57 protein-coding genes (2 of these 57 cut by a window edge) are annotated in these 54,187 nt (G+C 69.3%); 32 read left to right on the top strand and 25 right to left on the bottom strand.

The features are described from left to right. On the bottom strand, positions 1 to 20 hold the 5' end (the start) of the coding sequence (locus tag MFF40_RS08155; protein ID WP_147853762.1) for a BolA family protein. 277 nt of this gene lie to the left of the window's left edge; the window shows 20 of its 297 coding nt (coding positions 1-20); the start codon lies at positions 18 to 20; the stop codon falls past the left edge of the window. Positions 21 to 128: 108 nt separating this feature from the next. On the opposite strand from MFF40_RS08155, the gene MFF40_RS08150 reads away from it, so the two are divergent. The 4 genes from MFF40_RS08150 to cobT all read left to right on the top strand — a co-directional run bounded on the left by MFF40_RS08150 (position 129) and on the right by cobT (position 4,415). Beyond that, the gene (locus tag MFF40_RS08150; RefSeq protein ID WP_147853763.1) at positions 129 to 755 is read left to right on the top strand and encodes a J domain-containing protein; all 627 of its coding nucleotides are present in this window, start codon (positions 129 to 131) and stop codon (positions 753 to 755) included. Between the two features lie 247 nt (positions 756 to 1,002). Continuing rightward, entirely contained in the window at positions 1,003 to 1,986 is a 984-nt protein-coding gene (gene cobS, locus MFF40_RS08145; protein WP_147853764.1) for a cobaltochelatase subunit CobS, read from the top strand. Between the two features lie 17 nt (positions 1,987 to 2,003). Continuing rightward, complete coding sequence (locus MFF40_RS08140) at positions 2,004 to 2,501, top strand: DUF29 domain-containing protein (RefSeq protein ID WP_147853765.1); 498 nt, start codon at positions 2,004 to 2,006, stop codon at positions 2,499 to 2,501. A gap of 6 nt (positions 2,502 to 2,507) precedes the next feature. Continuing rightward, a complete protein-coding gene (gene cobT / locus MFF40_RS08135; protein ID WP_147853766.1) occupies positions 2,508 to 4,415 on the top strand; it encodes a cobaltochelatase subunit CobT in 1,908 nt (635 codons plus the stop codon). 27 nt (positions 4,416 to 4,442) lie between these two features. Here cobT and MFF40_RS08130 read toward each other — a convergent pair whose 3' ends face one another. Then, positions 4,443 to 4,916: a carboxymuconolactone decarboxylase family protein gene (locus MFF40_RS08130; RefSeq protein ID WP_147898017.1), complete on the bottom strand. Its 474-nt coding sequence runs from the start codon at positions 4,914 to 4,916 to the stop codon at positions 4,443 to 4,445. Between the two features lie 81 nt (positions 4,917 to 4,997). On the opposite strand from MFF40_RS08130, the gene MFF40_RS08125 reads away from it, so the two are divergent. Next, a complete protein-coding gene (locus tag MFF40_RS08125) occupies positions 4,998 to 5,450 on the top strand; it encodes a MarR family winged helix-turn-helix transcriptional regulator (RefSeq protein WP_147853768.1) in 453 nt (150 codons plus the stop codon). A 99-nt stretch (positions 5,451 to 5,549) separates the two neighbouring features. Here the strand turns inward: MFF40_RS08125 and rpmB are convergent, their stop codons facing one another. After that, positions 5,550 to 5,852, bottom strand: coding sequence for a 50S ribosomal protein L28 (gene rpmB, locus MFF40_RS08120; protein ID WP_147853769.1), 303 nt, complete (start codon positions 5,850 to 5,852; stop codon positions 5,550 to 5,552). 383 nt (positions 5,853 to 6,235) lie between these two features. On the opposite strand from rpmB, the gene MFF40_RS08115 reads away from it, so the two are divergent. Together MFF40_RS08115 and MFF40_RS08110 are read left to right on the top strand one after the other, a co-directional pair. Then, entirely contained in the window at positions 6,236 to 7,099 is an 864-nt protein-coding gene (locus tag MFF40_RS08115; protein ID WP_147853776.1) for a DUF3108 domain-containing protein, read from the top strand. 81 nt (positions 7,100 to 7,180) lie between these two features. Continuing rightward, on the top strand, positions 7,181 to 7,471 hold the full coding sequence (locus MFF40_RS08110) for a DUF1330 domain-containing protein (protein ID WP_147853770.1): 291 nt from the start codon (positions 7,181 to 7,183) through the stop codon (positions 7,469 to 7,471). 10 nt (positions 7,472 to 7,481) lie between these two features. On the opposite strand, the gene MFF40_RS08105 is transcribed toward MFF40_RS08110, so the two are convergent. Beyond that, positions 7,482 to 7,838, bottom strand: a complete 357-nt coding sequence (locus MFF40_RS08105) for a darcynin family protein (protein ID WP_147853771.1) — start codon at positions 7,836 to 7,838, stop codon at positions 7,482 to 7,484. A 156-nt stretch (positions 7,839 to 7,994) separates the two neighbouring features. Here MFF40_RS08105 and MFF40_RS08100 point away from each other — a divergent pair, with 156 nt between their 5' ends. Continuing rightward, positions 7,995 to 8,540, top strand: a complete 546-nt coding sequence (locus MFF40_RS08100) for a TetR/AcrR family transcriptional regulator (RefSeq protein ID WP_238260135.1) — start codon at positions 7,995 to 7,997, stop codon at positions 8,538 to 8,540. Positions 8,541 to 8,562: 22 nt separating this feature from the next. Here the strand turns inward: MFF40_RS08100 and MFF40_RS08095 are convergent, their stop codons facing one another. Beyond that, complete coding sequence (locus MFF40_RS08095) at positions 8,563 to 9,576, bottom strand: glycosyltransferase (RefSeq protein ID WP_238260166.1); 1,014 nt, start codon at positions 9,574 to 9,576, stop codon at positions 8,563 to 8,565. Between the two features lie 120 nt (positions 9,577 to 9,696). Here MFF40_RS08095 and MFF40_RS08090 point away from each other — a divergent pair, with 120 nt between their 5' ends. The 7 genes from MFF40_RS08090 to MFF40_RS08060 all read left to right on the top strand — a co-directional run bounded on the left by MFF40_RS08090 (position 9,697) and on the right by MFF40_RS08060 (position 17,948). Continuing rightward, the gene (locus tag MFF40_RS08090) at positions 9,697 to 10,788 is read left to right on the top strand and encodes an acyltransferase family protein (protein ID WP_238260133.1); all 1,092 of its coding nucleotides are present in this window, start codon (positions 9,697 to 9,699) and stop codon (positions 10,786 to 10,788) included. Between the two features lie 159 nt (positions 10,789 to 10,947). Further along, positions 10,948 to 11,271, top strand: coding sequence for a hypothetical protein (locus MFF40_RS08085; protein WP_147853775.1), 324 nt, complete (start codon positions 10,948 to 10,950; stop codon positions 11,269 to 11,271). A gap of 34 nt (positions 11,272 to 11,305) precedes the next feature. Continuing rightward, entirely contained in the window at positions 11,306 to 14,755 is a 3,450-nt protein-coding gene (locus tag MFF40_RS08080) for a helicase-related protein (RefSeq protein ID WP_378996428.1), read from the top strand. 9 nt (positions 14,756 to 14,764) lie between these two features. Then, entirely contained in the window at positions 14,765 to 15,058 is a 294-nt protein-coding gene (locus MFF40_RS08075; RefSeq protein WP_238260130.1) for an RNA-binding S4 domain-containing protein, read from the top strand. Positions 15,059 to 15,274: 216 nt separating this feature from the next. Continuing rightward, positions 15,275 to 15,613, top strand: a complete 339-nt coding sequence (fdxA, locus tag MFF40_RS08070; protein WP_147855791.1) for a ferredoxin FdxA — start codon at positions 15,275 to 15,277, stop codon at positions 15,611 to 15,613. A 537-nt stretch (positions 15,614 to 16,150) separates the two neighbouring features. After that, positions 16,151 to 16,750 carry a CarD family transcriptional regulator gene (locus MFF40_RS08065; protein ID WP_147855790.1) on the top strand — a complete coding sequence of 200 codons (600 nt, stop codon included), beginning with the start codon at positions 16,151 to 16,153 and terminating at the stop codon, positions 16,748 to 16,750. Between the two features lie 322 nt (positions 16,751 to 17,072). Then, a complete protein-coding gene (locus tag MFF40_RS08060; RefSeq protein WP_007559662.1) occupies positions 17,073 to 17,948 on the top strand; it encodes an RNA polymerase factor sigma-32 in 876 nt (291 codons plus the stop codon). Between the two features lie 105 nt (positions 17,949 to 18,053). On the opposite strand, the gene MFF40_RS08055 is transcribed toward MFF40_RS08060, so the two are convergent. From MFF40_RS08055 to MFF40_RS08045, 3 genes are all read right to left on the bottom strand, one after another. After that, positions 18,054 to 19,286, bottom strand: a complete 1,233-nt coding sequence (locus tag MFF40_RS08055) for an MFS transporter (protein WP_147898020.1) — start codon at positions 19,284 to 19,286, stop codon at positions 18,054 to 18,056. 87 nt (positions 19,287 to 19,373) lie between these two features. Then, positions 19,374 to 19,766: a tautomerase family protein gene (locus MFF40_RS08050; RefSeq protein ID WP_147898021.1), complete on the bottom strand. Its 393-nt coding sequence runs from the start codon at positions 19,764 to 19,766 to the stop codon at positions 19,374 to 19,376. A gap of 22 nt (positions 19,767 to 19,788) precedes the next feature. Beyond that, positions 19,789 to 20,391, bottom strand: coding sequence for a DUF4865 family protein (locus tag MFF40_RS08045; RefSeq protein WP_238260128.1), 603 nt, complete (start codon positions 20,389 to 20,391; stop codon positions 19,789 to 19,791). A gap of 49 nt (positions 20,392 to 20,440) precedes the next feature. On the opposite strand from MFF40_RS08045, the gene MFF40_RS08040 reads away from it, so the two are divergent. After that, entirely contained in the window at positions 20,441 to 21,316 is an 876-nt protein-coding gene (locus MFF40_RS08040; protein ID WP_147898022.1) for a LysR family transcriptional regulator, read from the top strand. A 21-nt stretch (positions 21,317 to 21,337) separates the two neighbouring features. On the opposite strand, the gene secB is transcribed toward MFF40_RS08040, so the two are convergent. Continuing rightward, entirely contained in the window at positions 21,338 to 21,838 is a 501-nt protein-coding gene (gene secB, locus MFF40_RS08035; RefSeq protein ID WP_147857047.1) for a protein-export chaperone SecB, read from the bottom strand. A gap of 339 nt (positions 21,839 to 22,177) precedes the next feature. On the opposite strand from secB, the gene MFF40_RS08030 reads away from it, so the two are divergent. The 9 genes from MFF40_RS08030 to gmk all read left to right on the top strand — a co-directional run bounded on the left by MFF40_RS08030 (position 22,178) and on the right by gmk (position 30,886). Beyond that, positions 22,178 to 22,894: a Tim44/TimA family putative adaptor protein gene (locus MFF40_RS08030; protein ID WP_147857048.1), complete on the top strand. Its 717-nt coding sequence runs from the start codon at positions 22,178 to 22,180 to the stop codon at positions 22,892 to 22,894. An 18-nt stretch (positions 22,895 to 22,912) separates the two neighbouring features. Then, positions 22,913 to 24,106: a murein transglycosylase A gene (gene mltA / locus MFF40_RS08025; RefSeq protein ID WP_238260126.1), complete on the top strand. Its 1,194-nt coding sequence runs from the start codon at positions 22,913 to 22,915 to the stop codon at positions 24,104 to 24,106. Next, positions 24,103 to 24,750 (top strand): Smr/MutS family protein, encoded by a 648-nt coding sequence (locus tag MFF40_RS08020; RefSeq protein ID WP_147898024.1) that lies wholly within the window; start codon positions 24,103 to 24,105, stop codon positions 24,748 to 24,750. Before mltA ends, MFF40_RS08020 begins: the two co-directional genes overlap by 4 nt. A 120-nt stretch (positions 24,751 to 24,870) precedes the next feature. After that, complete coding sequence (gene mutM, locus MFF40_RS08015; protein ID WP_147857506.1) at positions 24,871 to 25,761, top strand: bifunctional DNA-formamidopyrimidine glycosylase/DNA-(apurinic or apyrimidinic site) lyase; 891 nt, start codon at positions 24,871 to 24,873, stop codon at positions 25,759 to 25,761. Positions 25,762 to 26,006: 245 nt separating this feature from the next. Then, on the top strand, positions 26,007 to 27,407 hold the full coding sequence (mltG, locus tag MFF40_RS08010) for an endolytic transglycosylase MltG (protein WP_238260124.1): 1,401 nt from the start codon (positions 26,007 to 26,009) through the stop codon (positions 27,405 to 27,407). Between the two features lie 921 nt (positions 27,408 to 28,328). Further along, positions 28,329 to 28,772, top strand: coding sequence for a hypothetical protein (locus MFF40_RS08005; protein WP_238260122.1), 444 nt, complete (start codon positions 28,329 to 28,331; stop codon positions 28,770 to 28,772). Between the two features lie 22 nt (positions 28,773 to 28,794). Further along, positions 28,795 to 29,049: a hypothetical protein gene (locus MFF40_RS08000; protein ID WP_238260120.1), complete on the top strand. Its 255-nt coding sequence runs from the start codon at positions 28,795 to 28,797 to the stop codon at positions 29,047 to 29,049. Between the two features lie 239 nt (positions 29,050 to 29,288). Continuing rightward, positions 29,289 to 30,170 carry a YicC/YloC family endoribonuclease gene (locus tag MFF40_RS07995; RefSeq protein WP_238260118.1) on the top strand — a complete coding sequence of 294 codons (882 nt, stop codon included), beginning with the start codon at positions 29,289 to 29,291 and terminating at the stop codon, positions 30,168 to 30,170. 50 nt (positions 30,171 to 30,220) lie between these two features. Next, a complete protein-coding gene (gene gmk / locus MFF40_RS07990) occupies positions 30,221 to 30,886 on the top strand; it encodes a guanylate kinase (RefSeq protein ID WP_147857433.1) in 666 nt (221 codons plus the stop codon). Between the two features lie 28 nt (positions 30,887 to 30,914). On the opposite strand, the gene MFF40_RS07985 is transcribed toward gmk, so the two are convergent. From MFF40_RS07985 to MFF40_RS07935, 11 genes are all read right to left on the bottom strand, one after another. Continuing rightward, complete coding sequence (locus tag MFF40_RS07985) at positions 30,915 to 33,530, bottom strand: histidine kinase dimerization/phosphoacceptor domain -containing protein (RefSeq protein WP_238260117.1); 2,616 nt, start codon at positions 33,528 to 33,530, stop codon at positions 30,915 to 30,917. 109 nt (positions 33,531 to 33,639) lie between these two features. Then, the gene (locus tag MFF40_RS07980) at positions 33,640 to 35,034 is read right to left on the bottom strand and encodes a dihydrolipoyl dehydrogenase (protein WP_238260116.1); all 1,395 of its coding nucleotides are present in this window, start codon (positions 35,032 to 35,034) and stop codon (positions 33,640 to 33,642) included. A gap of 483 nt (positions 35,035 to 35,517) precedes the next feature. Next, the gene (gene truB / locus MFF40_RS07975; RefSeq protein WP_238260115.1) at positions 35,518 to 36,546 is read right to left on the bottom strand and encodes a tRNA pseudouridine(55) synthase TruB; all 1,029 of its coding nucleotides are present in this window, start codon (positions 36,544 to 36,546) and stop codon (positions 35,518 to 35,520) included. A 54-nt stretch (positions 36,547 to 36,600) separates the two neighbouring features. Further along, positions 36,601 to 37,044: a 30S ribosome-binding factor RbfA gene (gene rbfA / locus MFF40_RS07970; protein ID WP_147856170.1), complete on the bottom strand. Its 444-nt coding sequence runs from the start codon at positions 37,042 to 37,044 to the stop codon at positions 36,601 to 36,603. Between the two features lie 136 nt (positions 37,045 to 37,180). Beyond that, entirely contained in the window at positions 37,181 to 40,135 is a 2,955-nt protein-coding gene (gene infB / locus MFF40_RS07965) for a translation initiation factor IF-2 (protein WP_238260114.1), read from the bottom strand. Between the two features lie 79 nt (positions 40,136 to 40,214). Further along, positions 40,215 to 40,955 carry an RNA-binding protein gene (locus MFF40_RS07960; protein ID WP_378996410.1) on the bottom strand — a complete coding sequence of 247 codons (741 nt, stop codon included), beginning with the start codon at positions 40,953 to 40,955 and terminating at the stop codon, positions 40,215 to 40,217. A 24-nt stretch (positions 40,956 to 40,979) separates the two neighbouring features. Further along, positions 40,980 to 42,602 (bottom strand): transcription termination factor NusA, encoded by a 1,623-nt coding sequence (gene nusA, locus MFF40_RS07955; RefSeq protein ID WP_147899518.1) that lies wholly within the window; start codon positions 42,600 to 42,602, stop codon positions 40,980 to 40,982. Positions 42,603 to 42,677: 75 nt separating this feature from the next. Then, positions 42,678 to 43,490 (bottom strand): ribosome maturation factor RimP, encoded by an 813-nt coding sequence (gene rimP, locus MFF40_RS07950; protein WP_147899517.1) that lies wholly within the window; start codon positions 43,488 to 43,490, stop codon positions 42,678 to 42,680. Between the two features lie 417 nt (positions 43,491 to 43,907). After that, entirely contained in the window at positions 43,908 to 44,390 is a 483-nt protein-coding gene (locus MFF40_RS07945; RefSeq protein WP_238260113.1) for a hypothetical protein, read from the bottom strand. 150 nt (positions 44,391 to 44,540) lie between these two features. Then, the gene (locus MFF40_RS07940; protein ID WP_147856848.1) at positions 44,541 to 44,834 is read right to left on the bottom strand and encodes a type II toxin-antitoxin system RelB/DinJ family antitoxin; all 294 of its coding nucleotides are present in this window, start codon (positions 44,832 to 44,834) and stop codon (positions 44,541 to 44,543) included. 82 nt (positions 44,835 to 44,916) lie between these two features. Continuing rightward, complete coding sequence (locus MFF40_RS07935) at positions 44,917 to 45,927, bottom strand: aldo/keto reductase (RefSeq protein WP_147899543.1); 1,011 nt, start codon at positions 45,925 to 45,927, stop codon at positions 44,917 to 44,919. A gap of 197 nt (positions 45,928 to 46,124) precedes the next feature. Between MFF40_RS07935 and msrQ the strand changes: the two genes are divergently transcribed. The 3 genes from msrQ (at position 46,125) to MFF40_RS07920 (ending at position 48,009) form a co-directional block, all read left to right on the top strand. Then, positions 46,125 to 47,072, top strand: a complete 948-nt coding sequence (gene msrQ, locus MFF40_RS07930; RefSeq protein WP_147899544.1) for a protein-methionine-sulfoxide reductase heme-binding subunit MsrQ — start codon at positions 46,125 to 46,127, stop codon at positions 47,070 to 47,072. Between the two features lie 52 nt (positions 47,073 to 47,124). Continuing rightward, the gene (locus MFF40_RS07925; RefSeq protein WP_187278261.1) at positions 47,125 to 47,517 is read left to right on the top strand and encodes a hypothetical protein; all 393 of its coding nucleotides are present in this window, start codon (positions 47,125 to 47,127) and stop codon (positions 47,515 to 47,517) included. 129 nt (positions 47,518 to 47,646) lie between these two features. Then, entirely contained in the window at positions 47,647 to 48,009 is a 363-nt protein-coding gene (locus MFF40_RS07920; RefSeq protein ID WP_238260112.1) for a hypothetical protein, read from the top strand. Between the two features lie 11 nt (positions 48,010 to 48,020). On the opposite strand, the gene MFF40_RS07915 is transcribed toward MFF40_RS07920, so the two are convergent. Next, positions 48,021 to 48,197: a hypothetical protein gene (locus tag MFF40_RS07915; RefSeq protein WP_007569379.1), complete on the bottom strand. Its 177-nt coding sequence runs from the start codon at positions 48,195 to 48,197 to the stop codon at positions 48,021 to 48,023. Positions 48,198 to 48,346: 149 nt separating this feature from the next. Beyond that, the gene (locus MFF40_RS07910) at positions 48,347 to 48,742 is read right to left on the bottom strand and encodes a DUF4174 domain-containing protein (RefSeq protein ID WP_238260111.1); all 396 of its coding nucleotides are present in this window, start codon (positions 48,740 to 48,742) and stop codon (positions 48,347 to 48,349) included. Positions 48,743 to 48,850: 108 nt separating this feature from the next. Between MFF40_RS07910 and curA the strand changes: the two genes are divergently transcribed. Then, positions 48,851 to 49,867, top strand: coding sequence for an NADPH-dependent curcumin/dihydrocurcumin reductase (gene curA, locus MFF40_RS07905; RefSeq protein ID WP_238260109.1), 1,017 nt, complete (start codon positions 48,851 to 48,853; stop codon positions 49,865 to 49,867). A 168-nt stretch (positions 49,868 to 50,035) separates the two neighbouring features. Then, on the top strand, positions 50,036 to 50,608 hold the full coding sequence (gene ssb, locus MFF40_RS07900) for a single-stranded DNA-binding protein (protein WP_238260107.1): 573 nt from the start codon (positions 50,036 to 50,038) through the stop codon (positions 50,606 to 50,608). 427 nt (positions 50,609 to 51,035) lie between these two features. Here ssb and MFF40_RS07895 read toward each other — a convergent pair whose 3' ends face one another. Continuing rightward, positions 51,036 to 51,200 carry a hypothetical protein gene (locus MFF40_RS07895; RefSeq protein WP_238260105.1) on the bottom strand — a complete coding sequence of 55 codons (165 nt, stop codon included), beginning with the start codon at positions 51,198 to 51,200 and terminating at the stop codon, positions 51,036 to 51,038. 264 nt (positions 51,201 to 51,464) lie between these two features. Between MFF40_RS07895 and MFF40_RS07890 the strand changes: the two genes are divergently transcribed. Together MFF40_RS07890 and MFF40_RS07885 are read left to right on the top strand one after the other, a co-directional pair. Further along, positions 51,465 to 51,767, top strand: a complete 303-nt coding sequence (locus tag MFF40_RS07890) for a hypothetical protein (protein ID WP_147899340.1) — start codon at positions 51,465 to 51,467, stop codon at positions 51,765 to 51,767. Between the two features lie 72 nt (positions 51,768 to 51,839). After that, positions 51,840 to 52,331 (top strand): cache domain-containing protein, encoded by a 492-nt coding sequence (locus MFF40_RS07885; RefSeq protein WP_238260104.1) that lies wholly within the window; start codon positions 51,840 to 51,842, stop codon positions 52,329 to 52,331. A 10-nt stretch (positions 52,332 to 52,341) separates the two neighbouring features. Here the strand turns inward: MFF40_RS07885 and MFF40_RS07880 are convergent, their stop codons facing one another. After that, positions 52,342 to 53,220 carry an SDR family oxidoreductase gene (locus MFF40_RS07880; RefSeq protein ID WP_238260103.1) on the bottom strand — a complete coding sequence of 293 codons (879 nt, stop codon included), beginning with the start codon at positions 53,218 to 53,220 and terminating at the stop codon, positions 52,342 to 52,344. Positions 53,221 to 53,567: 347 nt separating this feature from the next. Continuing rightward, positions 53,568 to 54,187 carry the 3' portion of an exodeoxyribonuclease III gene (gene xth / locus MFF40_RS07875; RefSeq protein WP_147899343.1) on the bottom strand. The gene runs 190 nt beyond the window's last position, so 620 of the gene's 810 nt are visible here — the last part of the coding sequence; the start codon falls outside the window, past its right edge — the gene reads right to left on this strand; it ends in the stop codon at positions 53,568 to 53,570.

Here is a 54,187-nt window from a genome sequence, read left to right as displayed (position 1 = left end):
TCACCAGTCCCGTCCGTCATCCTGCCCTCACCTCACGTCGCCGGCATCCGTCAAGCCCGATCCCGCGCATGCGTCATCAGGCCCGGTGCTCTTGTGTCTCCGGTTTGCCCCCTCATAATCGGCCCGTCATGGATCTCAACTCGCGCCTGTTCGACAGCATCCGGATCAGGAAACCGTCCTGCGACGAGCCGAAGCCCGCGGCCGAGGCCCTGTGCGAGAGCCCGGGCTGCACCCGGCCGGGCCCGCACCGCGCTCCGAAGGGCCGGAAGGCGGAAGGCCAGTACTGGCGGTTCTGCATCGACCACGTCCGCGCCTACAACGCGAGCTATAACTACTTCGACGGCATGAACGATGCCGCCGTCCAGGCCTATCAGAAGGACGCGATCATCGGGCACCGCCCGACCTGGGCCATGGGCGTGAACCCCGCCGGCCAGGGCAAGCCGGCCGAGGAGCCGACCCGGGACTGGGCCTACGTCGATCCGCTCGGCATCCTGCGCGGCGCGGGCGTCGGCGACGGACGTCGGCGCAACAAACAGCCGGAGCCGGAGAAGCCCCGCCGCACCGCCACGGTGCGCCGCGCCCTCGACGTCATGGGTCTCGAGGAGGGGGCGGACGGGCCGGCCATCAAGGCGCAGTACAAGGCGCTGGTGAAGCGCTTCCACCCCGACGCCAACGGCGGCGACCGCTCGTTCGAGGAGCGTCTGCGCGACATCATCCGCGCCCACGACGTCTTGCGTGCCGCCGGCCTCTGCTGACGGCGGCACGAACGATGCACTCCGGAGCGCCGTGAGGCCGCACCGGAATCCCCTTCGACGGTGATCGCTCTAGGATAAGGCAAATGGCCGGGCGGACCCTATATGGGGCTCATGCCGGTCGGTGGCGCCGCAGCGCGCCGCCGTTTAAGGATTGAGTCCGCCCCGCGGCGGATGCCCGGCTCGACGTTCTTCCGCGCGGATGCTCCCTTCCTTCGGGCCGGAGCCGCCGCGCCTCACGAGGTTCCGAATGCTCTCTGACGACACGCCCGCCGCGCTGCCCGACCGCACCGTCTCCGTCCGCGAGGTCTTCGGCATCGACCTCGACCTCAAGGTCCCGGCCTATGCCGAACCCGAGGAGCACGTCCCCGATCTCGATCCGGATTACATCTTCGACCGGGAGACGACGCTGGCCATCTTGGCCGGCTTCGCGCGCAACCGCCGCGTGATGGTCACGGGCTATCACGGCACCGGCAAGTCGACCCATATCGAGCAGGTCGCGGCCCGGCTGAACTGGCCCTGCATCCGGATCAACCTCGACAGCCACGTCTCGCGCATCGACCTCGTCGGCAAGGACGCGATCGTCCTCAAGGACGGCAAGCAGGTCACCGCCTTCCAGGACGGCATCCTGCCCTGGGCGCTGCAGAACAACGTCGCCCTGGTGTTCGACGAGTACGATGCCGGCCGCCCGGACGTGATGTTCGTGATCCAGCGCGTGCTGGAGTTGTCGGGCCGGCTGACGCTGCTCGACCAGAAGCGCGTGATCCGCCCGCACCCGGCCTTCCGGCTGTTCGCCACCGCCAACACAGTCGGCCTCGGGGACACGTCGGGCCTCTATCACGGTACCCAGCAGATCAATCAGGGCCAGATGGACCGCTGGTCGATCGTGACCACCCTGAACTACCTGCCGCATGACCGCGAGGTCGACATCGTGCTCTCGAAGGCGCTGCACTACCGCAGCGACCAGGGCCGGGACATCGTCAACCGGATGGTGCGCGTGGCGGACCTGACCCGCAACGCGTTCATGAACGGCGACCTCTCCACCGTCATGAGCCCGCGCACGGTGATCACCTGGGCTGAGAACGCCGACATCTTCAAGGATGTCGGCTTCGCGTTCCGGGTGACCTTCCTGAACAAGTGCGACGAACTCGAGCGAACCCTGGTGGCCGAGTTCTACCAGCGCGCCTTCGGCAAGGAACTGCCCGAAAGCGCACTGAACGTCGCCTTAAGCTGAACCGCATGGAGGACGCCATGGCGCATCCGGCCTCGACACGCGAGGACGCTCCTGCGGCTCCGCATGCCGACGGGCGGACGCGCTATGCGGACGACCTCTACACTTGGGTCGAGGAGCAGGTGGCGCTGCTCCGCGCCGGCCGGGTGGACGCGCTCGACCTCGACAACATCGCCGAGGAGCTGAGCGACGTGGGGAGCGCGCAATACAGTCAGATGGAAAGCGCTCTGCGCGTTCTCATCATGCACATGCTCAAATGGGATCAGCAGCCGGAGAAACGCACGCCGAGCTGGATCTACGCGATCCGCGAGCAGCGGCTCCGGTACGCGAAAATTCTGCGGAAGAACCCGGGTCTGAAGCCGCATCTCAACACGATGTGGGACGAGATCTATACAATCTCACGCAACTGGGCGGCGGATGAGTGCCACCTCCCTCCGGGCGAGTTCCCTCCAGAATGTCCCTTCACCTGGGATGATCTGCTTGAGCGCCCCTTCGACCTCGATTCGATGAAGACGTAGCCCCGCATGTCCATCTCCAACCGCAAGCCCGGCGAGCGCCGCGAATCCGTGGCCGAGCCCCTGAAGCGCTCGGTGGCCGGGTGCCTGCGCGCCATCGCCCGCCGGTCGGAGGTCGAGGTCACCTACGCCACCGACCGGCCGGCGCTCACCGGTGACAAGGCTCGCCTGCCAGAGCCCCCGCGCAAGCTCTCGGCGCAGGACGTGGCAGTGCTGCGCGGCAATGCCGACGCCATGGCGTTGCGGCTCGGCTGCCACGACATCGCCGTGCACCGGCGGCTCGCCCCCGAGAACGCCGCCGCCCGCGCGGTCTACGACGCGGTCGAGCAGGCCCGCGTCGAGGCGATCGGCTCGCGGCGGATGACCGGCGTCGCCAGCAACCTCACGGCGATGCTGGAGGACCGGTACCATCGCGGCGGCAAGTACGAGACCATCACCGACAAGGCCGACGCACCCATGGAGGACGCCGTCGCCCTGATGGTGCGCGAGCGCCTGACCGGGCAGCAGCCCCCCGAGGCGGCCGCCAAGATCGTGGAGCTGTGGCGTGCGCATATCGAGGCCAAGGCCGGCCCGAACCTCGACGGGCTGATCGGGTCGATCGAGGACCAGCGTAAGTTCGCCCGCTCGGTGCGCGACCTGCTGACCTCCCTCGACATGTCGGACGAGACCCCGTTCGACGCCGAGGATGACGAGAACGACGACGAGAACGACGCCCAGGACGACGAGCAGAACCCGAGCGAGGGCGATTCCGAGGAGAAGAGCCAGGGCGAGCGCGCCGAGATCGAGACCTCGGAGGAGGCCTCCGACGAGATCGAGGAGGGCGCGCAGGAAGCGGCCGACGCGCCGTCCGGGGAATTGCCCGACGAGTCCGAGGATGGGGAAGCCGAGGAAGCCTCCGAAGCGTCGAAGCCGCCCCAGCGCCAGGGCAACGAGGCGCGCGGCCCCGAATACCGGGTGTTCAACCCCCGGTTCGACGAGATCATTCACGCCGAGGAGCTGTGCGACGCCGACGAGTTGGCGCGCCTGCGCAGCTACCTCGACAAGCAGCTCTCCCACCTGCAGGGCGTCGTCGGCCGCCTCGCCAACCGGCTGCAGCGCCGGCTCCTGGCGCAGCAGAACCGCGCCTGGGATTTCGACCTCGAGGAGGGTCAGCTCGATCCGGCGCGCCTCGTGCGCGTGGTCATCGACCCCTATCAGCCCCTCTCCTTCAAGCAGGAGAAGGACACCAATTTCCGCGACACCGTGGTCACGCTGCTCCTCGACAACTCCGGTTCGATGCGTGGCCGGCCGATCACCGTGGCGGCGACCTGCGCCGACATCCTGGCGCGGACGCTGGAGCGCTGCGGCGTCAAGGTCGAAATCCTGGGCTTCACGACCCGGGCCTGGAAGGGCGGCCAGAGCCGCGAGGCGTGGCTCGCCGCCGGCAAGCCGACGAATCCCGGCCGCCTGAACGACCTGCGCCACATCGTCTACAAGTCGGCGGACGCGCCGTGGCGCCGGGCCAGGAAGAATCTCGGGCTGATGATGCGCGAGGGTCTTCTCAAGGAGAACATCGATGGCGAGGCCCTCGACTGGGCGCACAAGCGCCTGCTCGGGCGGCCCGAGCAGCGCAAGATCCTGATGGTGATCTCGGACGGCGCACCAGTCGACGATTCGACCCTGTCGGTCAATGCCGGCAACTACCTGGAGCGGCACCTGCGCTGGATGATCGAGGAGATCGAGACCCGCTCGCCGGTGGAACTCCTGGCCATCGGGATCGGTCACGACGTGACCCGCTACTATCGCAGGGCGGTGACGATCATCGACGCCGAGGAGCTGGGCGGCGCCATGACCGAGAAGCTCGCCGAACTGTTCGAGGAGAACAGCTCCTCCGCACCTGCGGGCCGGTCCCTGCGTGCGGCCGGCGGACGGCGCTGACGAATTGCCGGGAGCCCGGCGCCGCCTTCAGGCCGCCCGCCGGGCGAGAGGCGGGAAATGCAGGCCGCCCGCGATGCGATTCCAGGCGTTGATGGTGGCGATCGCCACGGTCAGGCTCAGCGTCTCGTCCCGGCTGAACAGCGGAGACGGTTCGGCGATGGGCGCCGCCCCATCGGCCATGCGCGTGAGATGTTCGGCCCAGGCCAGGGCCGCGCGTTCGCGGGGCGAAAAGACCGGGCTGTCGCGCCAGACGGCGATCGAGTCGATGATGTGATCGGCAAGGCCGAGGCGGCGGGCTGTGTCGAGGTGGAAGCCGACGCAGAACGCGCAGCCGTTGATCTGCGAGACGCGGATCTTCACGACCTCGCTCAAGCGCTTGTCCAGGCCCGCCTCATCGACGGCCCGGCCGAGGGCGAGAAGCGCGGCGTGAGCGTTCGGCAACGTGGTCCTGAACAGGTCGTATGAAAAGCCCGCATCGTCATACGATGCCACATCGGACATGCTACGCACTCCCGCCATCCGCGATAGAATCAGAGCACGAACAACATATCAGCACTCTGATAACAGGCAAGGGATGATGCCATGGATGAGCTGCCGCGGGCGGGCGAAGGCAAGCGCGGCATCGACGGACATCTCGGTTATCTGTTGCGGCAGGCGGCTCACGCGCACAGGCAGCGCGTCGAGCAGCGGTTAAGCGGCGCCTGCCTGACGCTGCCGCAATTTTCCGTCCTGACGATCCTAGCCGCCTATCCCGGCCACAGCAGCGCGGATCTCGCGCGCCTGGCGCTCGTGACGCCGCAGACCATGAGCGTCATCGTCGCGAATCTGCTGAAGGCCGGCCTCGTGGTGCGGGAACGGCACCGGATTCATGGTCGCATCCAGACCATAAGGCTGACTGCCGCCGGTGAGGCGATGCTCGAAGCCGCCAAGCGGCACGTCTATGCGCTGGAAGCCGAGATGCTGAACGACCTCACGCCCTCGCAGCAGACGGAGATCCGGCAATGGCTGACGCGAATCGCTCAGGCGCCCGGATAGGCGATGCCGGTCCCGAGCAGGCAAGCGTAAACCGCCGCGGCATGGCCTGCCGCGGCGGTTTATGTCGTCCGATCGGTGAAACGCGTAGAGCGCCCGAGATCAGGCCGCGACGGCCGTGGTCTCGGCGAGCTTCTTGTGGATCTCGCGCTTCAGCAGGCGGGCGGTCTGCGACAGGTCGCCCTCGCCGGCCTTGACCAGGAATGCGTCGAGGCCGCCGCGGTGCTCCACCGAGCGCAGGGCATGCGCGGTGATGCGCAGGCGCACCCGCTTGCCCAGCGCGTCCGACTGAAGCGTGACATTGCACAGGTTCGGCAGGAACCGGCACTTGGTCTTGTGGTTCGAGTGGCTCACGAGGTGGCCGACCTGAACGGCCTTGCCGGTGAGTTCGCAGCGGCGCGCCATGATGACTAAAATTCCCGTCTCGTTCCGCCTGAAAAGACCCGACCGCAAGCGGCGCGATCATCGTCGCAGCGGGCGGTGCCCGATACGTATTCCAGGTCCAGCGGAGTCCTGTTGAAGGCGCGAGCCTATAGGCGACCTGGACCCGTTGCGTCAAGCTCCGCACCGCCTCGACATGTCCCGGGCGGTCGCCCAACGGTCTGTTAACCACGATGCCGGGATATAACCGGCATCTGCTCGAAGAAGGCCAGCGCCTCGCCTGCACCGAGCGTCGAGAGCCTGTCGTACGGGATCGTCCCGCGCGGCACCCTTGGCCCAAGTTCCCCTGGGATGCGATCCGGATCATGAGCGCCACGCCTGTCCGTCGGACGATCAAGCCGCTGACGATGCGCCTTCTCGGCACCGTGCTCGCCGTCGCGACGCTCGGTGCCCCGGCCGAAGCCGCTCGGCGCGCGAAGCGGAGCGCCGCAGCCGCCCCCGCCACGGTGACGGTCGATTACAGCATCAACCTCGCGGGTCTGCCGATCGGCACCGCCCGGCTCGCCGGCAGCTTCGAGCGCGACCATTACCTGATGGACGTCTCCGCGACGCTGACCGGGCTGGTCGGGGCGATCACCGGCGGCAGGGGCTCGGCCCGGGCGTCAGGTACCTTCTCGGCCGCGCCGCAGCCCGGCGCGTTCTCGATCGCCACGCACACGGCGAGTTCCGGGATCGCGGTGCGCATGGCGCTGGCGCACGGCAACGTCGTGCAGGCCGAGATCACGCCCCCCCTCGTCGACATGCAGGACCGGGTGCCGGTCACGGCCGACCACAAGCGCGGCATCATGGATCCGGTGAGCGCCCTGCTGATGCCAGCCCAGGGCCGGGGCGAATTGCTCGATCCGGCCAATTGCAACCGCACCCTGCCGGTGTTCGACGGCGCGACCCGCTTCAACGTGGTGCTGAGCTACGCCGAGACCCGCGCGGTGCAGAAACCCGGTTATGCCGGCCCGGTTCTGGTCTGCACGGCCCGCTACCAAGCGGTGGCCGGCCACAGGCCGGATCGGCCGGGTGTGAAGTTCATGGAGGACAACCGCGAGATGTCGGTCTGGCTCGCCCCGGTCGAAGGGACGCGGGCACTGGTCCCGCTGCGAATCTCGGTGCTCACCACCATCGGTACCAACATCATCGAGGCGACGCGCTGGACCCAGGGCGCCGCCACCGGGACGGCCGGGGCGAGCGTCGCGCAGGCGAGCTTGCCCGCGCAATAGCGCCAGGCTCAGCGCTTCGCCTTTGACCGGCGGCCTCTTTCCGGGCACCCCGTGCGCCCGCGGCGGAGAGGATGGAGAACCATGGCGAAAGGCTACATCATCGTCCGGATGACGGTGACCGATCCGGAGACCTACGCGGCCTATGCCGAGATGGCCTCTACGGCGATGCGGCTTCACGGCGCCAGGCCCCTGGTGCGGGGCGGGCGCAGCGAGGCGCTGGAGGGCGAGGCCCGGCCCCGCAACGTCGTGCTGGAATTCGATTCCTACGACGCCGCACGGGCCTATTATCGCTCGCCGGAATACCAGGCGGCCAAAGCGAAGCGCCTGCCCGCCGGCATCGGCGAGGTCGTGCTGGTCGAGGGCGCCGACTGAAACAGTCCGCTCACGCGGCGAGCGGCGCCCGGCCGTAATGCATCGCGTAGGCGTTCTCCACCGCCGGGATGATCTCGACGATCGTGAACAACCGGTCCCAGAACGGCGTCTCGCGCAAGGCTTCGACGACGCTTTCGTAGGCGTGATGCTCGCTGGCCTCCCAGACCCAGAGATCCGTGACCCGGGCCGTGTAGAATTCGGCGTCGTAGAAGCGCATCGTCACGGAACCCGCGTGGCGGCGCAGGATCGGCTCGAACACCTCACGCAACCGGGCGAACCGATCGTCGATCGACATCGCCAGCCACTCGGGCGAGGTCTTCACCAGCATGAAGACGGTGAGCTTGGGGTTGAAGGTCTGGTGGGACATGCGCTCTTTCATTCCGCGAATCGGTTGGGACGCGGCGATGATGCCCGCGGGCGGCCCTGCGGCGAACTCGCGTTCATGACCGCCCGAACGGCACGGGGGCCGCTGCTCAAGCCCCGGAATAACCCGGAACAATCGCGGTCTGCCGAGACGGTGCGGATGATCCTCGAAGGCGCGGCTCGCGTTCTGGAGGAGCGCGGGCTGGCCGGCTACACGACCAATGCCGTGGCCGAGCGGGCCGGCGTCTCGGTCGGCTCGGTCTACCAGTACTTCCCCGGCAAGGACGCGCTGACCGCGGCCCTGGTCGCGCGGGAGACCGGCCTGCTGATCGCGGCGGTGCACGCCGCGGCCGAGGCGGCGACGCCGGAACTCGGACTGCGGCGCATCGTGCAGGCGGCCGTCGCCCATCAGATGTCCCGGCCACGTCTCGCGTTGCTGCTTGACCGCGAAGAGAACCGGCTCCAGCCGGCCGACAGCCTTGACGCGGTCCACCGGGCGATCTCGGACGCGTTCCTGACCCTGCTGGCACGCCTCGAACCCGGACCGCCCGTCGCGATCGAGATTGCCGCGGGCGACCTGTTCGCGGTTGTGCGGGGCATGGTGGATGCCGCCGGGGAGCGGGGCGAGCAGGCCGGCGATGCGCTCGAACATCGGGTCCTGCGCGCGGTGTTCGGTTATCTGGGGTTGCCCACGGGGCTGCCGTGATCCGCGGGTCGGGTAGCGCGGCCTACGACCGGGTCGCGCAGTATTTGAGATCGCGCGCGATCGAGCGCCAACGGATGGCATCGCGGTGGACGGACCGGTAGACCCCGGATCGGATGTTACCGACGACGGCCAACAAACCCCGGCGCCTGTCGCGCGAGACGTAAACCTGCTTCCTCTGTTGCAGTTGGTGCAAGGCTCTCTGAAAAAAGTGAATCGCTTTTTCGCGATCGAACAGAGGAAATGCCGCCCGCGTCTCATCCGGAAGATCGCGGATCACAGCGATCATGTCGGCCGTAGCGGTTATGTAATCATCAAGTTCCTTAATGGGATCATGCGCCTTCCCTTTGTGGCTGCGGCGCCCATCCCCAAACAGGTTCGTCGCATGCTGCCGGTACGTGACCAGCGGCAGACTCAGTTCGGCAGTCTCGCCAACCACTTGGCCGAGAAAAACGATCCATCGATCGTGGGCGATCTTCTCTTTCGGCACGATGAAGTCTCGGAACCGTGCCTCGATATCCGCGAGATACAGCAGTTCTCGCCGAAAAACAATTGAAAACCCAAAGAACGTCAGCCAGGGATCGTAACTGAGCGGCGGCTTAACACCAGTGCTTCGGATACCCTGTGTAAATTTTACTAGCTTACCAGTGGACTGATCGAGGCTCGCAGCGGCATGCACGATCATGGAGATATTAGGATTTTTAAAGTACTTGGCTATACGTTCAAGTTTTTCGGGATCCCAGATGTCGTCCTGATCACAGAACGCCACGAAGTTTCCCTTCGCCGATAAAGCGGCTTTCAAAAAGTTGTCGCGAAATCCTAGATTCGTTTCGTTTACGTTAATTCTGATAGGTACTTCGGAATTTTTCGCAATTGATCTAACTAAAACTAATGTTTCATCCGTCGATCCGTCATCGGAAACGATGATCTCGATCGGCTTAAAATTTTGGTTGATGACGCTCGCTAGCTGCTCCTCGATGAATACTGAGCCATTATACGTAGCGATAACCACCGAAACAGTTTTACTTGCAGCATCCATGCCCACCGGCCTTGACATCCCACATTTTTGAGTTGAAAACTTAATTCAACATCGAACGGGGCACAAAGTTTTTACCAGCCCCTTTAAAGTCTGTCGTTATTATAGCATGGCTGGATAAAGTTGGGAATACCGGCCCTATCGGACCCACGCAGGCATTGCGCAGCCCTCGACGGTATTCGAGGGATTGCCGCTCTCTCAGTATTGTTATTCCATTTGGGTCGTTGGCTAAACGCGCCACACATGGCGGTCAACGGGGGCCTGTCGGTCGACACCTTCTTCACTCTCAGCGGCTATGTTCTGGCCCGTGCCTATGCCCTCCGCCTACGAAATATGTCCGTGGCTGAATTCATGGCCATTCGGCTGATCAGACTGATACCGATCATCGTTCTGTCCATTCTGATCAGCGCTCCTTACGTCATCGCGAGAAACTATCTGCTCAGCACAGAGCCCCAAATAGCCGCGATAGTCCTGGCAATCCTGCTTGGAATGATGAACATTCCTTTTTTCAATGCCCCGCCCCAGATTGGCGGCCCTCAAATATTCCCCCTGAATGGACCGCAATTCTCGCTCTTCTTCGAAATAGTGGCGAATTATGTCTGGTGGCTGCTGCGGCATGTCGATCAGACGTATCTCTCGCTGGGTCTGTACGTCCTGTGCAGTGCGGCAGTCATCCTGGTCGGCATCGGCGGCGACACGACCGACAATTTTCTCCTCGGGTTTGCTCATGTTGGGTCCTCTTTTTTTGTCGGCGTCCTAATCCACCAGTTCAGCGGCGCCTTCGTTTCGAGCCGGGCCAACACGTATATATTCGTCGCGTTATGCGTTCTGATGATTGCGATCCTTTTTTCATCGTTCGAACTTACCCTCCGCGAACGGCTCGTCTGGAAACTCGCCCTGGCCCCGATGCTGGTGTTCAGCGGATCAGCCATTCCGATGAAGGGCCTACCGATGAGGATTTCGCTCATGCTCGGCGAGCTATCATATCCGGTTTATGCCTTGCACTATCCAATATTCTGCTGGATCAACGGAATTTATCAAAAAACAACCGGCAGCAAAAGCATCGCTTTGGAATGCGTGACCCTTGTCGCCGTGACGATAGCAGCGAGCTATGTCTTCCTGCGCTATTATGACCAGCCGGCAAGGCGCTATCTTTTAGATATCTTCGCATCTCTGAAGGCGTCGCGCTCAAGCCGAGCCGAATACAGCCGTTGAGGGTTTCGAGGCGTTTCGATCAGAACTGACGTCCTGACATGCGGTGCGCTGCACGCCGCGAAGATCCACGGAAGATTCTGATATGACACTAAGGTCTCGGCGCCGGGAATCGGTCTCAACTGCCATTAAACCTTTCATATTTTCGGCGATGATCCGCCCATGGACCGATACCGCCTTCGCACCACCCTGACCGTCGCGGCCCTCGCCTTCGCCGCGCCGTCAGCGGCCCAGCCGCTGACCGCAGGATCAGGCAATCCCGGCTGCGGCGGCGATGCCTTCTCGTCGGCACAGGTGATCGAGCACCGGCCGCCGCGGCATGGCCCGTTGGTCTCCGTCCCCGACACCCTCTGCGCGGACGTCGCGCCCCAGCCCGGATCGCCGGCCATGCAGATCGTGGTCGATCCGCTGATTATGCCGCAGGTTGGCAGCGACCCGGGTGATATCCCATATGGGGGAGGACCGAGGCGGCCCTATCGTCCCTGACGCGACCGGCCGTACGAGACCTCCCGCCCGCGCCATGACGGCGCCGCGCCGGCCTTCCCGTCCGAAGGAACCGCCGACCATCGACGCGCCGCTCCGCCCCCTCCCCCGCCGGTCCCTGCCGCGCGACGCCCGCGCCCGCGGCGTGACGGCGGTCCTCGGACCGACCAACACCGGCAAGACGCATCTTGCGATCGAGCGGATGCTGGCGCACCCGACCGGCATGATCGGGCTGCCCCTGCGGCTGCTCGCCCGCGAGGTCTATTTGCGGGTGGTCGCCAAGGTCGGGCCCGAGAAGGTCGCGCTGGTCACCGGGGAAGAAAAAATAAAGCCGGACCGGCCGCGCTACTGGATCTGCACGATCGAGGCGATGCCGCGCGACCTCGACGTGGCCTACGTCGCCATCGACGAGATCCAGCTCGCCGCCGACATGGATCGCGGCCACGTCTTCACCGATCGCCTGCTTTACGTGCGCGGCCGGGAGGAGACCCTGCTGATCGGCTCCTCGACCATGCTGCCGCTGGTCCAGGCGCTGATTCCGAACGTCCACACCACGACCCGGCCGCGGCTGTCGAAGCTGAGCTTCGCGGGGGAGAAGCGGCTGTCGCGCCTGCCCCGGCGCACCGCGATCGTCGCCTTCTCGGCCGAGGAGGTCTACGCCATCGCGGAGCTGATCCGACGCCAGCGCGGGGGCGCCGCGGTCGTGCTCGGGGCGCTGTCGCCGCGGACCCGCAACGCCCAAGTCGAGATGTACCAGGCCGGGGACGTCGACTACCTCGTCGCCACCGACGCGGTCGGGATGGGGCTCAACCTCGATGTCGACCACGTCGCCTTCGCGGCGAACTGGAAATACGACGGCACCCGGTTCCGCAAGCTGACACCAGCGGAGATGGGACAGATCGCCGGCCGCGCAGGACGCCACCTCTCGGACGGGACCTTCGGCTCCACCGGGCGCTGCCCGGCCTTCGAGCCCGAGATGGTCGAGCGGCTGGAGAATCACGACTTCGACCCGCTGCGCATCCTGCAATGGCGCAACCCGGACCTCAGCTTCGGCACCCTGGAGGCGCTCCAGGCGAGCCTCGACGAGCATCCGCGCGAGTCAGGTCTGACCCGGGCGCCGATGGGCCAGGACCAGCAGGCCCTCGAGATCCTGATGCGCGAGGACGATATCCGCGACATGGCTCGGAGCGCTTCCACCGTGCGGCGACTCTGGGACGTCTGCGGCGTGCCCGATTATCGCAAGGTCCACCCGCAGGTGCATGCGGACCTCGTAGCCCAGCTCTACCGTTTCCTCATGAAGGGCATGGCCGGCCGCATCCCGGACACGTGGTTCGCCGAGCAGATGGCGATGATCGACCGCACCGACGGCGACATCGATACGCTGTCCCGGCGGATCGCCCAGGGACGCACTTGGACCTTCGTGGCCAACCGCCCCGATTGGCTGCGCGACCCTGAACATTGGCAGGGCGAGACACGTCGGGTAGAGGACAGGCTGTCAGACGCCCTGCACGAACGCCTCGCGAGCCGCTTCGTCGACCGGCGCACAAGCGTCCTGATGCGGCGCCTGAGAGAGAACACGATGCTCGAAGCCCAAATTTCCGCCGACGGTGACGTCACCGTCGAGGGTCAGCATGTCGGTCACCTGCATGGATTCCTATTCGTTCCTGATGCGAGCGCAGAGGGGCACGAGGCCAAAACTCTGAGGAGCGCCGCCGAGAAGGCGCTTTCCGGGGAGATCGAGGCCCGGGCCGACCGCTTTGCGGCGACGGCCGATTCCACCCTCGTGCTGGCGCATGACGGGATGATTCGCTGGACCGGTGCCCCGGTGGCGAAGCTGACCCCCGGCGAGAAGCTGTTCGCGCCGCAGATTCGGCTGCTCGCCGACGACAGTCTGACCGGCGCGCATCGCGAGAAGGTCGAAGCGCGCCTCGATGCCTGGCTGAAGGCCATGATCGTGCGCCTACTCGGCCCGCTGATGGAGCTCGAGACCGCAGGCGACCTCGTCGGCCTCGCCAAGGGCATCGGCTACCAGGTCGTCGAGGCTCTGGGCGTGCTGGAACGCTCCAAGGTCGCCCAGGAGATGCGCAGCCTCGACCAGGAGGGGCGCGGGGCGCTCCGCCGGCACGGCGTGCGATTCGGGGCCTACCACATCTTCCTGCCGGCCCTGCTGAAGCCGGCGCCGCGGACGTTGGCGGCCCAGCTCTGGGCCCTGCGCAACGGCGGCCTCGACCAGCGCGGCCTGGACGAGATCGCGCATCTGGCCGGCTCGGGCCGGACCTCGATCAAGGTCGATCGGGAGATCGCCAAGGGCCTCTACCGGGCGGCCGGCTTCCGGGTCAGTGGTGAGCGGGCGGTGCGGGTCGACATCCTGGAGCGGCTGGCCGACCTGATTCGCCCGGCGATCGCCTACCGCCCCGGCACCACGCCGGGCGCCCCGCCGGAGGGTACGGCCGACGGCGATGCGTTCGTGGCCACGGTCGGCATGACCTCGCTGGTCGGCTGTTCGGGCGAGGATTTCGCCTCGATCCTGAAGTCTCTGGGCTACTCGCTGGAGGCCCGCCCCGGTCCCGCCATCACGGTGCCGCTGGTGCCGGCGGCGGCGACCGCGCCGGTCGTCGTGACCCCGCCATCCGAAACTGCCCCGGCAAGCGAGACCGGCGAGACCGATCCCGGCTCGCCCAGCGAGCCGACCGGAGACGAGGCCGACGCCGCCGCGCAGGCCGCGACCGCGGAGGCCTCCGGTGACGGTGCTTCGCTCTCCGAGAATGCGGAGTCCGACGCCGGTCCCGAGACCGGCCCGGCCGCAGAAGCTGCATCCGCTCCCGAAGCCCTGGCGGAGGCTGAGCCTGTCGAGGCTGCTGCCGACGCCTTGCCGGAAGCGGTCGGCGCACAGCAATCGGAGCTGGAAGTGACTCCAGCCGAAGCCGCGCAGGTCGCCGAAGCACCCGAATCCGAGACCCGCCCGACCACCGAGACGCCGGTCGTGGCGGAAGCGAACGAGACGGTATCCGAGACCGCCGAGGATGAGTCCGCGGCTGCGGAGGTCGAAACCCCGGCGGAGCCGGTGCTGATCGAGGTCTGGCGCCTGCAGCGCCATCAGCGTCCGGCCAATCCTCGGCCGCAGAACCGCCCGCGGGGCGCGGGCCGCGGTCGCGATGGCGCTCAGCCGGGTCAGCCGGGCCAGCATCAGGGCCCGGGTCGCCCGGAGGGCGGGCGTCCCGAACACCGGCGAGCCGAAGGCGGCGATCGCCCCGGCAACGAGGGTGGCCCCCGCACCGGGCGCGACCGCGGCCCCCGCCGTGATCGCTTCGAGGGCGGCCGGCCCGAGCGCCGGGACGATCAGCGCAGCGCCGAGCAGCGCCAGTCGGGGCCGCGGCCCGACCAGCGTCCGCCGCGGCGCGAACGGGCGCCGGATCCGGATTCGCCCTTCGCCAAGCTGGCGGCGCTCAAGGCGCAGCTCGAAGCCGGCGACGGCGGGAAGCGCTGACGCCCGCGGATGCGGGAGGGTCGGCAGCGGCTCGACAAGTGGCTTTGGTTCGCGCGGTTCGCGCGGACCCGTTCCCTGGCCGCGCGCCTGTCCGAAGACGGATTCGTGCGGGTGAACGGAACCCGAGCCGAGAACCCGGCCAAGGGCATCGTGATCGGCGATGTGGTGACAGTGGCCGCTCCTCACGCGACCCTGGCCGTGCGCGTACTCGGCCTCGGAGAGCGGCGGGGACCTGCCCCGGAGGCACGGCTCCTTTACGAGGACTTGGCCGGCGTACAGTCGGCAATTGAGCTACCCGAGTGATGAACCGGCGCCACAGAGGTGCGTCGCCAATCGGGTCGCAGTCCCCTGGGACACCCGTGCGCTTGTCAGCCCGGGAGGCAGGGTCTAGAGCCCTTGGCTTCCGAAAGACTTGGTTCGACGCGAGGTTTTGCGGCGCACCATCGAAGCGCCACCTGGGCGTGTGGGCCTTCCAGGTTCCGCCCGGGCCGAACAGAATTTTTAGGACGAAGACAGCCGATGACCTACGTCGTCACTGACAATTGCATCAAGTGCAAGTACATGGACTGCGTCGAGGTGTGTCCGGTGGACTGCTTCTACGAGGGCGAGAACATGCTCGTCATCCATCCGGACGAGTGCATCGATTGCGGTGTCTGCGAGCCCGAGTGCCCGGCTGAAGCGATCAAGCCCGATACCGAGTCGAACCTCGAGACGTGGCTGAAGCTGAACGCCGACTACGCCAAGAGCTGGCCGAACATCACCCAGAAAAAGGACGCGCCATCCGACGCCAAGGAGTGGGACGGCGTCTCCGGTAAGCTCGAGGCGCATTTCTCCAGCAACCCCGGCTCGGGCGACTAGAGCCTGATGCCGCTGGGCAGGTCGCGCTGGACCCGCGGCGGGCAGAAAAGCGATAACGGATCGCCTCACGATGTTGCGATCGATCCTTGGCTTGTTCCACGCCTGTGGATCAGGGCCGAAACCGCATTGGACCTGCGTCAAGCGAAGCCCTGAGCCGCGAGCAGGTCATTCCTCTCCGGCTTGGCCGGTGTAAAACTCTTTCGAGGCTGCGCCCGGATCGCGCGCGCTTCTTCAGGGATGCTTTGATCTGTGCGCCGGATTGTGATACACAATCCGCCTGCCGTCGCTTGCGCCAGACGTGCTCCCTCAGGCCGAAAAGCCTTTCGCTTTCGTGAATTAGAGGTGTGGCACGCGAACGACCGCCGAGGGTGACTTCGGCGGATGTTCCGGTGTTTGCACGGCCGCGCCGGGGAACGCCCGGATCTGTGCCTGGTGGGCACGGGTCCCGGGAACGGCGAGGCAAACCGGGTATCCCGCCCGGAAGAACACGGTTTTGCGCGGCGCGGAGCGTCGCGCGCCAGTGGAGGCCCTTCTCGCATGACCACAGCCAAGAAGACGACGACCGTTGGCCGGCAAGGCTTCAAGACCGGTGAGGCCGTCGTATATCCGGCCCACGGCGTCGGTCGCATCACCGCGATCGAAGAGCAAGAGATCGCGGGCTACAAACTTGAGCTGTTCGTCGTCTCGTTCGAGAAGGACAAGATGGTCCTGCGCGTCCCGACCGCGAAGGCCAACTCCGTCGGCATGCGCAAGCTCGCCGAACCGGACCTGGTAAAGAAGGCCCTGGACGTGCTGACCGGCCGGGCCCGGATCAAGCGCACCATGTGGTCGCGCCGGGCGCAGGAATACGAGGCCAAGATCAACTCCGGCGACCTGCTGGCTGTCACCGAGGTGGTGCGCGACCTGTTCCGCTCCGAGGCGCAGCCCGAGCAGTCCTACTCGGAGCGCCAGCTCTACGAGGCGGCCCTCGACCGGATCGTGCGCGAGATCTCCTCGGTCAACCGCATCACCGAGACCGAGGCGCTGAAGCTGATCGAACAGAGCCTGGCCAAGTCTCCGCGCCGCGCCAAGAGCGAGGCCGAGCCTGAGGCAGAAGCCGAAAGTGAGGGCGACGATATCCAGGAAGTCGCGGCCTGAAGCGCCCCTGTTTTTTTGAAGGGAAAAGCCCGGCCCCTGGGGGTCGGGCTTTTTCGTGCCGGCACACCGGATCGGTAGCCGCTCTCGCTTTTCCGCACCCGTTCAACATACCGGGGGCTGGACGACGCGACGTTAGAACCCATGTCTCGTACGGAAACACGAAAACGTGGCCCTTCGCCTGTCGCACTGCGATGGCGTACGGCGGAACTTTCGTGATTGGCCTTCCGTTGTCGGTTGCCTGGCGCCACCGTTCGGTGACGCCCTGCGGGTTGGACGCTCCGTTCGGCGCCGCAACAGCACTCGGCAACAAGAGGCAGGCGGGATGGCTGATATCGCTGGAATTCGACGGCAGTTCATTCGGACTGCCATGGAGGCGCCCTTCCTGGCCCGGGAAGAAGAACGCGGCCTCGCCGTCCGCTGGAAGGACAACCGCGACGAGCGGGCTCTGCACCGCCTGATTTCAGCCCATATGCGCCTCGTCATCGCCCTGGCGGGGCGTTTTCGTCACTACGGGCTGCCGATGGCAGACCTGGTGCAGGAGGGTCACGTCGGCCTCATGGAGGCCGCAGCGCGGTTCGAGCCGGAGAGGGATGTCCGGTTCTCGACCTACGCGACGTGGTGGATCCGCGCGTCGATCCAGGACTACATCCTGCGCAACTGGTCTATCGTGCGCGGAGGCACATCCTCGGCTCAGAAGGCCCTGTTCTTCAACCTGCGCCGGTTGCGCGCCCGGTTGATGCAATCCACCGAAGAGCATGTCGGCGACGAGATCCACCGCCGCATCGCCACCGCCATTGGCGTCTCGCGTGACGATGTCGCGCTGATGGATGCGCGTCTCTCGGGCCCCGACATGTCCCTCAACGCCCCCGTGGGCGAGGACAACGACGCTTCCTCCGAACGCATGGACTTTCTCGTCGACGGGGCCGCGCTGCCGGACGAGACCGTGAGTGCCACGGTCGACGGCGAGAGGCGCCTCAGCTGGCTGCAGCAGGCGCTGACGGTGCTGTCCGAGCGGGAGCTACGCATCCTGCGCGAGCGCCGCCTCGCCGAGGATCAGGCGACCCTCGAGGCTCTGGGCCAGCGCCTCGGCATCTCGAAGGAGCGGGTCCGCCAGATCGAGAACCGCGCCCTGGAGAAGCTCCGCCGCGCCCTGGCCGACCGCTTTCCGGCCGCCACCGGCAGTCCACATATCGGCTGATCCTCCTGGCAAGAGGAGGCGGTCTTTCGAACGAGCCCGGCTCCTGGGCCGGGCTTTTGCGTTTCCAGCAGGGGGCTCGTTCTGGGCCCTGCTTGGAGAAAGGTTCTACGCTCCCTGCACCGCCGCGCTGCGCCGCTCCCGTCGACGCCGGCGCCGACCGGGCTCGGGGGTAGTATCGAGCCAGATCACCAACGCAAGGGCGGCAAGCGCAGGTACGCCGAGGGCAAGGAACGCGCCGGTCCAGCCGAACAATCCGTAAGATAGGCCGCCATACCACCCCGACAGGGCGCCGCCGACACCCTGCACGGCGTTGACACTGCCGAGCGCTGTTTGGGTGCGCCCGGACCCCCAGGTCAGGTCCGCCACGATCACCGGCACCGCCACGCCGACAATGCCGGAGGCGACGCCGTCCAGGACTTCCGCCGTAATGAGCCAGACCGGGTCGTCAATCAGACCCGACAGGACGGCCCGTACCGGCAGCACCGCGAACGCCACCATCAGGAGTTGGCGCCGCCCACGCCGATCCGCCAGGGAGCCGGCGAACAGCGCCACCGGCACCATCACGAGCTGTGCCACCATCACGTAGCGGGCGGTCCATGTCGTCGCGTCGGCGGCGGTGGCCACCAGTTTCTGTCCGAGCAGGGACAGCATGCCGCCGTTGCCGAGGTTGAACAGCGTCAGCGCTACGGTGAGCACCAGCAGGCGCCGGTTGCCGAGGACCTGACGAATGCCGCTACGCTGCGGCTCGTCGTCCGCGTCCTCTTTCCAACCGACCGCGCGCCGCCGGTTCCAGGCACCGGCCGGGGTTGTGAGCGTCGCGACGATGGCGGCGACCGCCATGCCGCCCAGCACCCAGAAGGCGATCGCCGGTCCGAACGTCCCCGTGCCGAGGCTGATGCCGCCGGCGGCGATCAGGATGCCGACATGGTTGAACGCCTGGTTGCGACCCTGTTGTTTGGGGAACCCGTCCTTCCCGACGATCCCGAGGGTCAGCGCGGCGATCGCCGGCAGCAACAGGGTGCCTCCCGCAGCGGCGAGCAGTTGCGCCACCAGGACCGCCGGGAAGCTGCGCGCTGGGAGAAGCAGGAGCGTGCCCGCCAGGATCGCCGCGCAAGCGAGCGCCACCAGGAGGCGAGGACGTGGAAAGCGGTCGACCAGGGCCCCGAACGGGCCGCTCAGGAACAGCGTCGCGATGCCCACGAGGGTGATGACAAAGCCCACCCGCGCCGGGCTCCAGGACGCGGCCTGCGCTAGCCACGTCCCCAGGAAGGGGCCGAGGCCACCCTGGATGTCCCCAGTGAACAGGTTGATCAGGGCGAGGTGTGCGGTGGGGCTCATGCGATCCAGGTCTGGCGACGGGCCCCGGACCTGAACGCCGTCCTTCGTACGGTCAAGCCCGGCGACGGGCGTCCGCGCCCTGCGGCCTCACGGACCCGGCGGGCCGTACTGCATCTGCCCGTCGCCGAACGACCAGTTCTCGGGCGCGACCTCGACCAGGTTCACGAACACGTCGGCTGGCTTCAGCCCCGGCTCGCGCCCGAGGTTGCGGGCGATGGCTGTGTAGAGCGACCGCTTCTGTGCGGTCGTCCGTGTGGCGTTGCAGGTGATCTGGATGATCACCAGCCCGTCGCCGCGGTGGATGTCGAGATAGTCCGGCCCGTAGTGGAAGTTCGCCGCCTCGTGCTCGTGGACGACGGCAAACAGGTCGCCCTCCGGCACCGTGAAGGTCTCGCGCAGGGCGGCGTAGATCCCCTCCACGAGGGCGGTGCGGAAAGCCGGGGCTGTGCCGGTGCGCAGGGAGATGCGGATCAGGGGCATCGAAGTCTTGCGGGGATAGGGGTCAGACGCTGCGCAGGGTGTCGAGACCGGGGGCGGCGAGATGCGCGACCTCGGCGCCGGATCGAGCGTCGATAGGGTCGGCAAGCAGGGTGAACCGGGTCAGATGCCACGCGGCGGGGTCGAGCCCGACCAGGGTGGCCAGGACACCCGGTTGCGCGGCCAGGTCCCGGCCCTGGGCCCGCTCGATTCCCCGCAGGCGGAGCAGGTCCTCGTCAGGGCCGACCGGCCGCGTCTCCTCGGACAGGGCGACGGCCGTCGCGGCGCCGCCGAGGCTCACGTCGAACGGAAGCCACGTCTCCACTTGCGGGCGGCCGAAACTTTCGATCACGGCCTGGAACGCTGGGCCGGCGAGGAAGTCGGCGGCGGCGCCGGCCGTGCGCCACAGGTAAAACGAGCTGTAGGCGTTCGCGGGTGCACCGCGCGCCCGCTCCTCAATGGCGACGGCCTTGAAGACGAGGCCGGGTATGGCGGCCCAGCCGGGGGCCCGTTCGGCGATCCGGGTACGAATGCGATCCATCGGATAATCGGCCGGCAAGCGGTGTCGGTAGCGCGCAACGAGCATCGTTCCCTCCTGGGTTCCGATGCCAAAGTTGCCGAGTCGCATCATTTGATCCAGATATCGTTGATCATATCTATCATAACGGATGCTTGTGATGCTGGCCCGCCCCCTCGACCTCGACGGCGTCCTGGCCTTCGTGCGGGTGGTCGATCTCGGCAGCTTCACCCGGGCGGCCGAAGCGCTCGAGACCTCGCAGGCAGCGATCAGCCTGCGCCTCAAGCGCCTGGAGGATCGGCTCGGACAGCGGCTGCTCGACCGGACGCCCCGGCATGTGGCCACCACTCGAAAGGGAGAACTGTTTCTAGCAGCAGCCCGTCGGCTGCTGGAGGCGCACGAGAGCGCTCTGGCCGAGATGGACGGCGTTATCCCGGCCCGGCTGTGCCTGGGAATCAGCGACCACGTTGCTGGGCCTGACCTGCCCGCGCTGCTCCGGCGCCTCGGCCTCGCGAAAGACGGCCTGACCCTGGAGGTGCGGATCGTCCCGTCGCGGGAACTCGCGGCCGCCTTCGAGTCCGCAGGCGAGGGCGGCTACGACGCCGTACTGTTGCGGACAGAGGAGATGCCTGGGCGAGACGGGACCGTCCTGGCACAGGAACGCCTGGGCTGGTTCGCCGCTCCGGACTTCCCGATCCCGCCGGCGGGCGAGCCGCTCCGGCTGGCCGGCCTAGCGGGGCCTTGCAACGTCCGGGCGGCGGCGGCCCGCACCCTCGACGCGGCCGGCCTGCCCTGGACCGAGGTGTTCGTCGGGGGCGGCGTGCTGGCTGTCGGGGCCGCCGTCATGGCGGGCCTGGCGATCGCCGCTCTGGCGCCGAGCACCGCCCCGCCGGGTGCCGTCGAGATCGGAGCGCGCCTCGGTCTGCCCAACTTGCCGCTCACCTGGATCGTGCTGCGGTCCAGGCGGCTGACCGGGCGCCCCGCGGAGGCGCTGCGCACGCTGGCTGCGGCCTATCGCGGTCCCGGCGGCCGCTGACCGCCGGGACGGTTCTGAGCGTCAGGACGCGAGCGGACCGCTGGCGCCCTGGGCTTCCATCGCCTTCTGGCGGTAGAGCGCGACGAAATCGATCGGGTCGATGTACAGGGGCGGGAAGCCACCGTTGCGCACAGCCTCGGCGACGATCTGACGGGCGAACGGGAACAGCAGGCGCGGGCACTCGATCATCACCGCGGGATGAAGCTGGTCGGCCGGGATGTTGACCATGCGGAATACGCCCGCGTACTTCACGTCGAAGGCAAACAGCACTTCGGCCTGAATCTTGGCGTCGCCCTCAAGCGTCAGCTCGACCTCGAAATCGGTATCGGAAAGCTGCTGCGCGCTGACATTCACCTGAATGTTGATCTGCGGGCCCTGGCCTTCCTTGGGCTGGAGCGAACGCGGCGCGTTCGGGTTCTCGAAGGACAGGTCCTTCGTGTACTGCGCCAGCGCATTGATGGTCGGCGCGTCGCCCTGCGGCATGCCGCCGCCGTTGCCGTTGGCTGCCGGAGAGTCGGCCATGCGGATCATCCTTCTCGAACGGCCGGCAGGGCCGGCCCGGGTTGTCGCGGCGCGAGCCGCTGAACGGCACCGCGAAGCGGCCCGGAAGGCAGCGCCGCTAACACGCGCGCCAGGGACGGACAAGCAGCAGGCTGGCGTAGCGCTGGCGGGCGCGGTGTCGGAGACCCATATCGGTTGACGCATGGGGATCGCGGCGTTCCGCACCGGTATAACCGGCTCGCTCCTTGCGCCTTGGTCAGTTATGAGTCGCCTAGACCCGCGAGCGCTTTGCCGGCGCCGCACCGCGCACGACCTCGGCACGGGGCACGAGGTCCCGCCGCGGCCACCATCGGATCGGTGATGCAGGACAGTTTCGACATTACGACGATCATCTTCCTCGCACTCGCAGTCTTCGTGATCTGGCGGCTGCGCTCGGTGCTCGGCCAGAAAACCGGTGCTGAGCGCTCGCCGTTCAAGCCGGTGGATCGAAGCCGTACCGAGCCGCAGGCCCGATCCGAGGGCGACAACGTCGTTCGGTTGCCCGGTGCCGACCGGGTGCAGGCTGCGCCGGCCGCAGCGTCTGCGGCGGTACGCGACTGGCGCGGCATCGCGGAGCCCGGCTCCGAGATCGCCCGCGGGCTCGAGGCGGCTGTCCAGGCAGAGCCGAGTTTCGACCCTCGCGCGTTCATCGAGGGGGCCAAGTCGGCCTACGAGACCATCATGATCGCTTTTGCGAAGGGCGACCGGAAAACCCTGCGCGGGCTGCTCTCCAAGGAGGTCGGCGAGGCTTTCGAGCGGGCCATCGCCGAGCGTGAGCGCAACCGGCAGACCCTGGAAACCACCTTCGTGTCGATCGACAAGGCCGAGATCGTCGCCATCGAGGTGCGTAACCGTGTCGCGCAGATCACCGTGCGCTTCCTGTCGAACCTGATCACCGCCACCCGCAACGCCGAGGGCAAGGTCGTCGACGGCAGCGCCGAGACCGTCGTCGAGGTGCCCGACGTCTGGACCTTCGCGCGCACCCTCGGCTCGCGGGACCCGAACTGGCAGCTTGTGGCCACCGAGGCCGGCGCCTGATTTCGTGACCCCGTTGCCGTGCCAAACCTGCGTGCCTGGTCCGGAGGTATCCCGACCGCCCTCATCCCCGCCCTCGTCGCGACGTTCCTAGCCGGCTCGGCCGCGGCTGCCCCCGCCGAGGTCGGCGGAGCGGTCCTGACTCCCGTGCCGTTCGCGGCTCTAGCGGGCTTTCCCGGGCCCAATCCGGCCGCTTCGCTCGACGCGTTCCGGCGGGTCTGCACCGCGTCCCCGCCATCCACGCCGCAGCCGGCGGGCATCGCAGGCGATCCGGCGGACCTGTCGGCGGCTTGCGCGGCTGCGGCGGAGGTCGCGCACGAGGCGGCGGCCACGTTCTTCCAGGATCGGTTCGAGGCCTACCGGGTGGTGCGTCCAGGGGCGGATCGCCCGGGCTTCCTGACGGGCTATTTCGAGCCGGAGCTGGAGGGCTCGCTCACGCAGGCACCGGACTTCCCGACGCCCGTGCTCGCCCGGCCGGACGACCTCGTCTCGCTGGCCCCCGGAGAGACCCGCCCCGGTCTCGACCCGGCCCTGCGCGCGGCCCGCGCCACCGCTTACGGGTTCGGACCCTATCCGGACCGGGCCGCGATCGAGGACGGAGCGCTGGGCGCCCGGGCGCGGCCGATCCTGTGGCTGCGCGACGGCGTCGATCTCCTGGTGCTGCAAGTCCAGGGCTCGGGGCGCGTCCGCCTGCCTGACGGCCGGGCCGTCCGGGTACTGTACGACGGCCGCAACGGCCAGCCCTACACCGCGGTCGCCAAGCTGATCGTGCAGGAGGGCCACCTGCCGCTGGAAGGCCTCACGCTGGCCCGCTGGACGACTTGGCTGCGCGCGCATCCCGAGACCGCGCGGCGGCTGATCCGCGCCAACGCCTCCTACATCTTCTTCCGCCTGGCCCCGGTGGAGGATCCGGCGCTCGGGCCGCCGGGGGCCGCCAACGCGCCGCTGACGCCCGGGCGGAGCCTCGCGGTGGATGGCGGGCTGTGGCGCTACGGCCTGCCGTTCTGGCTGGACGGGCCGTTGCCGGGCGGCGCACCGGGCGACACCGGACGCCTCGTCATCGCCGCCGACACGGGGTCGGCGATCGTCGGCCCGGCCCGGGGCGATCTGTTCGTCGGGACCGGGGCGCAGGCCGGGATCGCGGCCGGAAACCTGCGCGATTCCATAGGCTTCGTCGTGCTGCTGCCCAAGCCCGCCCGCGGGGTCGCGCCGTGAGGCCGCCACGCCGCACGCGCCGGCTGAGCGCCGGGGAGGCCCGGCTCTGGGGCGAGATCGCCAAGCTGGTGACGCCGCTGACGGGCCGGGCGACGCTGCCGCAGCCAGAGGTCGCACCTCCGGCGCCGACCGCCACCATGCCGCCGTTGACGGCGCCGATCCTGAAGCCGACCGCTTTTCCGGTGGCCAAGACGGCGCGCCCGAAGCCGCCGCCCAAGCCGGCCGTCGCCCTGCCCCAGACGGTCACCGCGGCGCCCTACCAGGCCCCGCTCCAGAGCCATGCCGCGCCGTCGGGGCTGGAGCGGCAGGCCAAAGTCGGGCTGCGCCGGGGGCGTCTGGCCGTGGAGGCGCGGATCGATCTGCACGGGATGGTGCAGGCGCAAGCCCATGCTGCGCTGACAGGATTCCTTCTGCGGTGCCGGGCCGCCGGGCATGCCTACGTGCTGGTGGTCACCGGCAAGGGGGGCCAGGAGAGGGGCGGCTCGTCCTATCCCGATGCCTTCGCGGAGCGGGGGGTGCTCCGGCGCAGCGTGCCGCACTGGCTGCGCGGCGCCGAGCTGCGCGGCATCGTGCTGGGCTTCGAGGAAGCGTCCCGGCACCATGGCGGCGGCGGCGCGCTCTACGTCAGACTTCGCCGTCGCTGAGCGCCAGCCTTCGCGCGCTCTTCGCAGGCGAGGGCGGCAAACCGCGCCGTTGCCGACTTCTTCGAAGAACTCGATATCCGGACCGCGCGCTCGCGTGGTCGAACGAAAAGTCCGAGAACAATGCCGGAGCTTCCCGAGGTCGAGACGGTGCGGCGCGGCCTGGTGCCCGCGATGGTCGGCGCCCGGTTCAGCCGCGTCACCCTGCGCCGGCCGAACCTGCGCTTCCCGTTCCCGGAGCGATTCGCGGCGCGGCTGGAGGGTCGGACCGTGACCGACCTCGCCCGCCGGGCGAAGTACCTCACCGCCGGGCTCGATTCGGGCGAGACCCTGATCATGCATCTCGGCATGAGCGGCCGGTTCGACGTGGCCCTGCCCGACGGACGCAACCTCTCCCCCGGGGACTTCTACCTGGAGGGAGCGCAGGGCACGCCGAAGCACGACCACGTCGTGATGGCGATGAGCACCGGGGCCACGATCACCTACAACGACGCCCGCCGCTTCGGCTTCATGGACCTCGTCCCGAGCGAGACCCTCGCGACCAGCCGCCACTTCGCCCGGATGGGGATCGAGCCGCTCGACGGGCTGACCGGGGCGGTGATCGCCGGCCTGTTCCGGCACAAGGTCACGCCGCTCAAGGCCGCGCTGCTCGACCAGAGCCTGATCGCAGGCCTGGGCAACATCTACGTCTGCGAGGCCCTGCACCGGGCCCGCCTCCACCCGGAGACCCCCGCCGGCCTGCTGATCAAGCCCGACGGGCGCCCGACGCCCAAGGCCAACGCGCTGGCCAAGGCGATCGTGCAGGTGCTGCAGGAGGCCGTGAAGGCCGGCGGCTCGACGCTACGCGACTACGCCCACACCGACGGCAGCGCGGGCGCGTTCCAGCACGCCTTCCGGGTCTACGACCGGGTCGGCGAGCCGTGCCGCCATCCCGGATGCCGCGGCTCGGTCACCCGGATCGTGCAGGCCAACCGCTCGACCTTCTTCTGTGCGACCTGCCAGCCGCCGGTCTGATCGCCCGGCTCTCGCGGCGCGAAACGGCATTTTCGCCACAAACCCGGCTAGGGTCGCGGATCTCGACGCGCGCACCCGGTCGCGGGCTGCCGGTCCCGGCCCGCGGCGCGGGATCGGTCGCGCGGGCCTGACGCGTCGTCCCGGGTGCCGGATCCGGGACGACGCGTCCGGTCGCCGGTTTTGCATCATCGTCGTCCCGAAGGCCGCGTGCCGGCGTTCGGGATGAGGCTCGTGACAGGAACGCGATGTTCTTCCGCCGCTCAAAGACGCCCGCGCCCGAGACCATCGCGCAGGATCCGACGGAGGGCCGCGCGCTGCCGCAGCGGCTGTCGCCGCGCTCGCCGGGCGAGGCGATCAAGCCGACCGCCGCGCCGCCGCCGCCGGAGAAGCCGGTGCGCGAGCGCAGCGGCCTCGTCGGCATCATCAGCGGCGCCCTCACCTTCGCGGTGGCGATCGCCATCGCGGCGATGATCGGGATCACCCTGTTCCAGCGCCAGGTGCGCGAGCCGGGGCCGCTCGTGGCCGACAAGGTGGTGGTGATCCCGACCCACAGCGGCACGGGCGAGATCGCCGAGACCCTCAAGCGCGAGGGCGTGATCGGCCATACCGGCCTGTTCGAGTTCGCCGCCCGCTTCGGCGGACGGCCGGCGCTCCGGGCCGGCGAGTACATGTTCAAGGCGCATGCGAGCATCGCCGACGCCCTCGACACGGTGACCACCGGCCGGCAGGTCCAGCACGCGATCACGTTCCCCGAAGGTCTCACCTCCGAGCAGATCGTCACGCGGCTCAACGACAACGACATCCTGTCGGGCGAGATCAACGAGATCCCCCCGGAGGGCTCGCTCCTGCCCGACACCTACAAGTTCGAGCGCGGCGCCACCCGCCAGCAGATCGTGAACCTGATGCGGGCCAAGCAGCGCGAGGTTCTGAACCAGATCTGGCTCCGCCGCAGCGCCGACGTGCCGGTGCGGACCCCGGCCGAGATGGTCACCCTGGCCTCGATCGTCGAGAAGGAGACCGGCCGGGCCGACGAGCGGCCCCGGGTCGCCGGCGTGTTCATCAACCGCCTCAACAAGCGGATGAAGCTGCAATCGGACCCGACCATCGTGTACGGGCTGGTGGGCGGCCGCGGCACCCTGGGGCGCGGCATCCTGCGCTCCGAGATCGACCGGGCCACGCCCTACAACACCTACGCGATCGAGGGCCTGCCGCCGGGGCCGATCGCCAATCCCGGCCGCGCCGCCCTGGAGGCGGTGGCCAACCCGTCCCGGACCAAGGACCTGTACTTCGTGGCGGACGGCAGCGGCGGCCACGCCTTCGCCGACTCGCTGGAAGGCCACCAGCGCAACGTCGCCCGCTGGCGCGCGGTCGAGAAGAGCCGCCAGGCGCCGCCGGACGCGGTGGACAAGGTCGAGCCGGGCCCCGACCCGAGCACCCCCGGCCGGGCCTCGGCCTTCGCGCCGGGCAACGCCCCGAACACCAACGCGGCCTTCGCCCTCGATTCCGGCACGCCGGGCACCCGCGCCTTCGACGCCTCCGAGGGCACCCGCCTCGATCCGCTGAAGAACCGCAGCTACGATCTCGGCTCGCCCAAGACCGTCCCGGCGCTGGCCGACCCGACGCCGGCCCCGCGCGGGCGGCGGTAGGGGGCGCGTTGCGGAGCAGCGGGCGCTCCCAAACGCGCCCTCATGCTGGGGTGGCGTCGCGAAGCGAAGCCCTCGAAGGAGGCCTCCGGCCGGCCGCGCGATCCCTGAAGGGCTCCTTCGAGGCCGCTACGCGGCACATCAGAGTTTGTGAGTCTTTCGGTTTTTTGCCTCTCTCGTGACCGCTCAGTCCTTGATTTGATTGAGGTCGAGAATGTCGGACATCGAAAGATTTTCGGTCTCTCAGGATGAGGGTAAGGGTGGGATATCCGCAGCGTTGCCCGCCGCACTCCGTCATTGCGAGCGTCGCGAAGCGACCCAGGGCAGCGCGCGATCTGCGAATATGGCGTTTGACCGGGTTGCTTCACTGCGTTCGCAATGACGGCGCTCGATGATAGCTTCGCGCATACGCTCGAAGCTGCACCCGGCCGCGCGCTCTGCCCAAGAGGCCTGCTGCCTCTCGCCGCCGAAGACGTTGATTGTTCAACGATCAGGACTCGCATCGGCGTCGGACCATCCGCCTCGTCATCCCGGGGCCGCGAAGCGGAACCCGGGATCCATAACCGCTGACCAATCCAGGTCCCGCATTGTCGGCGGATCTGGGTTCCAGGCTCGCCTCCGGCGCCCCGGAATGACGGGACGGGAGCTGAGCGCTCGCGCCACGCTCGAGTCTTCAGGACGAGGATGTTCCCTGGGCGGCGATACACCCGGAACCGTGTCCTATGGAGACCACCGGGAATCCGGATGCGCGCTCTCGGAAGCCTGCTCGATCGGTCTTCTCCAATCCCCCGCCCTCGTCCTCAAGGGCCCCACCCTTGGCGGGCCCTGGATGGCTTGATCGCCCGCAGCCTAATCGCCGCCGTACGTTGACCGCTCCAACCTAAAGCTGCATGAGAAGAGATCGGTTCGCCTTAGGGTCAAACCATGCACGAGGGTCCTGCGCCCGGTGACGACAGCTTCGGCCGCCTCGTCGCGCTCAACGCAAAAGTCAACGCGATCAGGAACAGGGCGGAGACGGCGCTTCGGCGCGCCGAGGGCGTGCGGGCCGATCTGCACGCTCTGAAGGACAAGCTGGACCGGATACTGACCGTGCCGCCCGTCGGGTGCATGTCCTGGCCCGCCGCAGATGACCCAACCAACACACATCCCCAACCGTCATCGCAACCTCTGCTCGTCGCGCTCGACGCGATCGGACTGCAGGCGGCCAGTTTGCCCAGGCTGACGGAGGATCTTTGCGCGGCTTACGAAACAGCCCGGGAGGATGGGGACGAGGCTAAGATGCAGATCATCGGGACCGCTCTCCGGCACCTTGGACAGCACTACGCGGCGCAGATCGGACCGCGGGCTGCGGGCGTCGCCGTCAACTGAAGTGTTCTGGAGCGACGAACCGATGGGCGAGCACGGCGACACCATAAGCCAACTCGAGGCGATCGCAGCCACGCTGGGGGTTCCGGTCGCTGCCTTCTACCATTCCGGCGCGCCGCCGCCGTTCGACGGCGGCCTGTCCGAGATCCAACGCATCATGATGGATCTCCTGCGGGCTTTGGAATCCATGTCGGACCCCGAGGCCCGCAGCCGCTGCGCTAAGGCGATCCTCCATGTGGAACAGCCCAAGGTCAAAACCGCCAAAACCAAAGGCCATTGACGGCTGAACGTCCGCGACCGGGCGGAGGAGCAGGGTCCGCGCGATCCCGGGACGGCGCGGAGCGCCGGGTCGCCGCGCCGCGCGCGCAAGGTGGCCGCGGGATGGGCAGCCCCGAAACCGCGGCGCTGTCCGAAACGGAGCCCGATCCGGCATCCCCCCAGCCCGTCCGCCCGTTCACCCCTTCCCCCCGAAGCGATCCGTGCTACAGGCCCCGATCTTCTTGAGGACGGGGGGTCGGCATGGCCCAGATCGCGAGCATGACCGGGTTCGCCCGGGCGGCGGGCACCACCGGGGCGGTGCAATGGGCCTGGGAGGTCCGCAGCGTCAACGGGCGCGGGCTCGACGTGCGCGTCCGGGTGCCGGCCAACCATGACGGCCTCGGCGAGACCGCGCGCGCGGCCCTGCAGAAGACCCTGTCCCGGGGGCAGTGCCAGCTCACCCTGACGCTGACCAAGCCGGAGACGACGGCCCGGGTGCGGATCAACGAGGCCCTGCTGGCGAGCCTCGCGCAGGCGGTCGCCCGGGTGCCGCTGCCCGAGGGCGTGGCGCCCGCGACCCTGGACGGGCTGCTCGGCGTGCGCGGGGTGATCGAGAGCGACGACGAGGCGGCCTCGATGGAGACCGAGGTGTTCGCCCGGGACCTCGCCGCGGGCGTGGTCCGGGTGGTCGCCGACCTGGTCGAGGCCCGCCGGGCCGAGGGCCGCCAACTCGCCGACATCGTCACCGCGCAGGTCGACCGGATCGCGGCGCTGACCCAGGCCGCCGAGGACAACCCGGCGCGCAAGCCCGAAGCGGTGCGGGCCCGGCTGGCGGCCTCCATCGCGGCCCTGGGCGGGACCAACCTCGATCCCGAGCGCCTGCACCAGGAGGCGATGCTGCTCGCCGGCAAGGCGGATGTGCGCGAGGAACTGGACCGGCTGCACGCCCACGTGGCCAGCGCCCGGGAGTTGCTCGCGGCGGGCGGCGCGATCGGCCGGCGCCTGGATTTCCTGGCCCAGGAGTTCGGCCGCGAGGCCAACACCCTGTGCGCCAAGGCCAACGACATCAGCCTGTCGCGGATCGGCCTCGACCTCAAGGCCGTGGTCGAGCAGTTCCGCGAGCAGGTCCAGAACATCGAATGAGTTTTCGGGACCTGAGGGATGCGGATGTATATCTCGACGGAGCCACGCGGATGAGCGGACCGGCCAACAACGTCTCCGACACGATCGCGCGGCGGGGCTTGATCCTGATCCTGTCCTCGCCCTCGGGGGCGGGCAAGACCACGCTGACGCGGGCGGTCGCGCAGGATCCGGCCTGGGCGCTCGACCTGTCGATCTCGGTCACCACCCGGTCGCGCCGTCCCTCCGAGATCGACGGGCGGCACTACCACTTCATCGACCGCGAGGCGTTCGAGGACCTGCGCAGCCGCGACGACCTGCTCGAATGGGCCGAGGTCCACGGCAACTACTACGGCACGCCCCGCCGGCCGGTGGAGAAGGTCTTGGGCTCGGGCCGGGACATGATCTTCGACATCGACTACCAGGGCACCCGCCAGGTCCGGGCCAAGCTCGCCCAGGACGTCGTGACGGTGTTCATCCTGCCGCCCAGCATGGCCGAGCTGCGCCAGCGCCTGGAACGCCGCGCCGAGGATTCGGCCGAGACGATCGAGAAGCGCCTGGCCAACGCCCGGACCGAGATCCAGCGCTGGAGCGAGTACGACTACGTCATCGTCAACGAAGACCTGCAGGACGCCTTCCGGGCGCTGCAGGGCATCCTGTCCGCCGAACGGCTGAAGCGGGCGCGCCGGACGGGTCTGGCGCAGTTCGTCGACGGGCTGCTGGCGGAGGCGGACGCCTGAGGGATCGCGATGGCGGTGGCGATACCGCTCACGCCGTGATCGTGAAGCACGCGCCCGGGTTGTTGGCCACGTCGAGCCGGGCGTTGATCTGGTCGAGCATCGCCCGGATCAGCTTCATTCCGAGGCCGGTGCCCCTGCCGCGCACCTTGGCGTCGGCCCAGTCGTCGGGCAGGCCGGAGCCGTCGTCGCAGACCCGGAGCTGGACCTCGCCGGGGCCGGAGGCCGAGACGCTGACCTCGACGCGGCCGCCGCCGGCGGGGTTGGCGGCGTACTTGAAGGCGTTGGTGACGAGTTCCGTGGCGATCAGCGAGAGCGCCACCGCCTTGCGGTAGGGCACCATCAGGCCGGGCTCGGCCGAGAGGTCCACGGCATGGCCCTCGCCGGCCAGCCCCGCCAGGTCGTTGCACAGGTTCTCGATGGTCTGGCCGAGATCGACCTCGTCGAAGCGCTCGGCCTGGTACAGGCTGTCGTGCACGCGGGCGACGCTCATCACCCGGGCGGAGGTGTCCGCGAAGGCCTGGCGGGCGTCGGGGTCGGCGATCTGCCGGCGCTGCATCTGCAGGAAGGCCGAGACGATCTGCAGGGAGTTCTTGACCCGGTGGTCGATCTCCCGGGTCAGCAGGTCCTTCTGCTCGAGCAGGCGCTCCTTCTCGACGAGCAGGCTGGTCAGCTCGTCGATCTTGCGGCGCTGGCGCAGCACCACGCCCTCCACCGCCTCGGCCAGCGAGCGGGAGAGCTGGACCTGCCACTCGGCCCAGGCGGCGGCGTAGCCGGTGCGCTCCTCGACCCAGCGCTCGAACGAGCGGCGCGGCAGCAGGGCGACCGGGCCGCTGCCGGCGAGCACCGGTTTGCGCGGGTCGCCGCCCCAGGTCACGGTGCTGGGCACCTCGGGCCGGAACCAGACCAGCAGGGTCTCGCGCGACTCGTCCACGAAGGCGGCGAGCAGGCCGCTGGCGATCTCCCGGTACGGGGCCGCCTCCGGGTACGCGGCGGTGAAGCTGTTGCTGCTGTAGCCGGTCTCGCCCGGCGGCAGCCCGTCCCGCAGCCAGCCTGCGATCCGGGCGACCACAGCGGGGGGCGGCGCCCGCCCGATGAGGGTGACCCGCTCGCCCGCCACGATGCCCGCGCCGGTGGCGCTGAACAGGTCGAGCAGGGTCGTCGTGCCGCCGGTGAGGGAGGCCACGAAGTCGTCGGACCGGGTCAGGCCGCGCACCAGCCGGCCCTCGACGCCGAGATGGGCCTGCCGCTCCTCCCAGAGCCGGCGCGACTCGATCTCCTGCACCCGCATTGCGAAGGCGTCGGTGAGCACGGTGGCGGCCGAGCGCGTCTCGGGCGTCACGTAGTGCGGGCGGCGGTGATGGCCGATCATCAGGCCCCAGAGCCGGCCCTCGACCATGATCGAGATCGACATGGAGCCGTTCACGCCCAGGTTGCGCTGGTACTCCAGGTGGATCGGCGACAGCGTGCGGTGCTGGGCGAAGGTCAGGTCGATCGGGCCGTTGCCGGCGCCGGGGGCCGCCACCAGCCCGACCGGCACGCTGTCCCGGTCGATCACGAACCGGTTCTTGGCCCTGGTGTAGAGCGCGCGGGCCTGGGCGGGGATGTCGGAGGCCGGGAAGCGCAGGCCGAGCAGGCTGCGCGACCAGCCCGGCACCTTGTCCTCGGCCACCGCCTCGCCGTTCCAGTCCGCGTCGAACCGGTAGACCAGCACGGCCTCGAAGCCGGTGAACGCCCGGATCTCCAGGGCGGCGATGCGGGCGGCCTCGGCCAGGGTGCCGGCCTCGCGCAGGCGCCCGACCGCGAGTTCGGTGTCGACCTGGCTGGCGGTGGGGAAGTCGTCGACGGATTCGGGCTCGAGCTCGAGCTCGACGATCACCCGGCCGGCATGGGCGTGGGCGACGACGTAGTAGGGCGCGCCGCGGCCGGTCAGGGTCAGCCGGCGGCGGACGGACAGCCCGTCCGACAGGGTGCCGGCGGCGAGCCGCGCGCGGACCGCCGCGACGAAATCCGGAGGCAGCACGTCCGCCAGGGGGCGGCCGGCGAGCGGCGGAGTCACGGGATCCACGATCTCGTCGACGTTGGCCGAAAAAGCCAGGACCTCCAGGGTCCCGGCGTCGGCCGCGATCATGACCGCGTTGGGCTGGATCGAGCCCGGGATGTGGATCGGCTCGCGCTCGCAATGGCTGGCATCCACCGGCTCGGCCCGGGCCCGCCGGCCGATCGCCGCCATGACGGCCTCGCGGGACAGGCCGGCGCCGAGGCTCTCGATCGGGTCGATCGTCAGCCACGTGACCGGCCCGGCCTCCGGGGCCTTGCCGTGGCGCATGTGGACCCGCGCCCGCAGGGGCTGGGGCAGCCGGCCGAACACGTAGTCGAAGCTCTCGTCCAGGGCGCCCCTTCGGGTTCCGGAGAGGAAGCGGCCGCGGAAGCTCGGCACGTTCGTGCCCGGCATCACCTCGCGGAAATAGTTGCGGCCCAGCACCGCTTCGCGCGAGAGGCCCGAAAGCGTGCTCGCGCCTTCGCTGAACACCACGACCGTGCCGTCCGCGTCGAGGCCGATCACGCCCTTGTCGAGGCGGTCCAGCGCGTCGGACGCGAGCGTATCGAGGTCGGGGCCGCCTTGGGGGGCCTGTTTCGGCGGCATCAGGAAAGCACCCCGCTCATTTAGTCTGATATGACCGGGGGCGCAGTGAAGTGCAATGCTTCGCCGGACGCCAAGATCAAACCGGAATCACGATGCCGTTGAACGCAGACTAAGACCGGCACATCCTGTGTGTGATTTCAGACAATGCCGTTGAAAAACCCTCTTCAACTGTAGGGTGGTATATGGGCTGGCTCAGGACAGTTGCGGCGGTCTTTCCATCCGCGATCGCGTGGGTGAGCAGATGCGCGAGATGTTCGACCGCCGGCCCGATCATCTCGGCACCCAGGAGCGTGCCGTCCCGGTCGGCCCAGATCTGCAGGCCGCCGCGATTCGCGCCGTCGACCCGGGCGCGGCCCTGGTCGGCGAAATCGACGGTGCCGGTCACGCGGCCGGGGGCGTCGGCCTCGTAGGGCGCGCCGACGACCGCGACCTGCGGATCGGTGAACACCATGGCGAGGCTGGTCCAGGGTTCCGGCTTCGCCACGGCGCAGGAGGCGGCCAGCGCCGCCGCGTTGGCGCCGGCGATCCCGCCCTGGCGGCTCGCCTCGTGCAGCACCGGCCGCCAGCCGTCGGCGTCGCCGGCGATCAGGATCGGGGCCCCCGCGCAGACAAGGCTGCGCCGGTCGAATTTTGGCACGCCGTCCTCGCCGAGGCGCAAGCCTGCGGCGTCCAAACCGAGTCCGTCGAGGTTCGGCGCGCGGCCGGTGGCGGCGAGCATCCGCTCGGCCTGCGTCACCTGCGCGTGCCCGTGCCGGTCGGTCCAGGCGAGGCGCACGCCGTCGCCGTCACGCGTCGCGGAGTCGAGCCGCGCGCCGAGATGCAGATCCAGTTCCGCCCCGAAGATCGCGGCGGCCTGCCGGGCGAGGTCCGGCTCGGACAGCCCGGCGACCGTGTCGCCCGAATCGATCACCGTGACCCGGACGCCGAGCCGCGTCATCGCCTGGGCGATCTCGATCCCCACCGCGCCGGCGCCCAGCACGGCGAGCGAACCCGGGAGATCGGGGATCTCGAACAGGGTGTCGGTGGTGAGGAGCCGGTCGCCGAGCCCGTGGAGCGGCTTCGGGATGTTCGGGCTCGATCCCGTGGCGATGACGGCGGCCTCGAAGGCGATGCGCGTGTGGTCGTCGACCGTCAGGCTGCGTCCATCGCGGAACCGGGCAGTGCCGGCGATGCGCGCGCCCTCGGGCAGCGCGTCGAGACCGTCGAAGACACTGCCGACGAACCGGTCCCGCTCGGCGCGGACGCGTTCGAGCACCGCGCGCCCATCCACCGCGACGCCGGAGACCCGGATGCCGAACAGGTCGGCGCTCCGGGCCGCGTGGGCGGCCTTGGCCGCGGCGATCAGCAGCTTCGAGGGCATGCAGCCGACCCGGGCGCAGGTCGTCCCCCCCGGGCCGCGCTCGATCAGCACGGCGCTGGCCCCGGCCTCGGTGGCGGCCCGGTAGGCGGCGATGCCGGCGGTCCCGGCCCCGATCACCGCCACATCGCAGGTTTGTTCGTTCATCGTATCCCCGGGCCGGTTGCCGGGGCCAAAGGCCAATCGCTGCCGTTCGTTCCGCGTGCGCCCACGCGCCTCAGGTTGCGGCGTGGGCTTGGCGGTCCGGCTAGCTCTCGGTGGCAACAGAGGTCATATCGCAGCAGACCGGCGCCTTCCCTCCCCCCTTTGCGGGCTACGATGTTCACACATCAGCTTGCGAAAGCCGCCACGCGCCCCCTCTCCCGTGCGGGAGAGGGTTGGGGTGAGGGACCAGGTCTTTCCGGAAAACGCGCATCCCTCACCCTGTCCCTCTCCCGCACGGGAGAGGGGACCCGCGCCACATCCGGGGATGTGTGAATCCGATAGCCTCTGCGGGGGAGGGAGACGCGCTCGAGTCCGGCCTTTGCTCCCAGCCGGCACCGATGTGTGACCGTCGTACCCCCTAGGAGAGGGGACCCACGCGTCATCCTGGGAGAGGTGACCATCTAAGCGTCGGCGCAGGGCGTCGGCTCAGGCGTTGCGCCCCGAGGCCGTGCCGCCGAGGTGAAAGACCCGGTGCGGCACCAGTTCGCCGCGCTCGACGTCGCCCACCGCGACCAGGATGCCGCCGCAAGTCGCGAAGGCCTTGCCCTCGACCGGCGCGTCCCGGCCACGCAGGATCACCGACTGGCCGCGCATCAGGCGCAGGCCCAAGTCGCGCGAGACCGTCACCTCGGGGATCGCGTCCAGCGCGGTCTCCACCGGCCGCAGATGCGCGAGCGCGGCTTCCGGGCCGCCCTCGGTCAGGCCGGCGGCGGCGCAGGATTCGGCTTCCGAGAACGGCCCGACCCGGGTGCGGCGCAGGGCCGAGACGTGGCCGTAGCAGCCGAGCATGCGGCCGAGGTCGCGCGCCAGGGCGCGGACATAGGTGCCCTTGCCGCACTCGGCCTCGATCACGGTGCGCTCGCCGTCATGCTCGACCACCGCGAGGCGGTCGATCTGCACCGGCCGGGCCACCAGCTCCACGACCTCGCCCTCGCGGGCCAAGTCGTAGGCGCGCTCGCCCTGGATCTTGATCGCGGAATAGCGCGGCGGCACCTGCTCGATCGCCCCCACGAAGGTCGGCAAGGCCGCCTCGACGGCGGCGCGCTCCGGGCGGGCCTCGCTGGTCTCCACGGCCCGGCCCTCGGCGTCGTCGGTGTCGGTCTCGACACCCCACTGCACGGTGAACCGGTAGGCCTTGCGGCCGTCCATGACGAAGGGAACGGTCTTGGTCGCCTCACCGAGCGCGATCGGCAGGATACCCGACGCCAGCGGATCGAGGGTCCCGGCATGGCCGGCCTTCTTGGCGTTGAAGGCGCGCTTCACCACCGCGACGGCGTGGGTCGAGGTCATGCCGACGGGCTTGTCGAGGATGACCCAGCCCGACACGTCCCGGCGCTTGGGCCGGTCGGGGCGCGGCCCGCGCTGCGGACGGCGCTCCTCCGGGCCCCGGCGCTCGGCGCCGGGAGCCGATACCGCGCGCTCGGCCGGCGGATGATCTTCGATGGAAACGGTCATGGCCTCGTGTCCCCCGGGGTCGTTGCCCCGTTCCTGTCCGTGTGCCGATGGGGATCAATGCCCCCGACCGGTCTCCGGTTCGTCGTCCTCATGCCCGTCGCCGTCCCGCTCCGGGACGAGGTCGCGCTGCACCCGCTCGTCGCGGAGCAGCTTGTCGATGCGGGCCGCCTCGTCGAAGGTCTCGTCGCGGAGGAAGCGCAGCTCGGGCGCGAATTTCAGGTTCACCCGGCGCGCCACCTCCTGGCGCAGCACCTTGCGGTGGCGGTCCAGGGCGGCGATCACCGGCGCCTCGTCCATGCCCCCCAGGGGCATCACGTAGGCGGTGGCGAGCTTCAGGTCCGGCGACATCCGCACCTCCGGCACGGTCACGACATGCGTGTTGAGCACCGGATCCTGGATGTCGCCGCGCTGGAGCACCTCCGCGAGGGCGTGGCGCACGAGTTCGGCCACGCGCTGCTGGCGCTGCGAGGGGCCGGTGGAGGTTGGTTTCTGGGCCATTCTGTCTCGGGCCGGCGGCGCGGGGCGGCCGGTTCACGTCCAAGCGGAGAGAGGTGCAGGAAAGACGCGATGCACCCAAAAGAAAAGACGGCCGCGGCTGACGCCGCGACCGCCCTGTCCGGACGAGTCCGGGCTCTCAGAGCGTGCGGCGGATCTCTTCGACCCGGTAGCACTCGATGACATCGCCTGCGCGCATGTTCTCGAAGTTCTCGAAGGCCATGCCGCACTCCTGCCCGGAGGTGACTTCCTTCGCGTCGTCCTTGAACCGCTTCAGGGTCTTGAGCTTGCCCTCGTGGATGACGACGCTGTCGCGGATGAGGCGGACATGCGCGCCGCGCTCCACGATGCCGTCCTGCACGCGGCAACCCGCGACCTTGCCGACCTTCGAGACCTCGAAGACCTCCTGGATGGTCGCCTCGCCGAGGCGCTCCTCCCGCAGGGTGGGCGGCAGCATCCCCGACAGCGTGGCTTTGATGTCGTCCACGAGGTCGTAGATGATGTTGTAGTAGCGGATATCGATCCCGGCCCGCTCGGCGGCCTCGCGGGCCTCCTTGAGGGCGCGCACGTTGAAGCCGATCACGACCGCCTTCGACGCCTGCGCCAGGGTGATGTCCGACTCGGTGATGCCGCCGACGCCCGACAGCAGGATGCGGGCCGCGACCTCGCCGTTGCCGAGCTTCTCCAGGGCGCCCGAGATCGCCTCGACCGAACCCTGCACGTCGCCCTTGATGACGACCGGCAGCTCCTTGCGGCCGGCGCCTTCCTTGAGGTCGCGCATCATGTCGACCAGCGAGCGGTTGGCACCGCCGGTGCGGGCGTTCTGCCGCTCGCGCTTCTGGCGGGCGCGGTACTCGGTGACCTCGCGGGCCCGGGCCTCGCTCGGCACCACGGTCACGCGGTCGCCGGCATCGGGGGTGCCGTTGAAGCCGAGGACCTCCACGGGCACCGAAGGGCCGGCGTACTGCACGTTCTCGCCGAGGTCGTCGACCAGGGCGCGCACGCGGCCCCACTCGGCGCCGGCCACGACGATGTCGCCGGTGAACAGGGTGCCACGCTGGACCAGCACGGTCGCCACCGGGCCGCGGCCGCGGTCGAGCTGGGCCTCGATGACCGTACCCTCGCCGTCGCGCTTCTCGTTGGCGCGCAGGTTCATGATCTCGGCCTGGATCTGGATGCCCTCCAGCAGCTCCGGCAGACCGTCGCCGGTCTTGGCCGAAACCTCGAACTCCAAGGTCTCGCCGCCCATCGACTCGACCTGGATGTCGTGCTGCAGCAGCTCCGTGCGGACCCGCTGGGGGTTCGCGTCCGGCTTGTCGATCTTGTTGACCGCGATGATCATCGGGACGCCCGCCGCCTTGGCGTGCTGGATCGCCTCGATGGTCTGCGGCATCACGCCGTCGTCGGCCGCCACCACGACCACCACGATGTCGGTGACCTTGGCGCCGCGGGCGCGCATCGACGTGAACGCCGCGTGGCCCGGGGTGTCGATGAAGGTGATCATCTCGCCGGACGGCGAGGCGACCTGATAGGCGCCGATGTGCTGGGTGATGCCGCCGGCCTCGCCCTCCACCACGTTCGCCTTGCGGATCGCGTCGAGCAGCGAGGTCTTGCCGTGATCGACGTGGCCCATGATGGTGACCACCGGCGGACGGGGATCGAGATCCTCCTCCAGATCCGGCTCGTCGGAGGACAAGCCCTCTTCCACGTCGGACTCGGCGACGCGGCGCACGGTGTGGCCGAGTTCCTCGGCGATGAGCTGGGCGGTGTCCGAATCGATCACGTCGGTGATCTTGTGGATCTCGCCCTGCTTCATCAGCAGGCGGATCACGTCCACGGCCCGCTCCGACATGCGGTTGGCGAGTTCCTGGATGGTGATCGTCTCGGGGATCGTCACCTCGCGGGACAGCTTCTCCTTCTGCTCGACCTGGCCGCGGCCGCTCATGCGCTGCTGGCGGCGGCGGAACGAGGCGACCGAGCGGGTGCGCTCGTCCTCGCCGGACGTCGCCGTCGCGATGGTCAGGCGGCCGCGGTTGCGGTCACCACCCGGCGACTTCGGCGTCTTCGGGGGCGCGATGATCTTGAGCGGCATGCCGGGACGGCGGATGACCCGCTTGGTCTCCGACTCGTCCTCGTTGGTCTGGGCACCGCGGCCGGCGGGACGCGCCGCGGCGGTGGCGCCGGCGGGACGGGCGGCCGTGGTCGGCGTCGCGCTCTTCTCGGGCTCGGGCGCCGGAGCCGGCCGCGCCATGAAGTTGAGGTCGCGGGGCTTGCGCGAATCCGCCGTGATGGTCTTGCGCGGCTCGCCGGTGGCGGGACGGGCGGTCAGCGGCGGACGCGCCGCCGGGGCGGACGGCGCCGAGGCGGCCGGACGCGCGGGGGCGGCCGCCGGACGGGCGCCCTCGGGCTGACGGCCTGAAACGGTGGTCGGACGCGCCGGCATCGGACGCGTCGCCCCGGCCGGACGGGCGGGGGCCGCGGCCGGAGCGGCAGGCGCAGCCGCAGTGGGAGCGGCAGCAGCGGGGGCATCCGGCGCGGCGGCCGGAGCCTCTGCGGCGGCAGCGGCGTTCGCGGCGGCGGCGGCCTTGGCGGCCTCCTCGGCGGCGCGGGCGGCCTCGGCGGCGGCGGCCTTGCGGGCCTCCTCCTCACGACGGCGGGCCTCGGCCTCCTCGCGCTCGCGGCGGGCCTGCTCCTCGGCTTCCTTGCGGCGCGCCTCGGCTTCGGCCTCGACCTTCTGGCGGGCTTCGGCCTCGCGGCGCTTCGCGTCGGCCAGGGCGGCGGCGCGGGCCGCGCTCTCCTGCTCGCTCAGCGTGCGCAGCACCACGCCCGATGCCGAGCGCTGGGCCGGGCGCGGCGGCGGCGTGGTGGTGGCGGCCGGAGCCGGGCGGGGGGCGGGCGCAGGCTCACGGGCAGGGGCGGCCGGCGCCGCGCCGATGACGCCACGGCGCTTGACCGTCTCGACCACGACCTGCTTGGAGCGGCCATGGGAGAAGCTCTGCCGTACGGTACCCGCCTCGATCGGCCGCTTGAGGGAGAGCGGCTTCGGAGAAGTCCTGTTCAGAGTCTTGTCGCCCGGGTTGTTCGTGTCGCTCATTCAGCCTGAACCCTGAGGGTTTCCATCGTCCCGTGAACCGACGCCCGGTGGCGCCAGCCAAATTCGTCCTGGTGCGTCGTCAACGTGAGGCTTCGTCGATCCGGCCGATTCGGGCTGGACCGGGCTCCTCGGTCGCCGCGGCGGCGCCCTCGAAGGAGCGTAGCCGACGCCAACGCGACAGGCAGCCGGCAGCTCCGGCTCCTGCGACGAGCGCAGCGTGTATCACATGATCCCGACCTAAGGCCATGTCCAATTCATCTTCGGACAGGTCGTCGATGATCGGTATCCTTGACATGGCCTCGCCGTGCCGTCGGTACAAGGCCGCGGCGATCTTGCGCCGGCCGTCCGGACTGGCTTCCGCGGCGTGGATCAGCGCCACCGCGCCGGGCTGGCCGCCGATCGCCGCCTCGACCTTCGAGAAGCCCGCGACCACGCAGCCCGCCTTGTTGGCCAAGGCGATCGCCTGCCGCAGATCCTCGCGCAGGCCTGTGACGATCCGGTCGGGCAGGTCGGGGCCGGCCTGGGCCGGTCCCTTGAACGCCCGCGCGAACAGGTTCTTGCGGACCGCCGTCGCGACGGCATCCCGCTTCGCGCTGATCCAGGCGCCGCGCCCGGGGAGCTTGGCCCGCAGGTCCGGCACCACGGCGCCATCCGGGCCGCGCACGAACCGGATCATCGCCTCGGGCGGCTGGACGACGCGCGTGACGATGCAGGTCCGCTGCGGCACGCGCCGGCCGCCGGGGCCGCTGTCGAGCCCCCCGGCTTCCAGTTCGTCCTGCAGCTGCCCCCCGTCGGGCAGCATCTCGCCGACCTCGGCCATGCGTGCGTCCGCCGCGACCTGGGCTCAGGCCTCGGCCGGGGTGGCGGCCTCTTCGCCCTCGACGGTCTCCGCGCCCTCCTCGGCCTCCGGCTCGGGCAGCGCCTCGATCCAGCCGGCCTTCAGGCGGGCGGCCATGATCAGGCCCTCGGCCTCGGTGCGGGACAGCTCGAAGCCGTCGAGATAGCCGGCGTGGCGCACGGCGTCCGGGCCGCGGCCCTCGGTGTAGCCGACGAGGTCGTCGGTGGCGCAGCCGGCCAGGTCCTCGACGGTCTTCACGTCGTTCTCGCCGAGCGCGACCATCATGGGCGTGGTGATGCCCTCGATCTCGCGCAGCTCGTCGGCGACACCGAGTTCGGTGCGGCGGGTATCGTGCTCCTGCTCGATCCGGGCGAGGTGATCCTGGGCGCGGGCCTGGATCTCGGCGCCGGTCTCGTCGTCGAGCCCCTGGATGCCGGACAGCTCCTGGATGTCGACGTAGGCGATCTCCTCGACGTTGCGGAAGCCTTCGGCCGCCAGCAGCTGGCCGACGGTCTCGTCGACGTCCAGCGCCTCCATGAACACCTGGGTCCGCTCGGCGAACTCCTTCTGGCGCCGCTCGGATTCCTCGGCCTCGGTCAGGATGTCGATGTCCCAGCCGGTGAGCTGGGAGGCGAGCCGCACGTTCTGGCCGCGGCGGCCGATGGCCAGCGACAGCTGGTCGTCCGGCACCACCACCTCGATGCGGTCGGCCTCCTCGTCGAGCACGACCTTCACGACCTCGGCCGGCTGGAGCGCGTTGACGATGAACGTCGCCTCGTCCTCGGACCACGGGATGATGTCGATCTTTTCGCCCTGGAGCTCACCCACGACAGCCTGGACGCGCGAGCCGCGCATGCCCACGCAGGCGCCGACCGGATCGATGCTCCCATCGCGGGAGATCACGGCGATCTTGGCGCGGGAGCCCGGATCGCGGGCCACGGCCTTCACCTCGACGATGCCGTCGTAGATCTCGGGCACTTCCTGGCCGAACAGCTTGGCCATGAACTGCGGGTGCGAGCGCGACAGGAAGATCTGCGGCCCGCGCACTTCCGAGCGCACGTCGAACAGGTAGGAGCGGATCCGGTCGCCCGGCCGGAAGGTCTCGCGGGGGATCATCTCGTCCCGGCGGACGATGCCCTCGCCCCGGCCCAGGTCGACGATGACGTTGCCGTACTCGACCCGCTTGACGATGCCGTTGAGGATCTCGCCGATCCGGTCCTTGTACTCGTCGAACTGGCGGGCGCGCTCGGCGTCGCGCACCTTCTGGACGATGACCTGCTTGGCCGACTGCGCGGCGACGCGGCCGAAATCGAACGGCGGCAGGGTGTCGGAGATCACGTCGCCCACGAGCGCGCCGGGATTGTAGCGGCGGGCCTGGTCCAGGGTGATCTCGCGGGCGTCGTTCTCGACTTGATCGACCACCAGGAGGTGCCGCGACAGGCGCAGCGCCCCGGTCTTGTTGTCGATCTCGGCGTGCACGTCCGTCTCCGCGCCGTAGCGCGAGCGGGCCGCCTTGGCGATCGCCTCCTCCATCGCGTCGATCACGATGGAGCGATCGATCACCTTCTCGCGGGCGACCGCGTCGGCGATCTGGAGGAGTTCGAGCCTGTTGGCGCTGACGACGGCCATCGGTGTCGGTCCTTCTCTTCCGTCAAGTCCTGGTGCCGGGCGCCCGATGGCGGCCGGCCCAAACCTCAATTCACGTCAATGCAGGTCGTCGCGGCCCTTCAGCCGGGACGCCTTGGACACGACCGGCTTCTTGGGACCGGTGCGCGGCGGTTTCTTGTCTTTCGCGGCCTTCGGGGCCGGCTTGCCGCCGACCTTGGCGGCCTTGACGGCCTTGGCCTTCGGACCCTGCGGCCGGGGCGCCGGCCGGGCCGGGACCGCCGGCGCGTCGTCCGCGTCCTCGTCCTCCGCCGCGTCGTCCTCATCCAGCGCGTCCGCGTCGTCGGCGGGCGGCCCGCCGCGGCGCAGGGATTCGCGGATCAGTTCGTCGGTGAGGACGAGATGCGCCTCGGCGAGATCCCGCAGCGGCAGGTCGACCCGGCTCGGCAGGCCTTCCTTCACGTCGGGCAGGTCGATCGGGACGGTCAGCGCCTCCGGGTCCGGAGCGCCGAGGATCCCGCGGAACCGCTTGCGGCCGTCGAGGGGCGGGCTCAGCTCGACCTTGACCTCGTAGCCGACCCAGCGGGCGAAGTCCGAGACCCGCACCAGAGGCCGGTCGATCCCCGGGGAGGAGATCTCCAGGTTGTAGGCGGCGCCCACCGGATCGTCGACGTCGAGGACCGGCGAGATCGCGCGGCTGACCGCCTCGCAATCGTCGATCGAGAAGGTGCCGTCCGGCCGCTCCGCCATGATCTGGACGGTGCAGCCGTTGGTGTTGGTGACCTTGACCCGGACCAGCCGGAACCCGAGGCCCTGGACCGGCCCCTCGATCACCTGCACCACGCGCGCGGCGACGCCGGTCTCTCGGACCAGGCGCTTCTCGGACAGATCCGCTTCGATCTCGGACGACATGGATATCAGCGCGCAACCCTTGCGGCGTCCTGGGTGGCACATCCCGGCCTGCGGCCTCGCGCGTCCAAACCCGACGCGGCGAAAAAAAAGAGCGGACCCGGTGGGGCCCACTCCCGAACCGCAGCCTTTCGACTGCCATCAGAACTGTTGAACGATAGATAGCCGCGGTCGGTCGTGAGCGCAAGGTGGATCGATGATCGGTCGCGTCTCACATTTGAAATTTCTCGCCTGAGTTGGCGTGACATCTCACGGCCTCGCCATTGTCACCCCCGCCGCAAGCAAAGCAATAAATATAAATATCAAAAGAGCGCATGCGATTGCGTATCGCGCAGCCATCGTGCCAACGCCAATGAAACCTAAAATTCCACCAGACATATAATCGATTACGGCCGTATTACGTAGGAAATTTGGCGCAATTTATTTTTCAAGTATCTCCGGCAGCCGTCTCATTTCTTGTATAATAGTTTTAGTAGCTTCAGTACGTTTGATTAATTCTTTGTGCTGGTCTTCCGTCAGCGCCTGACCGGTCAAATTAGGAGTGAAATTGATTACATCATAACAAGTATTTACAATATTATTTAAATACAATCGGATTTCTGAATTGAATAGGAAACGCCCGTCATCGATTGTTCGTCGGAGTTCCTGCATTTTATGCAGATCTGGAACCTCGCCAGATCGCGTACTTACAACGAGCCTCATCAAAGATCGAGTTGCTTTTAGCACAGCCATCCGATCACCAAATGTATCAATTTTAAGTTTATCAAGCGCTATTTGAGCCTGCATATAAGCAGTTTGCCACTGTTTCGCCGCGAATAAACCTGTTATGCTTGTAGCCGCCACAGCAGCGCAAATGGTTGCGACGGGCCCAGCAAAATCTTTTACCACGTCATAGGCGCTCATCGCCGAAATCCACTTTCCTATGTGGCCCACATCCACCCGGCGGGGGCGTAACAGGTTTCGCGAGCGCAGCGATTTAACAATGTTCCATAACTGGATTTGATTGTTTTCGCAGCTGCCAGCGCGGACGGGGTCGTTGCCGACGGCCTATCGTCAGTCGGCGTCAAGGACGGCGAGGAGGTTCGACGGATCGCCGACATGGATCACATCGCCGGCGAGGTTCGCGCGCAAAGCCGCGATGGTCTCGTCGTTCGGGACGAGCGGATCGAAGGGCAGCCGCCCTTCGGCGACGACCCGTTCAAGCATCAGGCGGAACGCGTCGGACAACGAGAGTCCGACCGCGCCGAGAACAGCTTCGGCCTCTAGCTTGACGCCCGGATCAACCTGCGCCCGGACCGACTTGGCCCTCGGCACAGATTTGACCTTTTCTTTCGCGTGAGCGGCCATCGTCGCCGATCCTCTTGCCAACCCGGACTTCAACACGGTGCGGACGGCTCACAATGCATAGGCCGGCGCAGAATTTGGCTACTCAAACGCCCCGCGGCACCCGCCCCTCAAGCGGATAGGCCGGATCGTTGTAGCCCGGGGTGGTCGGGTGCCCGGCGGCCACGAAGCCGTCCACCAGCGCCTCGTCCTCCGGGGTGAAGGCGTAGTCGAGGGCGCCGAGATATTCCTGCCACTGCGCCTCGGTGCGCGGCCCGGCGATGACGCCGGTGATCAGGCGGTTGTTCAGCACCCAGGCGGTGGCGAACTGCCCGGCCGTGATGCCGCGGGCCTCGGCGTGCTCCTTCAGGGTGCGGGCGATGCGCAGGGATTCCGGGCGCCACTCGGTCTGCATCATCCGGGTGTCCTGGCGGCCGGCGCGGGATTCGGCCGGCGGCGGGGCGTCCGGATCGTACTTGCCGGTCAGCACGCCCCGGGCGAGGGGCGAGTACGGGACGACGCCGAGCCCGTAATGGGCGCAGGCCGGCAGGTGCTCGGTCTCGGGCATCCGGTTGAAGGCGTTGTAATAGGGCTGGCTCACCACCGGCCGGTCGATGCCGGCCTCGTCGCAGAGCCGGCAGATCTCGGCGACCCGCCAGGAGCGATGGTTCGAGACGCCGAAATGGCGGATCTTGCCCGCCCGCACGAGGTCGGCCATCGCCCGTACGGTCTCGGCCAGCGGCGTATCGTGGTCCTCCTTGTGGAGGTAGTAGATGTCGATGAATTCGGTGCCGAGCCGGCGCAGGCTGTCCTCGGCGGCCTTCAGCACGTGGACGCGCGAGAGGCCGCGGTCGTTGACGCCCTGGCCGGTCGGGTTGGCGACCTTGGTGGCCAGGATCCAGGCGGCGCGGTCGCCCTTGATCGCCCGGCCGGTGATCTCCTCCGAGCGGCCCTCGGTGTAGACGTCGGCCGTGTCGATGAAATTGACGCCCGCCTCCCGGGCGCTCCCGACGATGCGGCCGGCGGTAGCCTCGTCGGTGGGCCCGCCGAACATCATCGTGCCGAGGCAGATCGGCGAGACCTTGAGGCCGGAGCGGCCGAGATTGCGGTTCTGCATGGGATCCATCCGGTGTCCGTCCGCCAGCAATCTCGGCGCTTGGGCGGCGAGGTCAACCGTGCCGGCGTAACACCGGGGACATCCGCGGCGAACCGACCCGCGCGGGGAGCGATCCCCACGGGCACCGGTTTCGCTCTCCGAGAGCCTGGCCCGAGCGCCCCGTCGTTTCCGATGTCAGAAGGCCAAGTCCGAAAGCAATGATCGACCGCCTGGCTGTTCCCCTCGGCATCCCCCTCCCCTGGCTCGACCGGGCCGGACGCCTCTCGTGGCTGAAGCTCGCGGTGTTCCTGGCCTGCATCGCGCCGGCCCTGTACCTGGCGGGGGCCTACCGGCTCGACGCGCTGGGCGCCAAGCCGATCACCGCGCTGATCCACGCCACCGGCGAGTGGGCGGTGCGCTTCCTGCTGTTCTCGCTGGCGATCTCGCCGCTGCGCCGGATCGCCGACTGGGCGAAGGTGCTGGTGGTCCGGCGCATGCTCGGCGTCACCGTGATGGCCTACGCGGTGGCGCACCTCACCCTCTATGCGGTCGACCAGAACCTGATCCTGACCAAGGTCGTCACCGAGATCGCCCTGCGGCTCTACCTGACGATCGGCTTCGTGGCGCTGATCGGCCTGATCGCCCTGGGGCTGACCTCCACGGACGCGGCGATCCGCACCCTCGGGCCGAACTGGCACCGGCTGCACCGGCTCGTCTACACGATCGCGGTTCTGGCGCTCGTCCACTATTTCCTGCAGTCGAAGATCGACGTCAGCGACCCGGTCTTCTCCGCCGGGCTGTTCCTGCTGCTCATGGGCTGGCGGGCGATGCGGCGGTTCAAGCTGCCGGAGCGGCCGTGGTCGCTGCTGCTGCTGGCGATCCTCGGCGGCCTCGCCACCGCGGGGCTCGAGGCGGCCTGGTACGGGCTCGCCAGCGGCGTCCCGGCCAGCCTCGTGCTGGCGGCCAACCTGGATTTCTCCGGCCCGCTCCGGCCGGCCTGGTGGGTCGTGGCGACCGGCCTGCTGATGCCCGCGATCGCGCTCCTGCGCGGCGGGCGCACCGCCGGCAAAGCCGCCAAACCGGGGGCCGGCCGGGACCGCGTGGCCGCGCCGCGCGGGACGGGCACCGGTGCGGGTGCCGCGCGACCCTTGTCGCCGTCCGCCTGATGCCGCAGAACCCGCGGCCGGCGGATCTCGCCGCAGCGGAGTGACCTGGGCTATGCGCGGCACGCTTCTCCTCATCGCGGGTCTGCTCGCCCCGGCCGTCGCCCTGGCGGCGCCCGCCAAGCCCGCACCCGCCAAGCCGACTCCGGACAAGGCAGCGCCGGCCGTCGCCGCCGCCCCGGCGGTCACCGCCTGCAAGCCCCCGGAGGCGCCGCCGGCGGCTCTGCGCCCGACCAAGCCCGTGCTCCCCGAGAAGCCGGCCTGCCTCGACGCCAAGGGCGGCTGCCCCGGCTGGGAGGCCTACAGCTTCAACGACGCAGTGAAGGCCTACAACCTGCAAGCGCAGGCGTTCCGGCCGATCGCCGAGGCCTACGCGCAGAAGCTCAACGCCTACGTGAAGGCGAGCGCGGATTACGCGCAGTGCGAGATCAACGCGATGCAGAACTGACGCGCGCTGCGGAACGGAGCCGGCTGAACGGCGGCCAACGGGGGGCGCGGCGGGGGTTCAGCCGGCGCGGCGCAGTCTCCGGCATCGAGGGCCGCGATCCCCGCCGCCCGTCCCTGCCGAGGCCGAACAGTGCCCCTCCGTCATGTCTTTGGGCGCGCCGGGTTCTGCGCCCTGCTGCTCGCCACCGCCCCGGCGCTGGCCGCCGACTTCGACGGCCCGCCGCCCCCGCACGGCTATGGCGGCCCGGGGGACGGCTACGAGCGCGACCGGCGGCCCCCGCCCCCGCCGCCGGAACCGGAGTTCCGCAGGCCCCGCTTCTCGGCGGCACCGCCCGAGGCGTGCCGGGAGTTCGTCCGGCGCCGGTTCGATCCGGACGGGGCGCCGGTGGTCCGCCGGGTCCGGGTCTGCGACGAGCCCGCCTTCGACCGCGGCCCGCCCCCGCCCCCGCCGGAGGACGTTCCGCCCCGCCGCTGGGGCGGACCCCGCTGGTAGGGCGACCCGGATCAGATCCGGGCCGGGGCCTTCTTGAGGGCGGCCGCGAAGGCCTTGAGCTGGCGGTTCAGATCCGCCAGCTCGTTCAGCGCGATGGTCTTGTGACCGTCGCGGACCGCGCGCTCGATGTCCTCGACCTGGAGGCTGACGACGCGGCGGATGGCAGTGGCGACTTGTTCTCGGGTCATCGATGCGAGGGTCTCGTTCGCGCGTCCTGGGGGGCCACAACGGACGGCCGGACCACGGCCGCCGACACCGCCCGGTGATAGGCCGGTAGGCTTAACCGTTGGTGTCCGGAGGCCCCGCCATCCCCGGAAACCGGGTCCGCCGCAGCCCGTCAGCGGCCTCGGATCTCGCCCCGCCGCATCGGCATCGCGTCGATCGTGGCGAACAGTTTTTGGGGCGGGATCGGCGCCGCCTCCGTGAGCTTGGCGCCACCGTCCTTGCCGACCAGGACCGCACGGAACTCGCCCGCCGGCAGGGACAGGTGCGCGCGCAAGGCCCGGGCCGCGGCGCCGTCCCCGACCACCTCCAGCACCACGAGGTCGCGCTCGGCCGCCCCGCCCCGCATCGGGCCGAGCGCCGCCCGCTGCGCCCGCAGGTCCGGGTCGTCCGGATCGGGGGCCGACAGCACCAGCACCCGGGAGCGCCAGCGATAGGCGTCGAGCGGTCCGGCCATCGTGGCTCCTGCCGTCAGGGCGGCCAGTCCGAGGCCGATCAGGGTCGCGCGCATCGTGCCTCCTGGCCCGCCGATCCCGGTCAACGCGCGGGGCGCCCCATTGGCCGCCGCCGCCTCGCGCCCCAGATCGGGGGTCGCAGGCAGAACACCCGGGAGTCTTTCATGAACGCCGTGAACCGCCGCATCGTCCTGGCGTCGCGCCCGCACGGGGAGCCTAAGCCCGAAAACTTTCGCCTGGAGGAGGGGCCGGTGCCGGAGATCGGGCCGGGCCAGATCCTGCTGCGCACCCGCTGGCTGTCGCTCGACCCGTATATGCGCGGCCGGATGAGCGACGCGAAATCCTACGCGACCCCGGTGCAGATCGGCGAGCCGATCACCGCCGAGGTGGTCGGCGAGGTCGTCGCGTCGAAGCATCCGGATATCCCGGTCGGGGAGCTGCGAACGGCCTTCGCGGGCTGGCAGGAATTTTTTGCGAGCGACGGCAAGGGCACCCGCCGGGTCGATCCGGACGCCGCCCCGCCCTCGACGGCGGTCGGCGTGCTCGGGATGCCGGGTATGACCGCGTATACCGGCCTGCTCAATATCGGGCAGCCGAAGCCCGGGGAGACCGTGGTGGTGGCCGCCGCCGCCGGGCCGGTGGGGTCGCTGGTCGGGCAGATCGCCAGGCTGAAGGGCGCCCGGGCGGTGGGGATCGCGGGCGGGCCGGACAAGTGCCGCTACCTCACGGAGGAGTTCGGCTTCGACGCGGCGGTGGACCATCGCGGATCCGACCTGCCCGGGGCGCTGGCCGAGGCCTGCCCCAAGGGCATCGACGTGTATTTCGAGAATGTCGGCGGCGCGGTCTTTTCCGCCGTGATGCCGCTGCTCAATCCGTTCGCCCGGATCCCGGTCTGCGGCCTGGTCTCGGCCTACAACGCCACCGAGGCGCCCCCCGGCCCGGACCGGCTCCCCGGCCTGATGCGCTCCGTCCTGACCAACCGCCTGCACATCCAGGGCTTCATCGTCTGGGATTTCGCCGACCAGGCCGAGATCTTCCGGCAGGAGGTCGGGGCGTGGATCCGGGAGGGCAAGGTCCGCTACCGGGAGGACGTGGTCGAGGGCCTGGAGAACGCGCCCGAGGCGTTCATCGGCCTGCTGAAGGGCCGGAATTTCGGCAAGCTGGTTGTGCATATCCCTTAAGCGGATCTTGCCGATTCGGTGGAACAGAGATAGAACAAACATCGTCGGCGAGTTGCGGATTACGGGCACAATCCGCGACCGCAGGTTGCCGCTCCGACGGCCCGGGCGCATGAGTCCCCGGCCGCCGGGTGATGAGCCCAGTGAGATCCGTACGGTGAGGAGAGAGCGATGGCGGGCAGCGTCAACAAGGTGATTCTGGTGGGCAACCTCGGGCGCGACCCGGAGATGCGCCGCCTGGGCTCGGGCGACCCGGTCTGCAACCTGCGGCTGGCGACGTCCGAGTCGTGGAAGGACAAGGCCTCCGGCGAGCGCAAGGAGAAGACCGAGTGGCACTCGGTCGTGATCTACAACGACAACCTCGCCCGGGTGGCCGAGCAGTACCTGCGCAAGGGCTCGAAGGTCTACATCGAGGGCCAGCTCCAGACCCGGAAGTGGACCGACAATTCCGGCGTCGAGAAGTATACCACCGAGGTGGTGCTCCAGCGCTTCCGCGGTGAGATGACGATCCTCGACGGCCGCAGCGGCGGTGGCGGCGGCGACTTCGCGGGCGAGGACGAGGGCGGCGGCCAGATCAGCCGCGGCGGCGAGTCCGGCGGCGGCCGGGGCGGCGAACGCGGCGGTGATTTCGGCGGCGGCCGCGCCCAGGGCGGCGGCGGCGGACGTCCGGCCCCGGCTTCGTCCGGCGGCGGTGGCGGCGGGGCCCGCGGTGGCTACGACCTGGACGACGATATCCCGTTCTAGGGTCTTTCGGGATCTCTCAGACCCGCCGCTCACCGCGGCGGGTTTTTTTCTGAGTGATTGCGTAGTCTGCAAACCGGCGCACGGTTGCTTGCTCTGGATTGCATCAGGTTTTCCACACGCCCCCGAACCGTCCAGTATCACCGTCGCACTCAAGGTCGCCAACGGCGTGCCCGAAACGTTCGGGTTGGGTCATGCCGTCGTCAGCCGAGTCCGCCTCGCTGCGACTGATGCACCCCCATGTCGTCATCGCGAGCGGAGCGAAGAAACCCAGGGAAACGCCACGTCCGGAGATCGCGCGCCGCACTGGCTTGCTTCGTTGCGCTCGCGATGACGGTGGGCGGCCGACTGACGTCGATCTACGCCGCTCCCCGTATCGGCGTGCCGTCCGTCACCGGCGCCGCGGCCCCTGCCCTCCCGGGAGTTTCCGTCACAGCGCCACGCCGGCGGTCCCGCCGACCGTCAGGACGACCGGGCGCGGGCCGGCATCGGGGTCGCCCCCATCCTCCAGCCAGGACAGCTCCTGCCGGAAGGCCCGCCCGGGCGGCGCGCGCTTCGCAGCGTGATGAATTCCATCGACCGCAGCATGCGACATGGATCTACTGTCGGCCACATGGTATATCCGTCCGACTCAGCGCGGTTCGGCGGCGTCCGCACTATCTGTCTCGCCTGAATATTGAATATCGGCCCGACGATCGATCGCGAAATTGACGACACCGGGATTAAACCCGGGTCCGGACAGGTCCTCGCTCTCGGAGAGGCACCTGCGACGCGAAGGGAACCGCACGGGGAGACCCGTCGATGCCCGATGTCTAAGCCTGCCAGCGTCGATATCTCCATCGTATCCGGGAGCCGGAAGATGTCAGATCTCTGTGCGATCGAAGATTTCATCACCGAGGCCGAACACCACATCCGACAGGCGGAAGCACTGCTGGCGGACCTCGAAGCGATGCGGTCGAGCGAGGCCCGGCGCCTGCGGGCCTGCATGTATCTCACCGCGCTGCAGCGGCTGAAGCGCATGATCGAGACCCACCATCCCGCGGAGGCGGCGGACGATGCCCCGCTTCCGGCCGCCATCCTGCCCGGGCCGAAGCGGCTGCGCTGGTGGCCCGTGCCGCGGATGGCGATCGAGACCGGTTTCTTCCGGCGCCGCGCCGGCTGATGCTCCGGTGATCGACGCCCCCGAACGGGACCGCGATCACCGGACCGAAGGGGGACCGTCAAGGGGGCGACCATGCCCAAGCGAGCGCTGATCGTCAGCCTGCCGATCCTGGTCCTGTTCGTGGTCCTGCCGGTGGGGCGGGTGGCCGGGCGGGATCAGCGCGGCCCGGTCCACCAGGCGGCGGAGATCGAGGGCCTGGTCAACAGGGCCGCCGAGTTGATCGAGAGCGAGGGCCGCACCGCCTTCCCGGCGTTCCGGCGCAGGAACAGCCCCTGGCGCTACGGCGACGTCTACCTGTTCGTCGTCGACATGCACGGGACCGTGCTGTTCAACGCCGCCCATCCGAACCGCGAGGGCCGCGACCTGCTCCAGGAGCACGACGCGGCCGGCAAGCAGTTCCACAAGGACTTCATCGGGATCGTGCGGGAATCCGGGTCCGGCTGGGTCGACTACATGTTCCCGCGGCCCAGGCGCAGCACGCCCGAGGTGAAGTGGAGCTACGTCTGCGCCACGACGGTCGAGGACGTCCCGGCGCTGGTGGGCGCGGGCGTCTACGTCGAGTAAGGCCCCGCCCTCACAGCATCGGGATGCCGCCGGTCACCGGCACGAGGGCGCCCGACATGAAGCTGCCCTCGCACGAGGCGAGCAGCACGTAGGCGCCGGCGAGTTCCGCGGGCTGGCCGGCGCGGCCCAGCGGGGTCTGGGCGCCGAGCTCTTCCAGCTCCTCGGGGCTCTTCACGATCGGCTGGATCGGGGTCCAGACCGGGCCGGGCGCCACGCAATTCACCCGGATGCCCTTGGGCGCGAGCAGGTTCGACAGGCCGATGGTCAGGCTGGCGATGGCGCCCTTGGTGGCGGCGTAGATCAGCATGTTCGCGCCCGCGACCTTGGCCTGGACGCTGGTCGAGTTCACGATCGCGCCGCCCGGCTTCATGTGCGGCACCGCGGCCTGGGCGAGGTAGTACATCGCGAAGACGTTGGCCCGGAACGAGCCCTCGATGTCGGCGGCGTTCAGGTCGTCGAGACCCGCGTTCACCACCTGGGCGGCGGCGTTGTTGACCAGCACGTCGAGCCGCCCGAACGCGGCCATCGTGCGGTCCACCAGCGCCCGGCACTGGGCCTCGTCGCGGATGTCGCCCGGCAGGAGCAGGCAGCGGCGGCCGGCCTTCTCGACCCAGGCTTTGGTGTCCTCCGCGTCCGACTGCTCGACCTCCAGGTAGGAGATCGCCACGTCGGCGCCCTCGCGGGCATACGCGATCGCCACCGCCCGGCCGATGCCGGAATCGCCGCCCGTGATCAGCGCGACCTGCCCGGTGAGCAAGCCCTTGCCGACGTAGCTCTCCTCGCCGTGGTCGGGACGCGGCGTCATCTTCGAGGTGAGGCCGGGCCGCTCCTGCTGCTGGTCGCCGGGAAAGGGCGGCCGGGGACCGGCCTCGCGGGGATCGTCGGTCATCGGGCGCGGTTTCCTGCAGGACGGGGCATCTGGGGCGCGCTTCGACCGGTCGTATCAGGCTGGCGAACCACGCGGCGCCATCGGGGGCGCACGCGAAAAAGCCGCCTCGCTCCGCGATCCGGGCCGGACGCGGAGACAGGGCGGTGAGCCGCGACGTGGCGGGCGGTCGAGCGGGGCGTCAGAACGCCCGGTCGCGGGCGGCGTGCGGGCCGCCGTAGCGGCGGCGCAGGAAGGACACGACCTTCGGAAGCAGAAGGGCGATCAGGATCTTACGCATCGGGCGGTCTCGCATCGCGGGTTCGTGATCCGGCAATGCGCGGTGGTCACCGCGGTTCCGTGACGCGCCGTCACAGCGCCAGGGTCAGGGTCACCGGGGCGTGGTCCGAGGGCCGCTCCCAGCCGCGGGCGTCGCGCAGGACCTCCACCGCGCGGACCGTGCCGGCCAGCTCCGGCGAGACCCAGGCATGGTCCAGGCGCCGGCCCTTGTTGGCCGCCGACCAGTCCGGCGAGCGGTAGCTCCACCAAGTGTAGATCTTCTCCGGCTCCGGGGTGAGGTGGCGGGCCGCATCGATCCAGCCGGCCTCGCCGCGCAGCAGCTCCAGGGCCTCGGTCTCCACTGGGGTGTGGCTCACCACGTCGAGGAGCTGCTTGTGCGACCAGACGTCGTGCTCCAGCGGCGCGACGTTGAGGTCGCCGACCAGGATCGCCGGGCCGGCGACGCGCTGGCCGCCCCAGGCGCGCAGCTCACCCAGGAAATCGAGCTTGTGGGCGAACTTCGGATTCAGCGCGCGGTCGGGCACGTCGCCGCCCGCCGGGACGTAGAAATCGTGCAGCACGATGCCGGCCGCGGCCCCCGCCTCGGGCCCGAGCACCGCCGAGATGTGCCGGGCGTCCTGCTTCTCGCAAAAACCCATCACGCCGCGGGTGTGCAGGGGGAAGCGGGACAGGATCGCGACGCCGTTATAGC

Source organism: Methylobacterium mesophilicum (genome assembly GCF_022179445.1).
In the GTDB taxonomy this organism is placed as follows: domain Bacteria; phylum Pseudomonadota; class Alphaproteobacteria; order Rhizobiales; family Beijerinckiaceae; genus Methylobacterium; species Methylobacterium mesophilicum.
The sequence above is the reverse complement of the archived record's forward strand: the minus strand, read 5'-3'. Positions and strand labels throughout refer to the sequence as shown.

What these genes read in the sequence shown, in the direction of transcription:
- MFF40_RS08150 (WP_147853763.1), top strand. Translation starts at nt 129, where the DNA reads ATGGATCTCAACTCGCGCCTGTTCGACAGCATCCGGATCAGGAAACCG.
- cobS (WP_147853764.1), top strand. Translation starts at nt 1,003, where the DNA reads ATGCTCTCTGACGACACGCCCGCCGCGCTGCCCGACCGCACCGTCTCC.
- MFF40_RS08140 (WP_147853765.1), top strand. Translation starts at nt 2,004, where the DNA reads ATGGCGCATCCGGCCTCGACACGCGAGGACGCTCCTGCGGCTCCGCAT.
- cobT (WP_147853766.1), top strand. Translation starts at nt 2,508, where the DNA reads ATGTCCATCTCCAACCGCAAGCCCGGCGAGCGCCGCGAATCCGTGGCC.
- MFF40_RS08130 (WP_147898017.1), bottom strand. Translation starts at nt 4,916, where the DNA reads ATGTCCGATGTGGCATCGTATGACGATGCGGGCTTTTCATACGACCTG.
- MFF40_RS08125 (WP_147853768.1), top strand. Translation starts at nt 4,998, where the DNA reads ATGGATGAGCTGCCGCGGGCGGGCGAAGGCAAGCGCGGCATCGACGGA.
- rpmB (WP_147853769.1), bottom strand. Translation starts at nt 5,852, where the DNA reads ATGGCGCGCCGCTGCGAACTCACCGGCAAGGCCGTTCAGGTCGGCCAC.
- MFF40_RS08115 (WP_147853776.1), top strand. Translation starts at nt 6,236, where the DNA reads ATGCGCCTTCTCGGCACCGTGCTCGCCGTCGCGACGCTCGGTGCCCCG.
- MFF40_RS08110 (WP_147853770.1), top strand. Translation starts at nt 7,181, where the DNA reads ATGGCGAAAGGCTACATCATCGTCCGGATGACGGTGACCGATCCGGAG.
- MFF40_RS08105 (WP_147853771.1), bottom strand. Translation starts at nt 7,838, where the DNA reads ATGTCCCACCAGACCTTCAACCCCAAGCTCACCGTCTTCATGCTGGTG.
- MFF40_RS08100 (WP_238260135.1), top strand. Translation starts at nt 7,995, where the DNA reads ATGATCCTCGAAGGCGCGGCTCGCGTTCTGGAGGAGCGCGGGCTGGCC.
- MFF40_RS08095 (WP_238260166.1), bottom strand. Translation starts at nt 9,576, where the DNA reads ATGGATGCTGCAAGTAAAACTGTTTCGGTGGTTATCGCTACGTATAAT.
- MFF40_RS08085 (WP_147853775.1), top strand. Translation starts at nt 10,948, where the DNA reads ATGGACCGATACCGCCTTCGCACCACCCTGACCGTCGCGGCCCTCGCC.
- MFF40_RS08080 (WP_378996428.1), top strand. Translation starts at nt 11,306, where the DNA reads ATGACGGCGCCGCGCCGGCCTTCCCGTCCGAAGGAACCGCCGACCATC.
- MFF40_RS08075 (WP_238260130.1), top strand. Translation starts at nt 14,765, where the DNA reads ATGCGGGAGGGTCGGCAGCGGCTCGACAAGTGGCTTTGGTTCGCGCGG.
- fdxA (WP_147855791.1), top strand. Translation starts at nt 15,275, where the DNA reads ATGACCTACGTCGTCACTGACAATTGCATCAAGTGCAAGTACATGGAC.
- MFF40_RS08065 (WP_147855790.1), top strand. Translation starts at nt 16,151, where the DNA reads ATGACCACAGCCAAGAAGACGACGACCGTTGGCCGGCAAGGCTTCAAG.
- MFF40_RS08060 (WP_007559662.1), top strand. Translation starts at nt 17,073, where the DNA reads ATGGCTGATATCGCTGGAATTCGACGGCAGTTCATTCGGACTGCCATG.
- MFF40_RS08055 (WP_147898020.1), bottom strand. Translation starts at nt 19,286, where the DNA reads ATGAGCCCCACCGCACACCTCGCCCTGATCAACCTGTTCACTGGGGAC.
- MFF40_RS08050 (WP_147898021.1), bottom strand. Translation starts at nt 19,766, where the DNA reads ATGCCCCTGATCCGCATCTCCCTGCGCACCGGCACAGCCCCGGCTTTC.
- MFF40_RS08045 (WP_238260128.1), bottom strand. Translation starts at nt 20,391, where the DNA reads ATGCGACTCGGCAACTTTGGCATCGGAACCCAGGAGGGAACGATGCTC.
- MFF40_RS08040 (WP_147898022.1), top strand. Translation starts at nt 20,441, where the DNA reads ATGCTGGCCCGCCCCCTCGACCTCGACGGCGTCCTGGCCTTCGTGCGG.
- secB (WP_147857047.1), bottom strand. Translation starts at nt 21,838, where the DNA reads ATGGCCGACTCTCCGGCAGCCAACGGCAACGGCGGCGGCATGCCGCAG.
- MFF40_RS08030 (WP_147857048.1), top strand. Translation starts at nt 22,178, where the DNA reads ATGCAGGACAGTTTCGACATTACGACGATCATCTTCCTCGCACTCGCA.
- mutM (WP_147857506.1), top strand. Translation starts at nt 24,871, where the DNA reads ATGCCGGAGCTTCCCGAGGTCGAGACGGTGCGGCGCGGCCTGGTGCCC.
- mltG (WP_238260124.1), top strand. Translation starts at nt 26,007, where the DNA reads ATGTTCTTCCGCCGCTCAAAGACGCCCGCGCCCGAGACCATCGCGCAG.
- MFF40_RS08005 (WP_238260122.1), top strand. Translation starts at nt 28,329, where the DNA reads ATGCACGAGGGTCCTGCGCCCGGTGACGACAGCTTCGGCCGCCTCGTC.
- MFF40_RS08000 (WP_238260120.1), top strand. Translation starts at nt 28,795, where the DNA reads ATGGGCGAGCACGGCGACACCATAAGCCAACTCGAGGCGATCGCAGCC.
- MFF40_RS07995 (WP_238260118.1), top strand. Translation starts at nt 29,289, where the DNA reads ATGGCCCAGATCGCGAGCATGACCGGGTTCGCCCGGGCGGCGGGCACC.
- gmk (WP_147857433.1), top strand. Translation starts at nt 30,221, where the DNA reads ATGAGCGGACCGGCCAACAACGTCTCCGACACGATCGCGCGGCGGGGC.
- MFF40_RS07985 (WP_238260117.1), bottom strand. Translation starts at nt 33,530, where the DNA reads ATGCCGCCGAAACAGGCCCCCCAAGGCGGCCCCGACCTCGATACGCTC.
- MFF40_RS07980 (WP_238260116.1), bottom strand. Translation starts at nt 35,034, where the DNA reads ATGAACGAACAAACCTGCGATGTGGCGGTGATCGGGGCCGGGACCGCC.
- truB (WP_238260115.1), bottom strand. Translation starts at nt 36,546, where the DNA reads ATGACCGTTTCCATCGAAGATCATCCGCCGGCCGAGCGCGCGGTATCG.
- rbfA (WP_147856170.1), bottom strand. Translation starts at nt 37,044, where the DNA reads ATGGCCCAGAAACCAACCTCCACCGGCCCCTCGCAGCGCCAGCAGCGC.
- infB (WP_238260114.1), bottom strand. Translation starts at nt 40,135, where the DNA reads ATGAGCGACACGAACAACCCGGGCGACAAGACTCTGAACAGGACTTCT.
- MFF40_RS07960 (WP_378996410.1), bottom strand. Translation starts at nt 40,955, where the DNA reads ATGGCCGAGGTCGGCGAGATGCTGCCCGACGGGGGGCAGCTGCAGGAC.
- nusA (WP_147899518.1), bottom strand. Translation starts at nt 42,602, where the DNA reads ATGGCCGTCGTCAGCGCCAACAGGCTCGAACTCCTCCAGATCGCCGAC.
- rimP (WP_147899517.1), bottom strand. Translation starts at nt 43,490, where the DNA reads ATGTCGTCCGAGATCGAAGCGGATCTGTCCGAGAAGCGCCTGGTCCGA.
- MFF40_RS07945 (WP_238260113.1), bottom strand. Translation starts at nt 44,390, where the DNA reads ATGAGCGCCTATGACGTGGTAAAAGATTTTGCTGGGCCCGTCGCAACC.
- MFF40_RS07940 (WP_147856848.1), bottom strand. Translation starts at nt 44,834, where the DNA reads ATGGCCGCTCACGCGAAAGAAAAGGTCAAATCTGTGCCGAGGGCCAAG.
- MFF40_RS07935 (WP_147899543.1), bottom strand. Translation starts at nt 45,927, where the DNA reads ATGCAGAACCGCAATCTCGGCCGCTCCGGCCTCAAGGTCTCGCCGATC.
- msrQ (WP_147899544.1), top strand. Translation starts at nt 46,125, where the DNA reads ATGATCGACCGCCTGGCTGTTCCCCTCGGCATCCCCCTCCCCTGGCTC.
- MFF40_RS07925 (WP_187278261.1), top strand. Translation starts at nt 47,125, where the DNA reads ATGCGCGGCACGCTTCTCCTCATCGCGGGTCTGCTCGCCCCGGCCGTC.
- MFF40_RS07915 (WP_007569379.1), bottom strand. Translation starts at nt 48,197, where the DNA reads ATGACCCGAGAACAAGTCGCCACTGCCATCCGCCGCGTCGTCAGCCTC.
- MFF40_RS07910 (WP_238260111.1), bottom strand. Translation starts at nt 48,742, where the DNA reads ATGCGCGCGACCCTGATCGGCCTCGGACTGGCCGCCCTGACGGCAGGA.
- curA (WP_238260109.1), top strand. Translation starts at nt 48,851, where the DNA reads ATGAACGCCGTGAACCGCCGCATCGTCCTGGCGTCGCGCCCGCACGGG.
- ssb (WP_238260107.1), top strand. Translation starts at nt 50,036, where the DNA reads ATGGCGGGCAGCGTCAACAAGGTGATTCTGGTGGGCAACCTCGGGCGC.
- MFF40_RS07895 (WP_238260105.1), bottom strand. Translation starts at nt 51,200, where the DNA reads ATGTCGCATGCTGCGGTCGATGGAATTCATCACGCTGCGAAGCGCGCG.
- MFF40_RS07890 (WP_147899340.1), top strand. Translation starts at nt 51,465, where the DNA reads ATGTCAGATCTCTGTGCGATCGAAGATTTCATCACCGAGGCCGAACAC.
- MFF40_RS07885 (WP_238260104.1), top strand. Translation starts at nt 51,840, where the DNA reads ATGCCCAAGCGAGCGCTGATCGTCAGCCTGCCGATCCTGGTCCTGTTC.
- MFF40_RS07880 (WP_238260103.1), bottom strand. Translation starts at nt 53,220, where the DNA reads ATGACCGACGATCCCCGCGAGGCCGGTCCCCGGCCGCCCTTTCCCGGC.